The organism is Anaerococcus murdochii, assembly GCF_019957155.1.
GTDB lineage: Bacteria > Bacillota > Clostridia > Tissierellales > Peptoniphilaceae > Anaerococcus > Anaerococcus murdochii.
Window position 1 is genome coordinate 1,268,775 of the sequence record NZ_JAIPME010000002.1, and the last position, 57,671, is coordinate 1,326,445.

Consider the following 57,671-nt stretch of genomic DNA (forward strand, 5'->3'; position numbering starts at 1 on the left):
CATTTGCAGTGACTTAAGTGCCAGTCTAGGTAATTATTAAAAGATTCTTCAGTCATTTCTTCGAGTTGTTTACTTAAAACTTCAGCGAATCCATCACTTGCTATTATTTCTTTTATTTCAATACCTTTATCTTCAATCATTTTTCTCGCTTCATTGACTTTAAAAAATACAAAAGGTCTATCTATTAATCTTTGTTTTTCGCTTATATAGGCAGAGCTTGAAAATATGTTTATATTATAATTAATTGATTCGCTAATTAATACCATATCGTGATTTATATAGGCAATTAATATGTGGCCACCATCCTTGCAAACTCTTTTAGCCTGGCTAAGTACGTCTTTTCTGTCCTTTTCATTTGATAGGTGATACATCGGTCCAAAAATTAGGACTAAGTCAAAATAATTTTCTTCCAAATCTTTTAGGTCGAAAGATGACTTATTATAGGCCTTTATATTTAAAAAATCTTTTGCTTTTAACTTTAAAGTATTAAAATTTGAAGTAGATGGCTCGAACGCAGTAACTTCTTTAACTTTTGAGGCAAGATAGATTGTATAAACTCCAGTTCCAGCCCCGACGTCAAGAACCTTAGAATCTGAGTTAATTAAATTATCGATTTCCCTTTGGGTAGTGATTTTCTCAACTAGTCCAGTTCGTGATTTAAGTCGTTTTTCCTCATCAAAAAGTTTATAGAGCTCTTCATTTCTTTTTAAATCGTCATCAATTTTTATTATTTTTTCCATATCCATAAGATTCTCCTTTTAGATAAATATACCCTAATATAAGATAGTGTGAGATAAGTGATTGAATTTGAAAAATTAGGGAAATTAGTATATAATGCTAGTAAGAGAAGCCACCTCTAATAAAGCCACAAAGCTTTCAAACTTTGTGATACAAATGAAGAGTATTTCCCAGAAATGGGGCATCAAAAAAGCAGGAGTGTCAGTCCTGCTTTTTGTCTTTGCTACGTTTTTCTTTCCATAATTCAAAAAGAATATTAGCTAGCAAAGGTAATACAAATGATGATAAAATTATCATGAGTATTTCCCCCATAGGGCATCACCCCCTTTCTGTCGGGGATAATAATATTATATCATAAATTTATAAGATAAAAAATCCGAGGCCAAGACCTCGGATTTTTGCTATTTGGTGGAGAATAGGGGATTTGAACCCCTGACCTCTTGGCTGCCAGCCAAGCGCTCTCCCAGCTGAGCTAATTCCCCAAATACATGTCTATTATACCATAGAAGAAATTTAAAAGCCACCCATAAGAGTGGCTTTCTGACTTAGTGAAATTACTATTAGTTATTTCCTTTGTCTTTTGATTCTGTTTCTTTTTCTACTTTTTCTTCAGCTGCATCTTTAGCTGCATCTTTTGCTTCATCTTCTGCTTTGTCAGCATCTTCTTGAGCATCTTTTGCATCTTCAACTTTTTCTTCAGCTTTTTCTTCAGCTGGAGCTTCTGTTTTAGTAGTTGTTTCTGTTGGTTCTTCTGCTTTTTTGTCAGCTGAGTTACCACATGCGCTTAGCACTAATGCTAGAGCTAATAGAGAAAATAATTTTTTCATAGTACCCTCCTATATTTTCTTGTGTACCCATTCTCCTAAATTAAATCTGTGTCTTAAACTCAAAAATCTTGATGCCTGGTCAGATAGGATACCAATCCAGATACCGGCTAGTCCTAGGTTTAGGACATTAACACAGATAAGAGTTACTATGGATCTGATAAAGGTTACAGACACGAGTGCAACTCCTAACGTATATTTTACATCACCTGCGGCTCTTAAGCAACCCCCATATATAACTTGTGAGATTTGTAGGAGGACAATAATTGTCAGAAACCTTGAAATTAGAACGCCCATGTCCAATATATGATTTTCATTAAAAAAGATAAAAAATATATTTCTGCCGAAAAATATCATTATTAGTGAGAATATTACCGAAAATATAAAGCCTAATTCCTGACAAGACTTTCCGAGTTTGAGGGCTTCGTCCTTATGGCCTGCTCCCAGGGCGTTTCCTGTAAGGGCAATGGCTGCCACTTGCATACCGTCACCAAAGGAGAAGGATAGGCCAAGAAGGTTCATACCGACGTTGTGGGCGGCAAAGGCCTCTGTACCAAGCCTTGCGGCTGTAATTGCTGTAATCATAAAGCCAATCCTTGCTGAAATATTTTCCACAAAGAGGTTTACGGCTAGGTTTTTAATTTCTCCAGCAATTTCCATAGAGAATTTGAATTTATTTTTTGCCATGGTCCTAAAATTCATATAAGAATTTTTATCGATTAAAGATATAAGGCACATTATTGTTGCGACCACAGTTCCCAAGACTGTCGCAAGGGCTGCACCTCTGACTCCCATCCTTGGGAAGCCAAACCTTCCTTCAATTAGCAAAAAGTTTAGGCTGATATTTACAACTGACGATACCATATTTGAAATAAAGGCGATTTGAGTGTTGCCACAGCCCCTGTGAGCCGCATTTATGAGCATGGATAGGGCATTAAAAATCAAACCTATCATTATTATCATGTAATAATCGTAGGCCAATTTGTGGGTTTCTGTGTTTGATCCAGCAAGTTCAAGGATTTTCCCTGCGAAGGGTATCATCAACAAGTCTACAAATATTACAAAAAACACCATGATGTAGAGGGCGGTTGTTAGTGTCACGTTGGCCTTATCTCTTTTGCCTTCGCCTTGGCGTCTGGCTATTAAGGCCGAAACGGCAGCATTTATTGCAAAAAAGACTGACAAGGACAAAAACTTCGGCTGGATTGTAAGCCCAATCGCAGCTATTGCCGCAGGTCCTAAACTTGAAACCATGAAGGTATCGATAAAGCCTGCTATTGACACAAAGAAAAATTCAAGGACTGCCGGCCAAGCTATGGATAAGGATTTTTTAAAATAAGTTTTCCTATTTCTTTCCATCCTAGGCTCCTATCAAAGTAAGGTATTTTTCAATATTTATTTCAATTGCACCTGGATTTTTCTTTTCATTTGCAACCATGATTTTAATTATATCCTGACAAGTTTTTTCGATTGCTTTTGGGATATCAAAATCTTTTAAAAGATAGCCTATAAAAAGCCCGTCAAAGAGATCGCCAGACCCACCGACTTTGATGTCTTTTTTGTCATAGAAAATGGCATTTTCCTTACCGTCGTAGTAAAGAACGGCAGGTTTTCCGTCCTTATCTGCGGATGTGATTATAATTTTCTTGCCATTTTTTGTAATGCCATCAATATCAAGGTCTAGGAATTTGGCTTCTGTTTGGTTTGGAATAATGATGTCGGAGACGTCCACCAAGTCCTTGTAGTTTGCGACCTTAGTCTCGTCAAGTCCTGGATAAAGGGCACCGTCGTCGCCCATGATTGGGTCAAATACAATGATTGGTTTGTAATCGAGATTTTTTATAAAATCTTTTATCATTTCTTTTTGGCTGGCGTTTTCTATGTAGCCAATAAAAATTAGGTCAAATTTGATTCCTAAATTCTCCCAGTTTGCAAGACTATCCTTGATAAAGGGATCTATATTAAAAAAAGCATTTCCACCTAGGGAAAAGTTGTTTGCTATCATTGCTGTTGGCAGCAAAAAAACTTCACAATCCATATAGGAAAGGACTGGTGCCATTAGCCTTCCAGCTATTTTCCCCTTGGATACGAAGTCATTTAAAATTAGTACATTTTTCATTTAAAACTCCTTGGCATTATTCTATTGATTTGAAATAATAAGTCAAATATTTATAGATATCTAACTTTAAAGAAGTATAGTAATAATATGAACGAGCATACAAAAAATGTTGTTAATAAAATTAAAGAAAATAAATATGTCAAGAAAACCAAGAAGGGCTTGGGATCACTGATATTCTCTAGGGCAGGACTTTTTGCCTTTATGATTTTATTTCAAATATTTATCCTAATTAGCCTTTATAGGTACCTTGGCATCAACCAATATTACCTCTTTGGAGGTTCGTCTATCCTAAGTTTTATCATGATGATGGTAATTCTAAATATTGACGATATGAACCCTTATATGAAATTATCTTGGTCTCTTTTTATTTTTGTGGCGCCTACCTTTGCTATTATCGCCTTTTGGATGGCATATTTCAAAATTGGTTACAGGCGTGAACACAAGAGGGTAATCGACCTTGAAGTGGAATCAAGGATTTACCACCAAAGGTCCTTAACCCATAAGGAACTAATGGCGACAAAGGATAAGAGGTTTATCAATCTTTCTACCTATCTTAAAAACATCGGCGGATTCTCCGCTTATAAATCTACCTCATCCCAATATTTCAAACTCGGGGACCATATGTTTGAGGCCATGATAGAAGATATTAAAAATGCCAAAGATTATATTTTCATGGAGTTTTTCATCCTTGATTACGGTTATATGTGGGGAACAATCCTCGAGCTTTTAGTTGAAAAGGTCAACCAAGGCGTTGAAGTAAGGCTTTTAATCGATGGATCAAACCTAATTACTAGACTCCATTCAAATTTCGAAGAGGAAATGGAAGAGTTTGGTATCAAATTTAGGGTCTTTTCCAAGATGTATCCAATTGTTTCAACCTACCTAAACAACAGGGACCACAGGAAGGTTATGGTTGTCGACGGCAAGGTTGGCTATACCGGTGGAATAAACCTAGCTGATGAGTATATTAACAGGTATGAGCGTTTTGGCCACTGGAAGGATTGTGGTTTGAGAGTTGAGGGAGAGGCTGTGGAAAGCCTAACCGTTCTTTTCTTGACTATGTGGAATGCTGCAAAAAAAGACGAGGTCATCGAAGATTTTGGACCATATTTGGAATATGTGACTGCCCAGGAAGAAGACGGCTACTACATTCCTTTTGCGGATAATCCTACAGACGACGAACGCCTTTGCAAAAATATTTACCTAGACATGGTAAATAACGCCAGGGACTATGTTTATGCCATGACTCCTTATTTAATTGTTGATGACGAGATAATTTCTGCCCTTCAAAGTGCGGCAAAAAAGGGAGTCGACGTGAGGCTTTGTATTCCTCATATACCAGACAAAAAAGTCGCCTTCGTCTTAGCTAAAAACCACTATGCGGAACTTCTAAAATACGGGGTTAAAATTTATGAATACACTCCTGGATTTGTCCACTCAAAGACATGGCTAGCCGATGGAGAAATAGGCGTGGTCGGCACAATCAACCTAGACTACAGAGCCCTTTACCAAAACTTTGAATGTGGGGTTTTGGTCTATAAATCAAAGAGCCTAGTGACAATCAAAGAAGACTTTGACGAATTTTTTGAAGTTTCTAAACTTGTGACAGATGAAGACGTCATAAATATGAAAACATCAACTAAGATTGTAGGAAAACTCTTAAAACCATTTGCTCCTCTGATGTAATTACAATTGGGAAAAATTTTATAAATCAAATTAGGGCTAGATTATTCTGGCCTTTTTTATTTGACAAAAAACCAATCCTTGATATAATGATAATAAGATGTATGGTGTATGACCAAACAGTAAGGAGTTAAGATGTTTAAATTAGATCCAAATTCAGAGACTCCTCTTTATATGCAGATTGTTGAGCAATCCAAGGTCGCCATTGCGGCAGGCTACCTTCAAAATGGGGATAAGTTTCCATCTGTAAGAGAATTATCCAAGGAACTTTTGATAAACCAAACAACAGTTTCAAAGGCATTTAAAGAGTTGTCAAACCAAGGTATTATTAAAACCCAACCAGGTATAGGGACTGTTATAGAGCTTAATAGCGAAAAAATCGACCTAAAGAGAGACGAATTTATTGAAAAGCTTGAAGAAGACCTATCCCAAGCAATTTTCCTTAAGATTTCTAAGGAAGAAGTCATCGAATTGTATGAGAAAGTAGAAGGTGAGATAGATGTTATTTGAAGTTAACAATATCAGCAAGGCCTTTGGCAAAAACCAGGTCCTAAAAGACGTGTCTTTTAGCCTTATGCCAGGGACAATAACAGGCATTGTCGGAAGGAACGGGTCAGGAAAGACAACCCTCCTTAAAATCCTTTGCGGGATATATTTGGCTGACTCAGGCGAATTTACTCTTGATAAGAAGAAATTAAGCGAAAATCCAAAACTCATTTCCCACATAGGATTTTTGCCAGACAGGTTTGATTACTTTAGCTTTTATAAGGCAAAAGACCTGCCAGAATTTTACAAAATAAGCTATGAAAACTTTGACAGTGATTATTTCTTTGCTGAAATAAACAAAAACGAAATTGATCCAAACCAAAATATCAGAAACCTCTCCAAGGGGCAAAAAAACCTATTAGGATTAATCACAATCCTTGCATCAAAGGCTGATATCCTCCTCGTTGATGAGGTCCTGGATGGGATGGACGTTTTAAATAAAAAACTAATCCTTTCTTATATTCTAGATGCCAAGGAAGAAGGGAGAACCGTTCTTGCTTCAAGCCACGATTTGGACCATTTGACAGGCATTTGCGAGGAGATTTTATACCTTTCTAAGGACGGCAGGCTTAAAAATACAAGTGTGGATACAAAAAATATTAGAAAGGTCCAAGTTGTTGTCAAAGACAAACTTCCACAGGCTTTGGCAGATAATTCTGTCCTCGTATCTTCCCTCGGTAGGGTCAAGGTCATCTTAATTAAGGCTGATGATAAACTCTTAAGCGAGTATTTATCAGACGATGGAATTGTCCAATACGACATGTTAGACCTTAAGATAGAAGACTACTTCTATATGGAAGCTGGAGGTGAAATATGAAAGATTTTGGAAAATTACTCAAACTAACTTGGAAGAGATATGCAATCTGGCTTATCCTTGTCGGATTTTTCTTCGCCCTTTTTAACACTCTTGAGGTTAAAAGCAATTTAAAATTGGACGCCTTTAGGATTACAGACAATGTAAGAACAATGGAAAAATATCTTGGTGAGGAGAAAACTTATCCGGAAGATCAAAAAATCGATGAAAAATATCTAAAAGATGCAGAAAAAATTGCGGATGCCTTTGCCAAAAAGTATAAGCTAAGATATAGGAAAGAAAGGTCTTATGATGAAGAATATATGGAAAAACTCAACAAAGACGACCTTTGGGATAAACAATCTACCTATGAGGAATTTATGTGGGGAATGGAAAAGCTTAATGACTACAAGCCAGACATGATAGAAAAACTTACAAGCTCCATGGCCCTATCTCTTGCCTTTATAATGATAATCTCGATGGGACTTACATCTATCGAAGAATCCCTAAACTACTATGACTTTACCAGGATGCTTCCTTGGTCAAAGAAAAGGGAATTTTTGATGAAAATAGGGGTGGCCCTAGTATTTGGACTCGCCTTGTTTATAATAAATATCCTAATGGTGACCATTACAATTAAGGGCTCAGTATTTTCAGAAATAGCAAGTTTTGCAAAAATCGGAATCTTCCTTATGAAATCAATGATTTCCCTTGTGTCAGCATCTCTTGTTGGCGTATCCTTAGGACTTTTAGCTGGAAACTTCCTTGGCCACATAGGACTTTCTATAATTGCCATAGGTTTTGTAGAATGGTTTAAACTTATAATATTTTCCTTTTTGGGAATATTTGGCGACACCTATCCAGGAACTTTCAACGATGCCTACTATAATTTCAAAAGAGGCCTAAGCCCGGTAGCACAAGTTTTCCTATCACTCTTAAATGCAAGTTTTGATAAGACTCCAACTCTTTGGGCGGGACTTGTAGTGGCCCTTATAATCGCCATTGGAACTTATTTCCTAATAGGCAGGTCTTCTGCAGAAAGATCTGGTTACATGGTTAAAAATAAGGCCTTATCAGAGATTTGCAAGTGGGCAGGAATCTTATCCTTAACTTCCATCCTCTTTGTGATAATAGCTGGTTTAATAAGCTCAGGAGAGGGGAATATTATCCTAAGAATCCTAGCCTACGCCATTTCACTCTTGATATCTTACAAGTTATTTGATATCCTATTTAAGATAAGACTTAAATTTTAAGAGGAGAGAGTTATGGCAAAAGATAGACTAAGTTGGAATGAATATTTTATGAGACTAGCAGAAACTGTTGCTATGCGAGGCACTTGCGACAGGGCCTATGTTGGTTGTGTCCTTGTAAATAGCGAAAATAGGATAGTTTCAACCGGATATAACGGATCAATCAAGGGCAATGCCCATTGCGATGAGATTGGTCATACCATGAGGGATGGCCACTGCATAGCGACCATTCACGCTGAGATGAACGCCATTTTGTACTGTGCCAAGGAAGGAATTTCGGTTAAGGATACAATTTGCTACGTGACCCATTTTCCTTGCCTAAACTGCACAAAGAGCTTAATTCAAGCGGGTATTAAAAAAATTTATTACAGAAACGCCTACAGGATGGACGACTATGCTGTAGAATTATTAGAGAAAAACGGCATAGAATATATCAAAATCGAAGAGGATGAAAAGTGATATTGGCATCTGACTTTGACGGGACAATTTTTATAGACGGTAAGATTTCCCAAAAAGATATAAAAGCAATAAGAGATTTCCAGCAAGCTGGGAATCTTTTTGCTATTGTGACAGGCAGGTCTTTTGCGAGTTTAGATCCCCTAATAGAAGGGAAAATCAATCCTGATGCGCAAATTTGCAACAACGGTGGTCATATTTTTGTAAAAGATAAGGGTCAACTGATAGAAGTTTTTAAGGCAACTATTTCAAAAGCAAAGGCTAGAGAATTTTTAAATTTTTATGGTAAAGAAATTCCTAATCAAATGGCGATTTTTACTGAAAGTGCCAAGGAAAATGATCTTAAAAATATAAATGAATCCATAATGGCCCTTGCGATTTATTCTGAAAGTCAAATACCAAATCATTTCCCAGAAGACTTTGATTTTCATTATTCCATAGGCGTTATAGATGTGGTCAAAAAGGGTATAAATAAACAAAGAGGAATAGATTTTATCAAGGATTTTTATTTCTATGATGGAGAAATTATTGCCATAGGCGACGACTATAATGATATTGATTTTCTAAAAAGTACGCCACTTTCCTACACTCTTGACTATGTCACAAATGAGGCTGTAAGAGAGGCCTGTAATTTTAGCATGGGCTCTGTGGCAGACTTAATAGAAAATCTTATGGAGGGCATATGAAATATTCAGACGACGGTAGACAATACCATATAGGTTTAAAGGAAGAAGATATTGGTAAATACGTAATCTTGCCAGGAGACCCAAAAAGGTGCGAAAAAATCGCAGCCTATTTTGAAAATCCCAAAAAAGTAGGCGACAGGCGTGAATTTGTGACCTATACTGGATTTTTAAATGGGGAAAAAGTCTCAGTCACATCAACAGGCATAGGCGGCCCATCGGCAGCCATTGCCATGACAGAACTTGCTAAACTCGGCGCCCACACCTTTGTCAGAGTCGGTACTTGCGGCGGGATTGACCTCGATGTAAAAAGCGGGGACATAGTAATAGCCCAAGCTGCCATCAGGGCGGAAGGAACCAGCAAGGAATATGCACCAATCGAATTTCCAGCTGTAGCAGATTTTGGGGTGACAGCTGCCTTAAAAAAAGGGACAGAGGCCTTGGGAGCCGAAGACCATGTAGGCGTTGTCCAATGCAAGGACTCCTTCTACGGCCAACACGAAGCGGAATCCATGCCAGTCTCCTACGAACTTACAAACAAGTGGGAGGCCTGGAAAAGGCTAGGAACCCTCGCCAGCGAAATGGAATCAGCAGCCCTCTTTGTAGTGGCAAGTTTTTTGAAAGTTAGAGTCGGATCCTGTTTTCTGGTAGTAGCCAACCAAGAAAGAGAAAAGAAAGGCCTAACAAACCCAGTAGTCCACGACACAGACCTTGCAATAAGAGTGGGAATTGAGGGGCTTAAAAATTTGATAGAAGCAGATAAATAAGAGGATTCCTCTCGTCTTTATAGATGGGGGGATTTTTTTATTTATAAATTTTATTGACAAGTGTTGTAAACTGTTATATACTGTTATGCAAGAAGGAGAGAAAATTGAAGATTATTATAAAAAATGGGTCGGCTGTCCCTATTTATGAACAAATTAAAAATGCTATAAGAGATGAGATTTTAAATGGAAATCTCAAGGCGGGGGAGAAACTGCCTTCTGTGAGGGCGATGGCCCGTGAGCTTTCCATTTCGATTTTGACTGTCAAAAAGGCTTATGATGAGCTAGAGACTGAAGGCTTTATCGAATCTCGTCAGGGTCTGGGGACCTTTGTCGGCAAGGAAGATCCAAATCTAAGGCTTGAGGAAAAACAGAAAAAACTCGAGGAGGCTCTCCTAGATTCGGTCAAGATTTCAAGGGATATTGAAATGGAAAAGAAGGATTTATTTGAACTTTTAGAATATTTGTATGAAGGAGATTTTAATGACTGATAAAATTATGGCAAAAAATCTTAGCAAAACTTATGAAAAATTTAAGCTAGGCCCAAATGATTTTGCCATCAAAAAAGGCTTTGTAACTGGCTTTATTGGCAAAAACGGCATGGGAAAGACAACCACCATCAAGGCCCTTTTGTCTCTTATAAACTACGATGGGGAAATTTTCCTAGATGGTAAAAAAATTAATGATTTGACCTATCTTCAAGACGTTGGCCTTGTAATGGACGATTCATTTTTGGGCAAGGATTGGGCTTTGGACCTAGTTAGTGAGGCCATGGCTATAGGCTATGATAGGTGGGATTCTAAGACCTATTACGAATATCTTAATAAGTTTGGACTTGAAAGGGAGAAAAAAGTTTGCGAATTATCAAGGGGAATGAAGATTAAGTTAATGCTTGCAGTGGCCCTTTCCCATGAAGCAAAAATCCTAATCCTAGATGAGCCAACAAGTGGACTTGACCCTGCTATGAGGGATGAACTTGTGGATATGATTTTGGACTTTATGGAAAATGAAGATCATACAGTGCTATTTTCCACTCATATCACCCAAGACCTAGATAAGATTGCCGACTATATTGTCTTTATAGACCAAGGAAAGATTGTCTTTGAAGGCCCAAAAGATGAGCTTTACGACAAGTTTTTACTAATTAAGGGTGGTTTAGACGATTTTGAAAAGATTAAAAATATGAAAATCCTAGGCCAAAAGATGTCTAAGGTTAATTTTGAAGCCCTAGTTTTGAAGGAAGATTACAAAGAAGACGAGAATCTCGTGGCAGAAGTGCCTACGATTGATGAGATTATGATTTATTATGGGAGGATATAATGAATATAAAGAAGCAAATTAAACTGGATATAATCTCAATGAAACCCTATTATACTTTGAAAAATTTAATCATACTATCAGGTATATCTCTTTTTTATTCTTTTATTAATGAATCTCCTGTAGTAATGTTATCAATGACATTGACTTTTGCTGTAATATTTTCATCTAATCCATTTTTACTAGGAGAAAATTCAGGTATTGATGCCTTATATAAGATTTTTTCCATAGATAGCAAAAAGGTAGTTATAGGTAGGTATATCTTAGCTGGTCTGATTTTTATAGTGGCTAGTCTACTTGGCTTCTCGATCTATACTATAGTTTCCCTAATAAAAAATATTCCAATAGGCCTTGATATGCTGATGTATTTAGGAATGAACTTTGTTTTATTTGGGATAATTATTTCTTTCCAGTATCCGATATTTTTTAAATCTGGCTATACTAAAGCAAAGACTTTTTGGTTTTTACCAATACTTATAATTGGAATATTAGGAATGCTTGTAGGATATTTTATAAAAGATTTTAGACCAATCCTTAACTTTGTATTAGAAAATCAAAGGATGCTTATAATTGGGATTTGTATTCTACTTGTCCTTTTTCTTACAATTTCGATTAAACTTTCCATTAACTTTTACAAAAAAAGAGATTTTTAAATGGCAAAAGACCCTAGAAAGCTTGGATTAATCTCCAAGGCCTACTAGGGTCATATTTTTTTCTATAGCAAGCCTTGCAAGGCTCGCAAGCTTTTTACCATAGGTTTCTATTTTTCTTTGCGATAGGTTATATTTTTCGATGATTTTATTTTCTTCTTCTAGGTCTAGGTTTTTTGTAAAATCATATAGGCTTTGGGCAAATTTTTCTATATCTTCTAGGCTTTCTCTTTTTAATTCTGTATCTTTGTGGGGATCGAAAAGCCAGTAGGAATCAAAGAATGAAAAATTGTCCCTATAGTCATAGAAAAAATCTTGCATATTTTTTTCTTCTGTGACCATTAGATAATTTTTTAGGCTCTTTGATTTTTTTAGTTGGCCTATATTATTGCAAAGTACGACTATTAGCATTTATTCTATAACATCAATATCTACAAGAGGGAGGACTTCCAAAATTTGATCCCTGCTTGGTAGGTCTAGGACCTTGGCTGTTGCACTTGCTGCAGCAACTGCGACCATGTAGGATTCGATTGGGTCATTATCTCTTACGAGGGTGCCGACAAAACCTGCTATCATGGCATCCCTGCAGGCAACAGTGTTGATTATTTCCTTACCGTCTTTTACTGGTTTTGCGGCATAGACTCCGTCTCTTGAAAAGAACATTGATCCGTCTTCGCCATAGGAAATTATAACGTATTTAGCGCCTTTTTTGATTAGGTCCTTGCCGTAAGGAATGTAGTCCATTTTGTCTTCGATTTTGGCCTTGTAAATAGCTTCGATGTCTTCACCGTTTGGTTTAACAAGAAGTGGGCCTCTTTCAACCATATTCATTAAATATTGGCTTGGAACGTCAGCTATGAAGTAAGCACCGTTGGCCTTGGCGATTTCTACCATCCTGTCGTAGATGTCTGAATCTTCGCCATTTTCCATTGGTGGAACTGATCCACCAAAGATGATGGTGTCGCCTTCCCTAACTCTTGATAGGTAGTAGAGGAGTTCTTCGACTTCTTCTGAGGAAATTGTTGGGCCTTGGAAGTTGATTACTGTTTCTTTTTTGTCTTCAAAAATTTTGATATTTATCCTGTTAGACTCTTTGATTTCTACAAAGTCTACTAGGATTTCTTCTTTTTCTAGCCAATCTTTTATAAAAAGCCCTTGATAAGAACCAAGAAAACCTGTGGCTGTTGTAGGGATTTTTAGTTGGGAAAGGATCCTTGAAACGTTGATTGCCTTACCACCTGGAAGGGTCCTTTCGGTTTTGATGTTGTTGTTATAACCAGGATTTAATTTGTCTACTTCTACAAACAAGTCTATAGAAGGGTTTAGGGTTACTGTATAAATCATAGATACCTCTTTCATATATTAAAATACTTAATAGCTTCGATTATCTCTACCATGTGCATGCCGTGGCTGCCTTTGACAAAGACGAGGCTAGCGCCGATGACAAGAGATTTTAATTTTTCAATTAATTCATCCTTGTGTTCAAAGTAAAGGGACCTGTTAGGAGGGAAATTTTCTAAACTTGCCTCATACATTTCCTTAGCTAGTGGGCCATAAAATAGGCAATAGTCTATTTTTTTGCTGTCAATTTTCCTGCCTACTTGGCGGTGGAGGTCAACTTCATTTTCACCAAGTTCAAGCATATCTGCCAGACATACTATCTTTCTCTTGTAGCCTTCGAGCATGTAGGCTGTTTCAAGGCCTGCGAGGAGGGATTGGGGATTTGACTTGTAGGAATCATCCAAAACGTCAAAGCCATCAAATTCCAAAAGTTCAGTCCTATTTTGACTTGATGTTGCCTTGGCAAAGCCATTGTCAATTGATTTTTTGTCAAGTCCAAGCATTTGACTTATCATTACAACAGCGGCTGCGTTGTAGACATTATGCTCACCCATGAGTGGAACTTGGTAGAAGTCATCTCCATGGGAGAAGCGGATACTAGCTGGGCCTGACTTTTCAAAATTAATCTTAAAAGTCGCTTTTTCGCTACTTCCAAAGGAAAGAACTTTTTGTTTGATTTGGTAAGTTGGGACTTCTTTTTCCATGGTCGGATCGTCTATATTATAGATAAAAATTCCGTCGTCGTCCATGCCTTCAAGGATTTCAAGTTTGGCCTTTAGGATGCCTGACCTTGATTTAAGGTTATGAAGATGGGAATCGCCGATATTGGTAATCATGGATATATGTGGCTTAACCATGCGACTTGTTAGGGAAATGTCTCCAAAATTATCTGTACCAAGCTCTATTATTGCGACTTCTGTGTCGGTATCAAGGCTTAGGACAGTTTTTGGAACTCCAATTTCGTTGTTGAGGTTGCCACAGGTTTTTTGGGTCTTATATTTTTCTGACAAGACCTTGTGCAAAAGGTCCTTGGTTGTTGTCTTGCCGTTTGAACCGGTGATTGCAATGACCTTGCAGGTTAATTGGTCCCTGTAGGCTGTAGCTAGGTCTTGGAGGGCTTTTTTTGTATCTTCGACTTTTATATAAGGGATAGATACAGTTTTATTTATCTTTGCCGGATCATCTATGAAAAATGCCTTGGCGCCCTTAGTTTCACATTCTTTGATAAAAATTCTCCCGTCAAAGACTTCGCCAACTAGGGGAATATAAAGCTCACCTGGGTCGATTGTCCTTGAGTCGGTTGAAATTCCTTTAATTTTTATATCGGCAAATTTCTCATCAGATATGTCTCCGCCAATCATTTGGGCGATTTGGCCTAAAGTTTTTTCAATCATTGTTAGATCTCCTAAAACCATCTTCTATTAACATATCAAGGATGTTAGAAAAGTCTACCTTATATAGGTCCATGGCCATCCTTGCAAAAAATGATGAAGGGGTAAAGCCTGGGAAGGTGTTGATTTCATTGATGTAAAACTCTTTATCCTTGCCATAGAAGATATCAACTCTGGCAAAACCTTCGCATCCTGCTGCCTTGTAGCAAGCCCTGGCAAATTCTTTGGCTTTTTTCTTGTCATCTTCGTCCATCTTATAAGGAAGCTCTTCTCTGGTTGATTTTGAGAAATATTTGGCATCCCAGTCCAAAAATACGTGGTCGGTGATGTAGGCTGCAGGGTCAGAGACATCTATATTATCAGAATCTCCAAGGACAGCTAGTTCTATTTCTTGGCCTACGATTAATTCTTCTACCAAAAGTTTTCTGTCATATTTAAGGGCTTCAAGGCCTGCTTTTTTGAAATCTTCCTTAGTCTCAACCCTTGAAACTCCAACAGAAGACCCATTGGCAGATGGTTTTACAATTAGAGGAAGGCCGACATAGGCTATACATTCATCAATAAATTCGTCGTTAAAGTCTTCCTTATAACAATACTTGTACTTGGCTTGTTTTAGCTTTGATTTTTCGAAAATATCGTTAGATGTGACCTTATCCATGCAAATAGCAGAGGAAAGGAGGCCGTTTCCTATATAAGCAAGTCCTACTGCGTCTAAAAAGCCCTGGATAGTGCCGTCTTCGCCATAGGTACCATGAACTACTGGCAAGATGATTGTATTCTCTAGGTCCTCTTTAGAGACTTCTAAAAGGAAGTCTGCAATCGATGCTTGTTTTGATTTTTCGATTTTTTTAACTAGGGAAAATTCGTCAACTGGATCATAGGTTGTGAAAGTTTCTGAAAATTTTCCTTCCTTATCTATATATACGATTTTTTTGTCGTACTTTTCTTTATTTAGGTTTTTAACTATGTTAAGGGCGCTTCTTAGGGCAATATCATGCTCGCTCGATGGTCCTCCGCATAAGATGTATACAGTTTTCATAGTGTCTCTCTTTCTATTTATAAGCTTAAGTAAATTTTACTACATATGAAAAATATGGGCAAATATATCTGTATTTATGGGACTTTTCTTTGGAGAAATAAGTTTAATTTGTACTTAAAAATGCCAATGATAATCAAAATTAGTTACAAATTGGAAATCAAATGTAACAATTGGCAACAAGTTATAAAAGTCTTCTATTAGCGAGAATATCTTCTTTGATAAAAAAATCTCAACAAAATTCATTGTAATAGGAGAGAAAGCCATAGAGGAAAAGGCTTGTAATCAATGGTTTGAATAAAATTGTAAACAATTTGTAAGAATTGACAAAATCTACATAATTTCCACACAATTTAAAGTTATACTATAAACCGTAATAAGGAATTGTTATCAATTTGTAACTATTATTACAGATTGAGACATAAATTTAAAAATAAGAAATTTATATAGATTTAAGGAGACAAAATGAAATTTTTTACAAAATACGCCCTAGCGGCAGCCCTAGTGATCCCATCGGCTTTTAGCTTTGGAGCTAACAAGGCAGACGCAGCAAGCGCTGTAATTAACAAAAATCAAGCAAATGGAGTAAATGTTAGAAGCGAAGCTAAACTTGGCGATAACATTATCGGCCTAATAGACGATGAAAACAAAGAATACGAAGTTAAAGATAAAAAAGACGGTTGGTTAAAGATTGACTTTGAAGGTAAGGATGCATATGTATCAGCTGATCTTTTCCACCTTCTTGAAGAAACAGAAGTAGTTTCTGCTACAAACTTTAGAAAAGAAGATAACCTTGATAGTGAAGTAATCAAAGTTTTAGAAAAAGGTACAGTTGCTAAAGCTCTTGAATTAGCTAAAAATGGCTTTGTTAAGGTAGAAGTTGACGGTGAGGTTGGTTATATCTACAATAACTTACTAAAGACTTTCAGACTTGTGAACGAAAAAAATGCTCAAGCTCAAGCTAAACAAGCCCCAGCTCAAAAGGCTCAACAAGCGCCAGCTCAACAACAAGCGCCAGCTCAACAACAAGCACCAGCACAAAACAATAACCAATCTTACCAAGGCTCAACAAACTGGGCTAAGGAATGGATAGCTCAAAGGGAATCAGGTGGTTCATACACAGCCTACAACCCAAGAGGCGGATATTACGGTAGATACCAATTAAACCCATCCCTAGTTCGTTACGGCGCTAGCCCAGCAGAACAAGAAGCAGCAGCAGATAACTATGTAGCTCAAAGATACGGCTCATGGGAAAATGCCCAAGCTTTCTGGCAAAGAAACGGTTGGTATTAAGAAATACAAGCTCAGGAAATCTGAGCTTTTTTTGTTGGCAAAATTTATAATAATTTGTGAAAAAATATCGAAGATTGGGATCTTTGAGAAAATTTTATAAAAAAGAAGGGAAAACCTTCCTTTATTCTATTAATATAATAAATTGGTGGTACAATAATCATGGAGGATTTTATGAAAGCAATACTTACAATTATAGGAAATGATAGACCGGGAATAATTTACCAAGTGGCAGAAGTTTTATATAAGTACAATATCAATATTTTAGACATGAGCCAAACCATTATGGAAGATAAATTTGTGGCTATGATGAATATTGATATGACCAAGGCAAATGCTGATTTTAGCGAAATTACTAAAAGTTTTAACGCCTTGTCTGAGGAAACTAAGCTTGAAATTAGGATTCAAAACGAAGAAGTTTTTGACGTGATGCATAGGATTTAAGATGGATAAGGCAAATATTTTAGAAACTATAAAAATGTTAGATGAGGAAAATCTCGATATCAGGACCCTAACCATGGGAATTAGTCTTCTTGACTGTATCGACCCTGATTACAAAAAGGCTTGCGATAAGATTTATGACAAGCTTATTAGGGAGAGCAAGGATTTTCTGAAAGTTTCAGGGGAAATTTCTCAGATTTACGGGGTACCTATTGTAAATAATAGGATATCAGTCACTCCGATTTCTCTAATAGCAGCGGCGACTGATCTTGATGACTACACACCTTTTGCCAAAACTCTTGACAGGGCGGCAAAAGACATCGGAATCGACTTTATAGGCGGTTTTTCAGCCCTTGTTGAAAAGGGAATGACCCCTGCCGATGAGATTTTAATCAAGTCTATTCCTAGGGCCTTGGCGGATACAGACCTGGTTTGTGCTTCGATAAATATTGGTTCAACCAAGGCGGGAATCAATATGGACGCAGCCGACCTTTGTGGGAAAACTATAAAAGAATTGGCAGCTAATACCGACAATGCCTTTGGATGTGCAAAGCTTGTTGTTTTTGCCAATGCTGTTGAGGATAATCCTTTTATGGCTGGCGCCTTCCACGGAGTTGGCGAGGCTGACACAGTAATTAGCGTTGGTATTTCTGGACCAGGCGTAGTTAAGGCTGCTATTTCTAATAAGGAAGATTTAAAAATCAATGAAATTTATGAAATAATCAAGAAAACTGCCTTTAAAATCACAAGGATGGGTGAATTAGTTTGCCAAGAAGTTTGTAAAAAACTCGGCAAAAACTTTGGTATAGTTGACCTTTCTCTTGCACCAACACCAGCTATAGGCGATTCTGTAGGAAGGATTTTGCAAGAAATCGGCATTGATAAGGTAGGTGGCCACGGTACAATTGCTGCCCTTGCTATGCTTAATGACGCAGTAAAAAAGGGCGGAATTATGGCAAGTTCTAGGGTTGGAGGACTTTCTGGCGCCTTCATTCCTGTTAGTGAAGACGAGGCTATGATTGAAGCAGCCGGCAAGGGTTGGATAAGCTTTGATAAGCTAGAAGCCATGACCTGTGTATGTTCGGTTGGCCTTGATATGATTGCCATTCCAGGAAAGACAACTGCAGCCAGCATCTCAGCCATGATTGCCGATGAAGCTGCTCTAGGAGTTATCAATAACAAAACAACAGCAGTGAGGATTATCCCTGTTCCAGGCAAGGACGTCGGTGACCAGGTTGAATTTGGCGGTCTTCTTGGATATGCTCCTATAATAGATGTAGGCGAGTCAGATTCGAGTATTATGATTAATAGGGGAGGATTTATCCCAGCCCCTGTACATTCATTTAAAAACTAGGAGGAAGTATGACAGATAAAAATCCAATAGTAACCTTTATGATGGAAAATGGAGATAAGATAAAGGCTGAACTCTATCCAGATATAGCTCCAAATACTGTAAATAACTTTATTTCTTTAATAAACAAGGGCTTTTACGACGGCTTAATCTTTCATAGGGTAATAAAAAACTTTATGATCCAAGGTGGCGATCCAGAAGGCACAGGCATGGGTGGTCCAGGCTATGCTATAAAGGGAGAATTTAGCCAAAATGGTTTTGAAAATAATTTGAAACACGAAAGGGGAGTCCTTTCTATGGCTAGATCTTTCATGCCAGATTCAGCCGGCAGCCAATTTTTTATAATGCACCAAGATAGCCCACACCTAGATGGTCAATACGCTGGTTTCGGCAAGGTAATCGAGGGCATGGATGTGGTTGATAAGATAGCAGAGACTAAAACCAACAGACAAGATAGGCCAAAAGAAGACGTAAGAATAGAAAAAGCAAGCGTCGAAACCTTTGGCAAAGACTATCCAGAAGTAGTGAAAATGTAAAAAAGGCCAGGAGAAATCCTGGTTTTTTGTTGGAATTTTTTGAGAAAATTAAATTTAAAATAAAAGTCTGGTAAAAAATGAAATAGTGTTTTAATTCAAAAAGAAAAGCAAGGTAAAAGTACAAGGCAAGGCCTAAAAAATATAGGCAACTGGGAAATAAAAAAGAAATTAAATAGAAAACAAAATGAGAATTCATAAGATAAAAGGCAAAGTAAAAGACCCCAGTGGGGTCTTAAAAAGTATATTAGATTTCTAATAAATCGGGATTATCATAGATTCTTAATTATTTATATTGATTTAAAAGTAATATATCAAGAATTTATTTATATAATAATCTTAATCAATTTAAGTTCGTTAATTATTTCTATATTTATTTTTTTCGTATAGCGATACTAATTCTTTTGTTATTTTTAGGTAAAGTTGACTAAACATTAGATGATCCTGCGCGTGGATAAGTAAGGGACCAAACTCTATTTTTTCTTCCCTAGCTTCTGAGTTAAGTAATTCTGTTTGAAAATTATGTGCTTCAATTATTGTTTTATTTGCATCTTCAAGCAGTTCTTTAGCATCTTCAAAATTATCGTTTTTAGCTAAGGATAATGATTTATCAATACTATCCATAGCCTTTCCTGTTTTTGAAATTATATTAAAACAAATTTCTCTAACTTCTAATTTATTCACGTTTTCCTCCTTTAAATACAGATGTATTTTATATTTAAAATAATATATTCCGGATAAAACTATACTACTATTCTTTAAAATTACAAAATGTTTGACTAAATAAAAACATGGTGCTATAATAAAAATGTGGTAATTACCACTAGATAAAGAAATCGTTTCTACAGTGCTAAAATTATTATAAGCATAAATAGGAGGTAAGAAATGAAGAAAAATGGAATGTTGTCAAAATTTGCTATGATGCTAGCTGTTGCACTTTTAGCAACATCATGTTCTAGTAGTAAGAAGAATGAGAAGGCTGTTGAAAAAAATGATACAGATCAAGTTTTAAGGGTAGCTATAAATCCTTATTTAAATAGCTTGCCAAACATTATTATTCAACAAAACAAATTAGATGAAAAATATGGATTTAAGATGGAAACTACAATGTTTTCTTCAGGAGCAACAATGAATGAAGCTTTAGCGGCTGATGAATGGGATGTTGGTGAAATGGGAGCTGCAGCAGTTACTGGTGTTGCAAATTATGATATGTTAGTCATTGGTGAAGTATTAGAATCATTGGATGGACTAGGTATATTTGCTAAACCAGATAGTGAAATTGCTAAGTCAACCCCTGCTAACTCTTCAATAAAAGATATTAAGGGGAACGCCGATACTGTAAAAGGAAAAACAATATCACTACCAGTTGGTACAGCTCAACACTTTACAACTTTGAAATGGCTAGGTGAAATTGGTTTAACATCTGACGATGTTAATATTGTAAATATGGATTCTGCTCAAGCATATCAATCTTTGGTTGCAGGAGAAGTAGATTTAACAGCATTAAATGTTCCTACATTTTTAAAAGCAAAAGAAGATGGAATGGTAGAAGTTGGTAATTTAGCTAACTTAGGTACAAGATATGTTGATATGATATGCGCTAATAGAAAAATTGTGGAAAATAATCCTGAATTAGTTGAAAAATATTTAAAAGCTTTTTTTGAAGCAAATGAAATTATCGAATCAGATAAAGATAAAGCAGCTGATATAATGTATGAATGGCTAAAGAGCGAGGGTTCTGAAACAAGTAAAGAAGATAATTTAGCAGACTTAAAGAGGGCAAATTATTTCAATTATGACCAAATGAAAGAAAGAGTTAAAGACGGAAAATTTGGAAATTTCGCTAAGGAACTTGGTAATTTCTATATTCAACAAGGACAATTGTTAGAAGAAGATTCTGAAAAATTTGATAACAATATTATAGATAAATTTTTTAAATAAATTAATTAATGGGATAAGTTAGTATGGAGGGTTAGTGTGAGTAAAAAAAAGAATGCTGAGAATAGCAAAAAGCTGCTATCATCATTGACATTAATAATTATATTGGGGGCTTGGTATGTATCTACTGATTTGCTTGAATTGGTTTCCCCTAAGATGTTGCCAAGCCCAACCACTGTCATTAATACATTCGCATATAAGATTAAAGGAGGAACTGTTCCTGATGGTTCTTCACTAGCAACACATATAATGTCAAGTTTGAAAATTGCTTTAGGCGGTTTTTGCGCTGGTTCAATAATTGGTGTTCCAATGGGAATAGGAATGGCGTGGAACGATAAGTTAAATAAATTTGTAAAACCACTGTTTGACCTATTAAGACCAATACCAGCTTTAGCTTGGATACCACTAATGATTTTATGGTTAGGAATAGGCTATTCTTCAAAAGTGGGAATTGTATTTTTTGCATCAGTAATAGCTGCAACACTTAATTCATATGCCGGGATAATGAGAACTAAAGATGTTCATATATGGGTAGCTCAAACCTTTGGAGCAAGCCGAAAACAATTATTATTCAAAGTCGCAATTCCAACAGCTATGCCAATGATTTTTACGGGATTAAGACTAGCACTTGGATCATCTTGGGTTGCTCTTGTTGCTGCTGAATTAGTAGCAGCAACAAGTGGTTTGGGATATATGATACAAATGGGAAGAATGGTCGGTAGAACTGATATTATATTTGTAGGAATGATTACTATAGGTTTGATAGGATTACTGTTATCAAAAGGCTTAGAAACATTACAAAAAAAATACGTTAAGGGAGATATATAGTATGTTGAGTAATAGAAAAAACAAACCTATTTATAGTATTATAGCAATAATGTTGTTTTTGGGCATATGGCAAATATCTAGTATGCTTGTTGCAAATGATTTGTTTTTACCTTCTGCTATAGATGTAGCTACAAGTTTCATTAAATCGTTTGTTAGCCCTATCGGTAGAGAAACTATGCCAATTCATATTATAAGTAGTTTATATAGGGTTTTGGTAGGGTTTTCTTTATCATTATTAGTTGGAATTTTACTGGGTGTAGGAATGGGATTTTCAAAGACAATTGAATCTATTTTTTACCCAATATTCGAATTTATAAGACCTATACCTCCTTTAGCTTGGATACCTATGTCTATAATATGGTTCGGATTATCTGACATGAGCAAGTTTTTTATCATATTCTTAGGAAGTTTTTCATTTGTCACACTTAATACTTATGAGGGAACTAAAAATGTAGATAAGGAATTAATTGGTGCAGCATTAATGCTTGGTGCATCAAAAACTCAAGTTTTCTTTAAAGTTGTATTACCTGCGTCTGTACCAGATATATTTGCTGGAATACAGATTGGTGTAACATCTGCGTGGTCGTCAGTAGTTGGTGCTGAGATGGTTAGATCAGATAATGGTGTTGGATGGATTATAGTTAGAGGTATGAATAAGGGTGATACAATTCAAATTATGGTAGGAATGTTAGCTATAGGTTTAGTTGGATTCTTACTTGTTCAGTTAACTTCATTTATTGAGAGGAGACTTCTTGTATGGAACAACAAAAACTAGGTAAAAAAGTATTATCAATAAAAAATCTATCTAAAACTTATGTAAGTAAGGGCGGTAGAACCAGAAATCACGTACTTGATAATATCTCATTTGATGTTTATGAAAATGAATTTTTGGTGATTTTTGGTCCGGGACAAAATGGAAAAACGACATTATTGAAATGCTTAGCAGGACTTGAAGAAAAAAGTGAAGGAGAAATAAGGTTTAAAGATACCGAAGTGGTAGGACCAAACCCTGCCTTAGGTTTTGTGTATCAGTCTATAGCTTTATTTCCTTGGTTAACTGTTAAAGATAATGTTGAATTTGGCCCAAAGGTTCGAGGCGTAAAAGCGGAAGAAATACCTATTACATCACAGAAGTATATAGACTTAGTTGGATTAAGTGGATTTGAAAATAGATATCCTTCTCAGCTTTCTGGTGGTATGAAACAAAGAGTGGGTATAGCTAGAGCCTATGCCAATAATCCTGAGATTTTATTCATGGATGAACCTTTTAGTGCTCTTGATGCACAAACAAGGTATTTAATGAGTGATGAACTACAAAAAATTTGGCAGAAAGAAAAAAGAACAGTAGTTTTTGTTACTAATAATATAGAAGAGGCAATTTTCTTGGCTGATAGGATAATATTACTTTCTAATTCTCCAGCTAAAATAAAAAAGGAATATAAGATAAATTTACCACATCCTAGGGATTATGTTGATGAAGAATTTCTTAGGTTAAGGGAAGAAATTACTCACAACATGGATAAAGTATTGTAGGTGATAGTATGAGTGATAATGTATTGATAACAGTAGAAAATTTAACAAAGAGCTTTGGAGATTTACTTGTTTTAAATGATATATCTTTTAAAGTTTTCGATGGCGAATTCTTATGTATAGTTGGACCAACGGGTTGTGGGAAAACAACTTTTCTTAATACTTTGGTAAATCTTTATCCAGCCACTAAAGGCGAGATTCTTTTAAAAGGTAAGCCTGTAGATTTAAGAAAAAATAGTATAGCATATATTTTTCAGGATAATTCAACTATGCCATGGTTAACTGTTGAGGAAAATGTTAGATTTGGTTTGGATATTAAAGGTATAAATAAGAACGAAGCTACAGAAAGAGTAAATAGATACCTAAAAATGGTAGGTTTAGAAGAATATAAGAATTATTATCCTCGTCAATTATCTGCGAGTATGATTCAAAGAGTAAGTATAGCTAGGGCCTTTGTAACTGAACCAGAAATTTTGTTGATGGATGAACCGTATGGTCAACTTGATATTGAATTAAGGATGACTCTAGAAGATGAATTATTAAAAATACAAAAGGAAACCGGAACAACAGTTATATTTATTACACATAATATAGAAGAAGCTGTTTATTTAGGTGATAGGATTATGATTTTAACGAATAAACCGACTAGTGTAAGAGAAGTTGTAGATGTTCACATACCACACCCTAGAAATATAGCGGATAAAAAGTTTGTAGAGTATAGAAATAAAGTTACAGAATTAATAAAATGGTGGTAGTATGAAGGATAATTTAGGTAAAAATATTATTTTAATATTATCAGATGATCAAGGATACTGGTCTTTAGGATGTTATGGGAACAAAGAAATCATCAGCCCTAACATAGATTCTTTAGCTAAAAACGGTGTTTTATTTAAAGATTTTTATTGTGTTTCACCTGTATGCTCACCAGCTAGGGCCAGTATATTAACAGGGAAAATACCATCTGCTCACGGAGTTCACGATTGGATTGAAGATGGAACGGATGAAAGAAAAACTGTTGAATACATGAGTGGTATATCTAGTTATGTAAAAATACTATCTGCTAATGGGTATAATTGTGGGCTTTCAGGTAAATGGCATCTGGGAAATAGTGCGACTCCTCAAATGGGATTTAAACATTGGTTCGCACACCAATCCGGAGGGGGTCCATACTATGGAGCACCAATGTATAGAGATGGTAAATTATATCATGAGGAAAAATATATTACCGATGTAATTACAGATGATGCGATTGATTTTATTGAAGATAATGTAAACAATAAATTTTATCTACATGTTGGGTATACTGCTCCACACGCTCCTTGGTTAAATAATCACCCAGAAGAATATACAAATTTATATAAAGATTGTAAATTCGAAAGTGTGCCGGATCTTAATTATGAAAATTATAACAGAAATAGTGTTTATCTAACTAAAGAAGTGTTGAAGGATGTAAGAGCTAATCTTATAGGGTATTATTCTGCAGTCACAGCGATGGATTATAATATTGGAAGGATAATAGATAAGCTGAAAGAAAATAACTTGTTAGAAGATACAATTGTAATATTTAGTAGTGATAATGGATTTAGCTGCGGGCACAATGGCTTTTGGGGTAAAGGAAATGCTACATTTCCTTTAAATTTATATGAAGAGAGTGTAAAAGTACCTTTTATAATAGCTCATGGCGGTATGGAAAAAAATAAAGTTGTCAACCAACCAGCTTCAGCATATGACATTAGACAAACAATATTAGAATTAGCGAACGTTGAAGATGAAAAAATTGACAAGTTACCAGGAAAATCAATTATTCCTATTATTAGAGGCTGCAAAAATAATGATCCAATTGTTGTTTTTGATGAGTACGGACCTAATAGGATGATTAGATATAATGATTATAAGTTGATAAAATGCTATCCTTATGGTGATAATAAATTGTTTGATTTAAAAAAAGATCCTAGTGAAAATAATAATTTATATAACAATGATGAATATGAAAATATTAGAGACATTATGACTGTATTACTTGAAGATTGGTTTCAAAAAAATTCTGAGTGTTGGAAGAATGGTAATGTATTAAATGTATATGGCTCAGGACAAATTGGTAAATTAGAAAAAAATAAGAATAATGGAAGTAACTTCCTACTTGACGATTATATAAAAGATACTGAATATTATAGAAATATGAAAGATGTTGATTAATAGGTCACTTATTCTAATGAATTTATTATCATAAAAATATAAATATTGAAAGATAATTAGAATTTACGGTGTAAATTATGAAAAACAAATTATGGCAAATCTTTAAATCAACCCTATACCTATCAGCCTTCACCTTTGGCGGAGGCTATGTGATATTAACCCTGATGAAAGACACCTTTGTAGACAAACTAAAATGGATAGACAAAGACCAAATGCTAGACATGACAGCCATAGCCCAATCGGCACCAGGGGCTGTAGCAATAAACGCATCAATAGTAGTAGGCTACGAAATAGCAGGAATACCCGGCATGTTTGTAGCAATCCTAGGCACAGCCATCCCACCCCTTGTAATTATTTCTATAATTTCAATGTTCTACGAAGCCTTCATAGCAAACCACTATATAGCAAGCTTCCTAAAAGGCATGCAAGCTGCCATAGCCGCCCTAATATTTAAAGTATCCTACGACATGGGCAAAGACCTACTCAAAGATAAGTCGAAAATTGTGTCAGTAATAATGATCTTATCCTTCATCCTAGGATACTTCCTCAAACTAAACATAGTATATATAATAGGCGGCCTAATCCTACTAGGCCTAGTAAACTCACTAATAAAAAGGAAAAGCCATGCTAATTAAATTATTTATAAGCTTTTTTAAAATCGGACTCTTCTCCTTCGGCGGAGGCTACGCAGCCCTCGCCCTAATCCAACAAGAAGTAGTCGTAGAAAACGGCTGGCTAGCAGTAGGCGAATTTAACGACCTAATCACAATCAGCCAAATGACCCCAGGGCCAATCGCCCTAAACTCAGCCACCTTCGTAGGCCAAAGAGTAGCAGGCTTTCCAGGAAGCCTAGCAGCTACAATCGGGTGTATAATCCCATCAGCCATCATAGTCGGCGCCCTATCATATTTTTATAAAAAATACAAAGACCTGGACCTAATAACAGACATCCTAAAATTTTTAAGACCAGCCATAGTAATAATGATTCTAATAGCAGGCCTAGATATACTAAAAACTGCCCTATTTGATGTAAATGCTATATCAATAGATAATCTCAATTTCATAATGTTGTGTTTATTTATTTTTTCATTATTAATAATGTTAAATAAGAAAGTAGACCCAATTAAAATTATGATTTTAAATGGATTTATTTATTTATTTGTCAATTTATAAATCTTTATTTTAAGGAAATACCATGGGAAAGTTATTTATAATGATAAAGCCAAACTCGAACTTATGCAATATAGATTGTAGATACTGTTTCTATAGTAAGAACCATAACTGTATTGTAGATAGCAATCAGAAGTTTATGAAGAAGAAGGCGTGTGTAGCTTTAATTAAAAATATTATGTTTTCTTCAGAAGGTTATGATGAAATAGAATTTATTTTTCAGGGTGGTGAGCCATCTATTATTGGGTTAGAATTTTTTGAATTCTTTCTGGATACTGTTGATTTTTTTAATCTATCAAGTAAGAAAAATATTAGCTATAATTTTCAAACTAATGGCATAAATATTGATGAAAATTGGGCTTCATTCTTTAAAAATAATAACTTTTTAGTTGGTTTATCTTTGGATATGTTCAAAAATAATCATGACTTATATAGAATGCAAGGCAATAGAGGCACTTTCGATCATGTGATGAATACAAAAAAAATGTTTGACAATTTATGTGTTGATTATAATATATTGTCTGTAATAACAAAAAATCTATCTAAGAATCCACTCGATGCATATGAATTTATAAAACATGAAGGAATATCATATATACAGTTTATACCATGTATTGATGATAATATAAATGATGATAATATAAAAATAAATCCAAGAGATTTTTTTAGTTTTTATAGTGAAATTTTTAAGTTATGGATAAATGATTTGAGAAATAATACGTTGGTCCATATAAAGCTGTTTGAAGATATTTACTACTTTATCAAAAACAAGTCCGTGGGATTTTGTGGACAAAATGGAACATGTGGGTTACAAATTGTTGTTGAGAGTGATTTAACTGTGTACCCATGCGACTTTTTTTGTTTTAAGAAATATCAATTGGGAAATTTATACGAAAATAGATTATCAGAAATAATTTTAAATGAAAAGCATTTACAATTTTTTAATGAAAATCCTCATGAAAAAGAAAGGTTATATTGCAAAAAATACTGTTCTTTATATAGTAAATGTAAATTAGGATGTAAGAAATTGTTTGATAAAATGTATTTAGACGAAACAGGTTTCTGTGCATTTTCAAAAATATATAAATTAATCAGTGAGAACTATTATATTATTGATAGAGCCTATAATTTGTGTGACCAAGGAAAGATTGTTTTATAATAAATTTGTATATTAAACGAAATATTATTATATAAATGTAATATTAGAAATTGGAGATAGGATGATATGAAAGAAATATTTTTAGGAGTAGATGGCGGAGGTACAAAAACATCGTATTTTCTGGAAAACGACGGGAAAAAATATGAAGTTATTGGTAAAACTCTCCATTTAAAACAAATATCTAGGGATGAATTTTTGAAGAGATTTAGTTTTGCGGTTGAATCTTTATGTGAAAAGGCTAAGATAGGTGTTGAAGACATCACATACAGTTTTATTGCATTGCCTGGATTTGGTCAATTCCTTGAAGATGAAGGTTTCATAATGGAAAACATTAGAAAAACCTTGAAGACAGATGATTTTAGTGTGGATAATGATTGTGTCAATGGATGGGCAGGAAGTTTAAATGCAAAACCTGGAATAAATTTAGTTTTGGGTACAGGTTCTATTGCATTTGGTATTGACGAAAAAGGTAATAAAATGAGTTGTGGTGGTTGGGGATATTTTGTAGGAGACGAAGGAAGTGGTTACTATATAGGTAAACAAATAATTAATATTTTCTCTAAAATGAGCGATGGTAGGTATGAAAAAACACTGATATACGAGAAAGTTAAAGAATTAATGCAACTTAAAGATGACTATGATATTATTACGAAATCAGTAAATATGTCAAGGGATGAAGTTGCTAGTTTATCTGTGATATTAGGAGATGCTATCAAATGCAATGATAAGTATGCAATGGAATTGCTTAATGACTTAACTGATGAAGCTAGTTTAATAATAAATACATTGGCTGATAAAATGTATTTTGAAGATGTAATAAAAGTATCATATTCTGGTGGAGTATTTAAATTAGGAAATATATTGGTAAAATCAATTCAAGATAAATTAAATAAAAATATAACAATAGTTTCGCCATTCGCTGGACCTAATGAAGGAGCTCTTATACTTGCAAAAAAAATTTATAAATATGGAGATAATGGTTACATAAGTTGTTAATATTTAAAGTGTGAAATATATTGTATTTTGAATAATTATAATGGTTATTTTATCGAAAAATTAGGAGGCTTTTATGTTATTAGATGTAAATAAATTAGAAGAAAGAGATTTTAAGAATACTTATACTGAGATTTTTGCCCAAGCTGATACTTGGGAGGAAGTTTACGGACTTTATGAAGAAAGAAAGGCTGATATTGAAAAATTCTTGGCTAATTTTGATAAGGATACCAAGGTTATTTTCACTGGGGCTGGTACAAGCGAATATGTAGGCAATATCGCCCAAGATTATTTAAAAACTCATGGAGATTTTGATTTTGAATCAATTGCTACAACAGATTTAGTTTCAGCTCCTTACCTACATTTCAAAAAAGATCAAAAGACTCTTTTGGTTTCTTTTGCAAGAAGCGGCAATTCTCCAGAAAGTTTAGCTGCAGTTAAGCTTGGCGAGCAAATCGTAGATGATTTTTACAACCTACCAATCACCTGTGCCCACGACGGTAAACTTGCAGTAAACCTTAAAGATGACCCAAATTCTTATGTATTTTTAAACCCAGCAATCACCAATGACAAGGGCTTTGCAATGACAAATTCCTTCTCATCAATGCTTTTAGCAAGCCTTTTGATTTTTGATACAAGCCTTGAAAACAAAAAAGACCTAGTAGAAAAATTAGCTAGCATTGCTAGAGAAACCTACGCTAGGGTAGAAGAAATTGAAAAATTAATTGACTTTGACTTTGACAGAGTTGCCTACCTTGGTTCAGGCCCACTTGGCAAACTTACTAAGGAAGCAAGACTTAAAATCCTAGAGCTAACAGCTGGTGAAGTTGTAACAATTTTTGATTCTTCTATGGGCTTTAGACACGGTCCAAAATCATTTATCAATGATAAGACTCTTGTAGTTTCCTTTGTATCAGGCAATGATTATACAAGACAATACGACCTAGACATCCTTGATGAAATCAAGGCTGACGGTATTGCTCCAAAAATTATCGCAGTTACAAATGAAGATGTGGACAGAGACTACCAATTTATTTTGAAATCTGAAGGTGTCAGAGATGCTTATTTAGCAGTTGCTTATATAGTAATAGCCCAATTAATTTCTCTAATCACAAGCCTAAGAGTAGGCAATACTCCAGATAATCCAAGCAAATCTCACACTGTAAACAGGGTTGTAAAGGGCGTTACAATCCACGAATATAAATAATGGCAAGCCTATATTCAGATTTGATAGATAAGCTCTTAGAGCAAATATCAACCATGGAAAAGGGGGCCAGGCTCCCTTCTGAAAGGCAACTTTGCATGGATTACGGTGTTTCAAGGACAACTGTCAGGAATGCCCTGGGGTCCCTTGTAAATTCAGGAGTTCTCTATCAAATCCAAGGTAAGGGGACCTTTGTCAGGGAAAGATCTAGGGAAAACTTATCGAATTATTACTCTTTTACCGAGCAAACAAAAAGAAAGGGCAAGGTTCCAAAGTCATTAGTTACAGATTTCAAGGTCAGGGCCTTAAATGATAAGGAAAGACAAGTCTTTGATGACCCTAGCATAGAAAAAGTCATTGTCTTTGACAGGCTAAGGCTAGCTGACGATATGCCAATGATGTACGAAAAAACCGTCATCCCTTACGCCAGATTTGATAAAATCACCAAGGACCTACTAGAAAAAGACGCCCTTTACGAAATATTTTCCAATAATTTTGATACAAAAATCGATAACGTCAGGGAAAGGTTCCAAGTGTCATCCCTTACAAAAAAGGTAGCAGAAGCCCTAAATCTAAAAGATGGATCAGCTGCATTGAAGATAACAAGATTTTCCTATGACAAGGAAGATAAGTTAATAGAATACACAACCTCATACGCTAGGGGAGATATGTTCTACTACGAGACTTCCTATAGTCCGAATTAAAAAGGAGTTGAAATGCTATATCCAATAGAAAGTAAATCTAGGAGCCTAAGTTTTTTAGATGGGTCATGGGATTTTGTCAAAGGTGGCAAAAACCTAGATCTAGATATAATAAAAAATGAATTTCATGATGCTAGACCTATGCCAGTGCCTTCGTCTTATAATGATATTTACAAGGATTTAAGAGAACATTTTGGTTGGGTTTATTACAGAAAAGAATTTTATTTCCACAAGACAAGGGAAGACGAGAGAATTATCCTAAGGTTTGACGGGGTCAACCAAAGTGCTAAAGTTTACTTAAATGGTGAATTTATAACAGAACACGAGGGTGGCTTCCTTCCATTTGAAATAGAAATAAGTGATAAAATCCAGGAAGAAAACGTGCTTACTCTTGCAGTATCAAATGTAATAAACAATTCAACCCTACCTGTCGGCATAATAAAGGGAAGAGAAGAAGACCAAGACAAAAATGAACCCAACTTTGACTTCTTTAACTACACTGGCATCCACAGACATGTGAGGATTTATACCACACCAAGGTCCTATATTGAAGATATTAGCCTTACCAATGAAATTTATGATGCAAAGGCTGTGATTAATTACTACCTAAAAGTTCAAGGCGTAGAAGAAGATATACTTATAGAGATTTTTGATAAGGACAATAAGCTAGTGGCAACTGGCAATAAGGCCAAGGCAAGCTTAGTTATTGAAAATCCAAACTTGTGGGATGTAAAAAATCCTTACCTATACAAAATTAGAATCACCTACAAGGAAGATATCTATTACCTAGATTATGGTATAAGAGGTGTAGAAGTAAAAGGAAACCAATTCCTCCTTAATGGCAAGCCATTTTATTTCAAGGGTTTTGGCAAACACGAGGACTCTATAATAAATGGTAGGGGATTTAATGAAGTTATAAGCCACAAAGATTTCGCCCTTATGAAGGAAATGGGTGCCAACTCCTTTAGAACAGCCCATTATCCTTACGCGGAAGAAACCCTAAGACTTGCTGATAAGCTAGGTTTCTTAGTCATAGATGAAACCACAGCCGTAGGCCTAAATGGTAAATTTGGTGGCGGGGCAAATTTCAAAAGCGATAATGTAAATATTTTTGATAATGAAGAAGGTATGGCAAAAAGAGTTTTTGATCACCACAAGGATGTAATAAGAGACCTAATAGCTAGGGATAAAAACTACGCTTGTGTTGTAATGTGGTCTATAGCCAATGAGCCGGATTCTTACTCTGAAGGTGCCTATGATTATTTCAAACCTCTTTTCGACTTGGCCAAAAAGGAAGATCCGCAAAAAAGACCAACTTGCCTAATAAGTGTATTGGCTGGTGATATAAATTTAGACGTGACCAGGAAACTTTCAGATGTAATCTGCCTTAACAGGTACTATGGCTGGTACAACGATGGACCTTACCTAGATAAGGCAATGGCTGCCTTTAGGAAGGAATTAGATAATTGGAAAGAACTAGGAAAGCCAATTATAATTAGCGAATACGGTGCCGATGCCATCCTCGGTATGAGAGATTATGATGATTTTCCAGCTATGTTTAGTGAAGATTTTCAAGTTCTTTATTACAGAGAAAACAACAAGGTCATAGACCAATATCCATTAGTAGTAGGGGAGCATCCTTGGAACTTTGCCGACTTTAATACTGCCCAAAGTATAAAAAGAGTAAACGGCAATAAAAAGGGTCTATTCTCCAGGGATAGGCAACCAAAACTTGCGGTAGGCTTATTCAAGGAAAGATGGACCAAGATGGATGATTATATAGATAAGAATAAGAAATAAAACTGGGATAAAATTCGCCCTTCAATCTGAAAATAAGATTGAGGGGTTTTTTGTAAAATAAAAGTGGGAGGCGATTAGATTAGCCTTCCACTTTTATATTTTTTATTTTGGATAGGAGAAATTAATTGTTAATTTTATTTTTCTTTTTTCTTTAAGAGGGCAAGGGCGCTTGCAGTAAGTAGACCGATATAGCCTAGGCTTGAAGAAACACCTGTTTTTGGACTTGCATTTGATTTTGTATTTTTAGCAGGTTTTTCTTGTAAAATCTTTTCATCTATCTTTATAGATCCTGATTTTTCGTCAGCTTTATTGTCTTCAGACTTGTCCTTCTCAGCTATATTATCTTCAGATTTTTTACCGTCTTCTTTTCCGTCGGTTTTATTATCTTCGGATTTTTCTCCGTCTACTTTACCATCAGTTTTATTATCTTCAGTCATTTCGCCTTCAGGTTTTTTATCTTCTGGTTTTTCAACTCTATCATCTGGTAGGTCTAGACCAGGTTTTTTGTTATTATTATCTTTGGAATCTGCTTTTTTAGGGACAAATTCATAGAGGTAGTAGTCCTTGGCGTGGTTTGGTTTTTTTATTGTTTGGCCATCTTTAACTACTAATAGGTCTTCGCCTGTGTGGGTCTTTGATGGGTCGAAGTAGGAAATTACATACTTATCTCCATCTTTCTTAATTGTGTAAAGCCCCTTTTTATCTAGGCCAAGCTCATCATTTACCTTAAATTCCCCATCTTCAAAGAGAGAAATCCCCCAAATATTATTTGTCTCGTCAAAGACTGCTTGGACCTTATTTGTATTTGCTAGGATTTTGATGTCATCAATATTTTCCTTATCAAATTCATCCTTGCTAGTTGCAGGGACCATGACATAGGCATAGCCTGTGTTGTCTTTGTGGTCTTGGCTAATTTTGATAAAGTCGTTTTCTTTTTTATCCTTGCTGCCGTCCTTGTTGACTTCAGACCAGCTTCCTTGTCTGTGTTCTTTTTCTACTATAAGGTTTTTATTATTTAGGAAATAATAGCCAATATTTTCATTTGCTCCATTTTTGCTTTCTAGGAAGACTTTGGAAATGCCCTCCTCATTTGTTTTTTCATCTTCTAGAATCTTTTCATTTACATAAATCTTATATTGGTCAGCCTCTTTTAATTTCCTATTTTCAATGCTTGTGTATACTTCTTTGCTATTTGGATTTTCCATATCGCTGCCTAAAAATACGACCCTGTCACCAAGGATAAACCAAGATTTTTTAAGTCTAATATCGTCATTCCAGTTGTTAAAGTCCATGGCAAGGCTGGCGTTTTTCTCATCTAGCTTGGTTGCTCCAACAAAACTACTCTTAAGAAGTCTTTCAGTCTTGTCATTTTTCTTATCAGTAGACGAATCCCTATTTTCCTTAATTTCAGTTATAGAAGGAAGGGCGCTATGGTCTACAGTTGCCCAGTAGTTGTCACTGTAGTGGGAAAGGTCTTGGTTATAGAGGTAAACTACACCATCAGAGGTGTACCAACCCTTTGAGTTTTCACCGTTCATGTACTCAAAGTTTTTAATTCTGGATGAGTGCATAGAAAAGCCTAGGGCATAGTTCTTGTCAGCGTTATTATAAACAAGTTTATCCATATTGTTAAAGATATGGATTTTATTTTCTTTTTTGACTGGTTCTAATTTTTGGTCTTTGATCTTGTTGTAAAGGAAGATGTCCCTAAAGTTATTTAGGTTTTTAGAAAAATCAAAGTAGTCATTATTGGTTGTGATATCTTTTATAATGCTATTGTACTTAGTCTTCCTTGCCTCATCAGAAGCATCAGCAATCCTCATTATAGAGCGGATAACTTCTGCTCCAGAATTATGTGGTTGGAGTTTTTCCCTACTTATAGACCTACCCCTAACCATATCCATCATTTGAGTCCTATAAAGGAATGGAAGGAAAGACTTATCGATTATATCGTGGATTTTATCAACTTCATTTGTGTCAAAACTTGTATTATTTATGAGGGCAGGGAGAAGTTGGGAGAAACCATCGAGCATAACATTGCCGTAGGCACCATTGTAGGCCACATTTGTATGATCAACATAAGACCCATCTACATAGTAACCATCATTGCCACCTTCTTCGGTGCTGCCTATATTCTCATCCCTTATTTCATAAATTTGCTTAAGGGCCTTTATAGTCCCGTCTACCATTTCAGAATCATTTTGTAAAAATCCTGCAATAATTCTTACACGTCCCATATCTATGAGGTTGCCACCCTTTGCATTAAATGGATTTCCAGTTGTAACCCTAAACTTATATGGGTCTGGGACAAAGTGGTTGATTGGCTTGGTATATTTATTTATTGTTTCCTGGTCAAGGTCGTCATAGATGAGGGATAGGGTGTTGTTGATGGCCCTAGGAGTACCGATTTCATAATCCCACCAGTTTCCATTTATAGATAAATTTTCGTTGTAGTTTTTATTGTATTCCCATTCTAGGGCATCCATTATTACCTTTTTTACTTTTTCATCTTTATAATATTTTGAACCAGGGTTGGCGTATTGTTTGGCAAGGGTCTCAATCTTTCTGTAAGATTGTGTTATGAATTTAGACTGGTCATATTTTTCTATATCTGTCCAAAAATTATTTTCATTTTTTTCTGCTACTAGTTTCAAAGTGTTTTCGATATTGGTATCCATCTTTTCATTTAGCTGGGCCATTTTTTCATCATCTTTGTCGTAGTAGGAATTACCAGCAAAGGAATTTGCCCAGGCCTTTATGTTTTCCTTATATTTTTGTTCTGCCTTAGCTTCTTCCTTGCCTTCTTCTTGTGGGTCTAGGGAGACTTTTTCCATTTCTGCTGGAGTCTCTTCACTTCCTTCAAGGTCTGCCTTAGAATCTTTTTCTAGATTTTCGTCAGTGGATGTATCTTCTTTTTCTGCATCGTTTTTTAATTCTGGCTCTACAATTTTTGTGCCCTCATTTAAAATAGCGTTTTCTTCATTCGCATAAGCTGTAGAAGAAATTAGGACTGTGTTAATTAGGATTGAGCCTATAACTAGCTTTTTATAGGTATTGTTCTTAAAAATCATCTTTACCTCCATGATCTAATTTACCTATAATATAACACAGGGATAAAATAAAAACGATATCATAACTTGTTAAATAATTTACATTTTTTGTGCAAACTTAATTTCTACCTATAAATATTTTTTGATGAAAGGGATTTTTTATGGGTTTTTGTAGGCCCTTCTGTACCTGGTTGGGGTTGTATTTTCATATTTTTTGAACATCCTTACAAAAAGACTTTCAGAATTATAACCTATTTCAGCTGATATTTCTGCAATGGTTAGATTTGAATTGACAAGGAGGTCCTTGGCCCTAGATAGCCTTACTAAAATGAGATAGGTTTTAAAATTATAACCTGTAATTTTTTTGAAATTCCTACTTACCTCATACTTGTTTATGTAAAACTTGTTTTCGATTAGGTCGAGATTTATATCTTTTATATAATTTTCATTTATATAGTCCTGGATCTTGTAGATTGTATTTTCGAAATCTGTTTTTGTATTTTTGAAAAAGTCAGGATTTGACCTGTAAACCATGATTAAAAGTTGGTTTATAAGTAGACTTTCATAATGGTCTGAAAATTCTTCTGTGCTTTTTTCCTTTAATAACAAATTTAAAATCTGACTTATTACTTGAGCAACCTCGTCATCGAATTTAAAAATATAGGGGAAATTTTTGGGTCTGTTTTGCAGGGTTTTTGTATAGATTTCTGAGGGCAAAAGATTGATTTTAAGGAAATTATCAAGGTTTATCACATATCTTTCATAGGGGGTCTCGTCTATGGTCATTGAATGGTTTTCTAAATTTGATATAAGAACGAGGCTATTTTTTTGTGTTTTAATTTTTCTATTTTCTATCAAAAAAGTGCTAGTACCCTTAGTTATGAAAATTATTTCAAAATTATTATGGTAGTGGGTAGTTTCGATGTTTATATTATCGGCCTTAAATTCTATGTCTATATTTTTTTCCAAATTATCCTCCAAAATACAAGAAATGTAAATAGAATTACAAAAATTACTATCTTTATATCTACTTTACTATGTTATAATAATAATTAAAGAAGAGGAGGTAATATGGATTTAGATTTGAGGAAGTTTGAATTTACAAATCTTGATGACTTAAATAAAGAGTTAGAAAAACATGGTATCCATGCTGCAAACGATATAGTGGATTTAACTTCACCAATTATGTTAAATGATTTTAAGCTTGTAAATAGGCTGGTTGCTCTTCCTATGGAAGGTGTTGATGGCAAAGACGGCAGGCCAACAGATCTTACCAAGAAAAAATACATAGATGTAGCCAAGGGTGGCTACGGATTAATTTGGCTTGAGGCCACTTCCGTTAATAAGGAAGGTATGAGTAATGACAATCAACTCTTTATTAATGATGATACTGTAAACGATTTTCAAAACTTAAATTTTGAAATAAAGGAAACTTCAAAAGAATCAGCCTATGGTGGAGAAGCTTATACAGTTTTGCAATTAAACCATTCTGGTAGGTATGCAAATATTGGTAAGGATGAAAATGCTCAAATAGCGACTCATAGGGAAAAACTGGATGCCAAAAGAGGAATAGAGAAAGATAGGGAACTTGTAAGCGACTCCTACCTTGATGGGCTTAAAAATAATTACCTAAAAGCAGCTAGGCTTGCTAAGAAAGCGGGTTTTGATGCTGTAGATATCAAGTCTTGCCACGGCTACCTCTTATCAGAGCTTCTTTCAGCTACAGATAGGGAAGGTACCTATGGTGGAAGTTTTGAAAATAGGACTAAATTCCTCCTTGAAACAATTGATTTAATTAGAAAAGATGAGGAGTGTGAGGGTCTTGATATAGCCGTTAGACTTAATATGGCTGATATGACTGACCATGGTTTTGCAACAACAACCGACCTTGACTATGACCTTACAGAAACAATCAAACTTATCGAACAATTACAATCTAGTGGCGTAAAACTTATCTCCCTAACCCTTGGAAATCCTTATTTTATTTCGTATATAAGCAAGCCTTCAGATTTAAAAAAGGATGAAACAATTGAAAGTCCATTTACTTCTTCATTTAGGATTTTTGAAATGTGTGGAAAACTCCAAAAGCTCTTTCCAGAAATGATCTTTGTTGGTGTAGGATATACATTCTTCAGAGAATTTGGGGCAAATGTTGCGGAAGGACTTATTCGAGATAGAAAGATAAGCCTAGCTGGTTTCGGTAGAGACATGCTAGCCTATCCTGAATTAGGAAATGACCTTCTAAAAAATGGAAAAATGGACAAAAATAAGGTATGCATAACCTGCAATCTTTGCTCAAAGCTTAAGGCAAACTTTTTGCCAGCAGGATGCGTGGTTAGAAATAGGCAAACTTATGGTAAGTATGTAAAGGAATTGAATAAATGAGTGAAAGAGTAGCTATTATAACTGGAGCCACTAGGGGTATAGGACTTGGTATCACCAAGCAACTTCTAAAAGACGGTTACAAAATTTGCGCCTTTGGGACAAGAAATATTGAAGACTACGACGAATTTAGCAAAATCTACGATAAAGAAAAAATCTTCTATTATAAGGGCAATATAGCCAATAAAGAAGACAGGGAAAGGTTCGTAGAAAAGGCCTATGAAAGATTTGGATCAATTAATATTCTGGTAAACAATGCTGGAGTTGCGCCAAAAGTTCGAGAAGATATATTGAAAGTTTCAGAAGAAAGTATAGATAGACTTTTTGAAATAAACACGAAATCAATGTTCTTTTTAAGCCAAGATGTGGCAAGAAGGATGATTGAAGATAATTCAACAGAAGACAAGTGCATTATAAATATTTCTTCAGTATCTTCATCAGTTGTGAGCACTGACAGGGCTGACTACTGCATATCAAAGGCTGCTATATCGATGATTACAAAACTTTTTGCTTCAAAGCTTGGAGAATATGGGATAAATGTTTATGAAATCCAACCAGGCATAATAAAGACAGACATGACCAAGGTTGCTGAATCAAAATATGACAAGCTTTTTGCAGAGGGAATTACTCCTATTAAAAGATGGGGTTATCCTGAAGACATAGCCCTAGCAGTAAGTGCCCTTGCTGAGTTTAAGTTTAAATATACAACAGGACAGGTGATAAGAGTTGACGGCGGCTACACATTACAAACTTTATAAAGAAAAATATGATGCAATAGTAGTTGGATCTGGAGCGGCGGGCTTTAATGCCGCTAATAGGCTATTTGAAAACGATATTAAGAACATAGCTATTATTACAGAAGATGTTAACTTAGGTACAAGTAGAAATGCTGGTTCGGATAAGCAAACTTATTACAAATTGGCCTTAGAATCGTCAGATGATGATTCTATTGACAAGATGGCGGCGGTTTACTATGATGGAATGCACATTCATGGTGATATAGCCAAGGTAGAAGCTAGCGAATCAGTAAGATCCTTTATGAACCTAGTAGAACTTGGTGTGGAATTTCCATTTAATGAATATGGGGAATATATAGGATATAAAACAGACCACGATCCAAACAAAAGAGCTACATCTGCAGGACCTTATACATCCAAACAAATGACAGAAAAGCTTGAAAAAAGAGCCGGGTCCTATGGGATAAAAATCCTTAACCATTATAAGGTCGTAAAAATATTTACATCTAAGGATGAATTTGATGGAATCTTGTGTTTAAACAAGGGAGATTTTTATCTGATAGAAGCAAAAAATATAATTTATGCAACAGGAGGACCAGCAAATCTCTACTCCAACACTGTATATCCAAATGGACAAAAAGGGTCAACTGGCCTTGCCCTAGATGCGGGTGTAAAGGGCATGAACCTAACTCATTTCCAATATGGGATGTCATCAATAAAGCCAAAGTGGAATGTGTCAGGGACTTATATGCAGGTAATGCCAAGGTTTTATTCCCTAGACGAAGACGGAAATGAACATGATTTTCTTGCTGATTACTACAGTGATTTTAAAGAATTATTAAAAAACGTCTTCCTAAAGGGCTATCAATGGCCGTTTGATGTTAAAAAAATTAATGGGTCTTCAATGGTAGACTATCTTGTATACAAAGAAGAAGTTTACAAAAATAGGAGGGTCTTCCTAGATTTCAGGGACAATCCATCCTTCAAAGATATTCCCTTTGATGACTTAGATAAGGAAGTAAAAGATTATATCCTATCTAATGATGCAAGACTTGAAAAGCCAATTGATAGGCTCCTTAAGATGAATAAAAAGGCCTACGATTTCTATATTGACCATGGAGTGGACCTTAAAAAAGAGCCACTGGAAATATCTCTTTGTGCCCAACACAACAACGGCGGTCTTTATATAGACAAGGACTATCAAACCAATATCAAGGGCTTTTATGCTGCAGGTGAAGTTGCAGGAAGTCACGGCATCTATAGGCCAGGCGGATCAGCCTTAAATGCAGGCCAAGTTGGGTCAAAAAGAGCTAGCGAAAACATAAAGCTTGCAAAGAAAGATTTTTCAGATAGGGACTGCGAAAAAGAAGCTAGAGATTATATAGAAAAATTCCTTAATCTAGTCGGAGAAGAATCAAATATTAATGATTTAATAGAAAACTACCAAGAAGAGATGACATCTTTTGCAGCAGCCTTTAGGAATATAAAAGAAATTGAAATCCTAATTAAAAAAAGAAGAGAGGTCTACAAAAGCTTTTTTGACCAAGTTAGGGCAAAGAGCCACCAGCTAATCAAGGCCTTTGAGTTTTATGACATAGTAGTTGGCCAGTTGGTTTATCTTGAAGCTATGAAAGATTATTACGACCATATCAAAGCGAAAATTGGCGGTAGCATCTATTTTGAAGATGAAATTGATTTTGCAAGTGATGGAGAATTTGTAAACCAGGTTCAAATTACAGGCTTTAAGGATGGAAAATCTTCCTTTGAGTGGGAAGAAGTAAGGCCAATCCCATCTGTCAATCAACCTTTTGAACTCCAATGGAATAAGTATATCAATAGGAAGTCAGGCGATTAAAATGAAAGCAGTTTTCTTACTTGATGAGGATAATTACAATATTATCTACTCAGAAGAATGTATAAAAAAAATAAGCGAAAAAGTAGAAATCCTTGGAAGGTACGATAGCATTGATGAAGCTTGTGACCTTTCGGATGTGGACTTTGTATTTTCTGGTTGGGGTGCTGTCCCAATGGATAAAAAGGCCTTACAAGCCATGCCAAAATTAAAGGTGGTTTTCTACGGGGCGGGCTCCATAAAAAAAGTCCAGACAGAAGAAATGTGGAATAAACCAGTAAGGATAACATCAGCTAGTACAGCCAATGCTATACCAGTTGCCCAATACACAACCAGCCTAATCCAACTATTGCTTAAAGATTTCTTCACACTTACAAGAAAAGTGAAAGAAAACAGGCAAAACAAAATGGACGTATATAGGCTAACAGATGGGTTTTATAAGAGAAAGATAGGGATAATTTCTTATAGTAAGATAGGAAAGGAAGTTATAAAAAACCTCCAATACTTATCTGAAAACGAAATTTATGTTTACGATCCATTCTATGATGAAAATTTCTTTAAAGAAAGAAATCTTATAAAATCAAGCCTAGAGGAAATCTTTGAAAAGTGTGATGTAGTAAGCCTACATTCGCCCCTACTTAAGGAAACAGAAGGCATGATAAAATACCAACATTTTTCAAAAATGAAGAAAAATGCTGCCTTTATAAATACAGCTAGGGGCAAGATAATAAACACAGATGATTTGATCAAGGCGCTAAATGAAAGAACTGATCTTACAGCTATATTAGACGTATCAGACCCAGAACCTCTAGAAAAAGACTCAGCCCTATACGATATGGACAATGTAATCCTATCCCCACACATAGCAGGGTCCCTAGGCAATGAAACCTTGCTAATGGGAGAGTTGATGTATGAGGAACTTGAAAGGTATATAGAAAGTGGAGATTTAAAATATGAAATAAGTCGTGAAGCTTTCTTGAGGATGGCGTGATGAAAAAAATCGGCCTATGCTCAGTAACCTTTAGGGATAAAAGTGTTGATGAAATTGTAGACTTAGCCTTAGAAAATGGCCTAAATTTCATTGAATGGGGAGGGGACATCCACCTAAAACCGGGCGACTTTGATGAAGCCAGGAGGATAAAAGCTCTCTGTGATAAAAATAATATCTTGTATTCCTACGGTTCTTATTATAAATACAAAGATACAGATGATTTTGACCTAATCCTAGAAACTGCGGCAGCCCTTACTGCCAAAGATATTAGGATTTGGGCAAAGAGAATAAGTTCAGCTGATATAAGCGAAGAAGACTATAAAATTTTTATTAAACAAAGTCAAGCAATGGCTGATAAGGCCAAAGAGAAAAATATAAGGCTAAACTTTGAAAACCATAGGGTGACCCTTACAGATACAACAAAATCTGCAAGAAAAATGCTTGATGATATAGGTAGAGACAATGTCTATATCTACTGGCAACCCCAGGCAGATGATAGCGAAGAAGAAAGAATCCAAGCTATTAAAACCCTACATGATAAAATCACAAACATCCACGTTTTTAACTGGGATGAAAACTTTAATAGGTATCCATTAATCCAAGCTAAGGCAGAATGGGAATCATATATAAAAAATTTAGGAGGTGATAGGGCTTATCTATTGGAATTTGTGAAAGATGATAGTATCGAACAATTTAAAGAAGATGCCAAAGTGCTAAAAAATATGTTAGGAGGCTAAAATGGCAGCAGAAATTTTACTTTTCAGAATTGATGAGAGACTACTACATGGTCAAGGTCAAATCTGGATAAGACATTGCGGTGCAAACTCAGTTATATGTGTAAATGATAAGGCAGCAAATGACCCAATCCAACAAAACCTAATGAAGACTATGATAGATAAGTCAATAGCAGTAAGTTTTTATGAAGTAGACAAGTTTATAAGTATCTTTGATAAGGCAAGTCCACTTCAAAAATTCTTCATAGTTGTAGGAAACACAGACGATGCCCTTAAGATTATCAGTGCTGGTATACCTGTAAAAGAAGTAAATATAGGTAATATCCACAATGGTGAGGGCAAGGAAAAGGTAACAAGAGCCATCTATTTGAGCGAAAAAGATAAGGAAAATCTAAGAAAGATAAGAGATGAATACAAGCTTAACTTTAACACTAGATCTACTCCTTCAGGCTCAGACGGTTCCGTTGAAGTAGATATAAACGATTATTTATAATAGGAGAAAAATATGGAAATTACATTAGTACAAGCATTATTAATTGCATTGTGGACAGGTTTTGCCCTTTCAGGTTCCCTATTAGGAATTTATTCTAATAGATCACTTGTCCTATCCTTTGGTGTTGGTCTAATTTTAGGAGACCTACCAAAAGCATTGACAGTAGGAGCTATTGGTGAGCTTGCCTTCATGGGCTTCGGTGTATCACCAGGTGGAACAATTCCTCCATCACCACTAGGACCTGGTATCTTTGGTGCCCTACTAGCAATAACAAACCCAAATATTGACGGACAAACAGCATTTTCTTTATCAATCCCATTTGCGATAGCAATTCAATTTGCAATTACAACAATAAACACATTAATGAGTTTTTCACCAGCTTTGGCTAAAAGAGCTATCGTAGAAGATAATGATAAGAAATTCACCCTTTACGCAAACCTATCTTATATCCTACAATTTGCAGTAGGTGCCCTAATAGGTCTTGTAGCTGCCTTATCTACATCAACAATCAACCAACTTGTAGACATGATTCCAGAATTTATTACAAACGGTCTATCAATGGCAGGTGCAATGATCCCAGCAGTAGGTTTTGCTATGATCCTATCTAACATGATCAGAAAAGAAAATGTCGCTTTTGTTTTACTAGGTTACATCCTATCTGCTTACCTAGGTATGCCTCTAATGGGTGTAGCAGCCTTTGCTACCTTCTTTGCTATATATGAATACCAAAGAAGAGGCGACGCTAAAGCAGCAGAATCAACAGGTACAGAAGAAAGAATGGAGTTTACAGATGGCATCTAATCAAGTTAATAAAAAATTATCAAGCTCAGATTACACAAAAGCTAGTTTAAGAGCTTATATACTTCAAAACGGTTTTAACTATTCAAACTACCAAGGTATTGGTTATGCAAACGTCCTAAGACCAGGACTTAAGAAAATCCACGCAGATGACAAGGAAGCTTACAAGGCATCAATGCTAGCAAACCTTGAATTTTATAACACCAACCCACAACTAGTACCATTCGTATCAAGCGTTCAGCTTGCTATGGAAGATGGTGGGGTTGAGCAAGATTCTATCCAAGATATGAAAATGGCTTTGATGGGACCTCTAGCAGGTATTGGTGACTCTATATCACAATTCCTTCTAGCTCCACTCTTATCAACTATTTTCGCATCAATGGCAGCAGCTGGTAATAACTTAGCTCCAGTCCTATTCTTTATTACAATCAACGTTATCCTTCTAGCTCTTAAGTTAGGTATGGGTAAGGCAGGTTATAAGGTAGGTATATCAGTTGTAAGTGACTTCTCAGAAAAAATGGAAAAAATCACTTCAGCTGCATCTATAGTTGGTGTTGCAGTAATTTCTGCCCTTGTAACACAATTTGTTAAAATTTCTATTCCAATAACTTATGTAAAAGAAATTGGTGAACAAACCCAACATGTAGCTATCCAATCAATGATTGATGGTATGGCTCCAAAATTACTACCAGTTTTATGGACAGGTTTTGTTTACTGGTTAGTAAAGAAAAAAGGTTGGACAACCTATAAGGTAATCATCCTTACAGTTATAGTTGCTATAATTGGTTCAAGCCTAGGACTAATTTCACCTAAACCACCAGTTCTAGAATAAGATGACAAAAAAAGAATGGCTTATCATTCTAGTGATGTATTTTAGTTTTTGGGCTTATCTTGCAATTGATAAGTACAAGCAAAAGAAAATGCTTGAAGAAGCAATAAAAAGTCAAGATGAGCTTCCAAAACTATCAAAGGGTGACAGAGTAATCACTGTTGCCGGTATTTACGGCAGGGTAGATGAGATCAAAGGTCAAACAATCATCCTAGAAATTGATAAGGAAGCTAAGATGGAAGTAAGCAAAAATTCTATATTAAATAAGGTTGTATAATGAATGATTTATATAAGGCGAATTTAATACTAGATGATATATTCGTTTTTGATGAAAATGGAGATATGGAGAAGTCCCATCTAGAGGTGAAAAATACGCCTCTAGATTGGGATTTTTGTCCTAATGGGGACCAGGAATGGACCTTCATGCTTAACCGTTTTACCTACCTAGATGTCCTAAGTAGGGCCTATAGGGAAAGTTCGGATCCGGTTTATATCAAGAAAGGCCTAGCCTTAATTGAAGATTGGATCGATAAGGTTAAGCTTATTCCTTCAAAGAAAACCAGGACCCTCGATACGGGAATGAGGATATATCACTTTATTAAATTCCTTACAGATAATAAGATTGATGATAAAAGTTTATTAAATAAAATTAACCAAAGTATAAAAGACCAAATATTTTATCTAAAAGACCAATACATAGAAAAATATGACTTGAGCAATTGGGGCCTTGTCCAGGTTATAGCAATAGCTATAGCTGGTCTTTACTTTAAAAATGATCAAATGTATGAAAAAGCCATGGAAAAATACGAGGAGATGATGGCTATCCAATATATGGATGACCACTCAATCCACTGGGAAAGATGCCTTGGCTATCATAACTTTATGGTATTGTGGCTATTAAGACTAAGCGAATATGAGAAAGCTTGTGGACTTGAAATAAGTCATAAAGATCAGCTAAGAAAAATCGCGGAGACCACTTTAATAACCACAGATCTTGATGGTAAGGAATTAAACAATGGTGACTCCGACTTAACTGACACGGGTTTTCTTCTTGACTATTATAAGGAGATTTTTGAAGAAGATATAAAGGTAGGAAGTCAAAAATTATTTGGGGACTATGGTTTATATGTTGAAAAGAAGGCTGGAGCATTTTTAGCCTCTTTCAATCAAAATATGGCATCTAACCATAGCCACGGAGATTTCACACATTTTACCTATCAAAAAGACGGAATTAGGATTCTAGATGGGGGTAGGTACACCTACACAGAAAGTGAAGAAAGAGAATACCTAAAGCTATTTGCCCATAATAATGTGATTGTTGATGATAAATCATCCATGGGATATGTATCTTCTTGGGAAACCAATGCCTATCCGCTTATAAATCCTATATATTATAAGAAAAATAGGCATACTTTTGTGGAAATGTCTTATTTTGATAACTCTAGAGAAATATTTTCAAAAAGAAGGATGTTTTTCCTTGAAAATGGAGATTTGATTGTCTTTGATCAAATAAAGGCGAAGGGTAGGCATAAGGCTAAAACAAATATCCTAGCTAAGGGATTAAATGATGAAAATATCATGGTAAATAGAGACTTTTCTCTAGGAAATGATGGCTACTATTCTACTGAATATAACAGCCTAGAGCCTTGTCAGAAATTATCCATAAATGAGGATTTTGAGGATACCTATACCCAATGTATGATATTTGGCAATAAGGATGAGTATGAATTTATCAAAGTTTCTAGAAACAAGGTAGACTTGACAGAAGATGAAGCAGTTGCAATCAAGACCAAGGATGGGGTTATTGTAAATATTTTTGAAGAAATTACAAATTCTCCAAGGGTTTTTACTGCCGGAGGGATAAAATTTCACGCCAGGTCAGCTGTTTTATATGGACAAAGTGATATAGAAATCTATAAGTAGGAGGAAAAATGATTGGATTAATAATGTCAGCCCATGGTCAGTATGCAAGCGGTCTAAAAACCGGCTTAGACCTAGTGGTTGGTAGCAGTGAAAATATCAAAGTTCTAGATTTTACGGGAGATGAAATAGATAAGTATAGGCAAGATTTTGAAACTTTAATTAAGGAAATGCTTGAAAAATACGATAGCCTTGCCATAGCTACAGATATAGCAGGCGGAACACCATACAACACAGCAGTTATGCTAACAAGTGATAATGCCAAGGTAAGTGTATTTTCTGGCCTAAACTTCCAATTAGCCTACGAATTGTCTAATATGGAAAACAACCTTGCTGAGAACAATGAAAAATCAATCGAAGTTGCAAGAGAAGGTATTTCATATTTTAAAATAGAAAATGATGCCGATACATCTTTTGAAGGCGGAATCTAAAATTAGAAAAAAATTTGATTTCAAATGACAAAAAACCACCCCTACTAGTATTTACTAGCAGAGGTGGTTTTTTCTTGTGATTTTACTATTAAAAAATAATTTTCTTATTTTAATCTTACCAATCGTCTCTTTCGTCATAAAGGTCTAGGAGTTCTTCTAGGATTTTTATTTTCTTTTCTTTGGCTCTTCCTTTGTCGGTGTCGCGTCTTAGCATCCTTGGGTTCATTATTTCTACTTCCTTGATATTTGGGGTGTAGGATGAAACCTTGTTTGTGATTGATTCATAGGATTTGTGTTCGGCGAGAGCAACGTGGTGAGAATTAAATACAAGGGTGTAGCCAGCGATGCCGGTTTTTGCCTGATAAGGTTTGGAGATGCCGCCGTCTATGACGTAGAGTTTGCCGCCTGCCTTGATTGGACTTTCTCCTGCTTCTGTAATTACTGGCACGTGGCCGTTTACGATCCTACGTCTTTTGCCTTCGACCTTAAATTCGTCGAGAATTTTATCTACGATTTCTTCTTTTTCACAAAGATCGTAGTAAGGATTTGGATATTCTTTTCTTAATTTTTTATCATCTATAAAGATATTTTCAAAATAAGAATACTGGCTCTTGCCAAAAATTGGTGAATATCTGCCGCTTATCAAGTACCACATCATATCCTTGGCCTTAAGGCTGTTTGTGTAATAAGCGTCCCTTGCGACTTTGTCAAAATAATCCATGAGGCCCTTGCCCTTGTAGGTTACACCTTCAAGCTCAACTTCCTGGAAGTCACCATCAGAAGTGAGTGGAATACAACCGTGGAAGAGGAGGGACCCATTTTCAACCTTGTACATGGCTCCGTTTTTGTAAAGAAAATCCATGTGCTTGTTGAGTTTGTCGTTTTTCATAAAGTCCTGTTTTAGGATGTTTATTACGGTTTTTTCTTCTTTAGTGAGTTTTGCAGGATTTTTTGGGTCTATGGTAGGGAAGTTTGTATCCTTAAGTTTGGCACCCTTGTAGGTCATGGTTTTAAAATCTATGAACTTTAGGGAGTTTCTATCTTCCATGCCCATGTCAGGATTTCTCTCAATTAGGGCGTAGTCAAGCTTAAACCTAATTATGGAAATGGCCTTGTACATCTTGGCGGCAGCGTCGGTTGTGATGTTGTCGTAGATGTTGTCATCGTAAATCCTTGGGGCAAAACATGCGCAAGGATCATCGCCATAGGTTTCCATGGCAAATTCAAAAAGGACTCTGAGGTTGATGCCATAGCCGTCTTCGAGCATATCGAAGTTGTTATATTTGATAGCATCTGCGACACAGGCTGCGATTAAGGCTGTATTACCTGCGCAAGCTCCCATCCAGGCAATGTCGTGGTTGCCCCATTGGAAGTCAACACTTGGGAAGGTCAACAGCTCATCCATAATAATATGTGGAGATGGGCCCCTGTCGTAGATGTCGCCAACTATGTGGAGTTTGTCGACAGATATTCTTTGGATAAGTGTGCAAATTACCTTGATAAAATCGAAGGCAACATCGTATTTGACAATATTTGTAACAAGGGATTCGTAGTAGGCCTTCTTGTTGTATTCGGCATCGTTGGTGTATAGAAGCTCGTCTAGGATTAGGCTGTATTTTTGTGGGAATTTCCTTTTGACATAGTCCTTTGGATACTTGGTTGAAACGAACTTGAGGAGGTTTATTAACCTGTGGATGGTAATTGTTAGGTAATCTTTGGAAATTTTATCTTCTGTCTTTAGGGATTTATAAACCAGGTCTGGGTCATATATTAGCTGGGCTAGGGCGTCTTGGTCCTTTTTTTCAAGGGTGTCACCAAAGAGTTTTTGGATTTTATCCCTAATATTACCTGAAGCAGACCTTAGTAAATGCAAAAAGGCATCGCTTTCCCCATGTATATCAGAAAAGAAATATTCTGTGCCCTTAGGGAGTCTTTGCTGGGCATTTAGGAGGATGAGTTCGTCCTTGATTGCATTTTTGTCTGGGTAGAGGCTTTTGATTATGCTTTGGTAAGTTTTGTCCATAATATCTCCTTTATAATTTTTGTACTTAAAAAGGCCAGGCTCCCAAGGCTTTCGCCTTAAGAGCGCAAAGCCCCCTTAGTCTTCTTTTCCTACAAAATTTGACTTGTCGTAGATTTTTTCTTCTTCTTGTTTTTTGAAATCAGCTGCAAGATCTGGGTCGTAGGTTTCCTCGCTAGATCCCTTATCTTCAACAACTTTGTTTACTATTTTATTTGTTTCCTTGATGTCTCCTAAAGTTGTAGGATTTTCTTTGGCGAGTTTTTCCTCAGCATCTTTTTCGGCTTGAGTTTTTAAATCTTCGCTAGAATCGTATGTTTCTACCTCTGTGCCAAGATCGGTATCTTCCTTAATAAGTTGGCTAGTTTTTGAAACAATATTGCCATCAACTTCTGTTTGGTCTTTTTTTATAATGTTGACATTATCGTCTTCCTTAAAATCAAGTTTGATAGGATCTTCTTTTGAATTTGAATCGCTAGGACCAGTTTTAACTTCTATATATTCAGTCTTCTTTTCTGGAATTTCTGTATTGTAAGAGCCTCTAAACTTTGCAATCAAGCCAAAGAGGGAATTTATGACCAAAAGTCCGTTGAAACCTATTAGGATATAAAGGAGTTTTTCTCTTAAATAAAGGAAGAGAAAAGCATCGCAAGCCAAAAATATTAGGCCAAAAAATACATTAGCCAAATGGCCCTTGCCATTTTCCCCTGCCTTAAAAATAGAACGGGTAATTGCTGTATTTATGACAAAGGCAAGGATTAAAACTCCTAGGGCAAGGGGTTTTATAATGGCGCTGGAAATATTATTTATGCCTAAAAGGTCAACAGTTGCTAGAAATAGGTGGTTGTCAACAAAGATTACAAAGCCTATGGCAAAAAGTGCGAGAATGCTAATTATAGACCTGAATAATCCTGTAATTATGCTAAAAAATTTTATAAAGTCTTTCATAAGTCCTCCATTATATACATTATATCATAAAATTTGAATTGTTTATATATTTTTAACTCGTATAATATAAATAAGTTTAAAAGGGGAGGGACTTATATATAGAAGGAATTTTTGAAAAGAAAAATAATTTAATCCTTAATTTCAATAATGATTTCTATAAATAAGTCGCTTTTTTATTTTCCCTTAAAATTTGTCATTTTTTGGTGAAAAAACTTCTTCTAACCATTGACAAATGCTAATAAACTCATATCATATTTGGATAGTATGTAAAAAAGTTTAGAAAAAAGGTTAAAATAAAGGAGAAATCTTGATAAATATCTTGAAGGTTGATTGTTTTAGAGTACAATATACAATTGCTAGAAATCTATTTATCGAGATTTTTTTATCTCAAAAGGCAAATTTTATTTGTCCTATTTTTGCAGAAAGTAAGGAGTAAGAATGGCCCAATATCATAAAAAGTTATATGGGAAAACAGAGAGAATGTCATTCTCAAAGTTTCCTGAAGTCTTGGATTTACCAAATTTATTAAAAGTTCAAAAAGACTCATATGAGTGGTTTATAAATGAAGGTCTGGGAGAAATCTTAGAAGACATTTCCCCAATAGAAGACTACAATGGCAAACTAAGCCTAGAATTTACAGGTTATGAGTTTGACGAAGAACCAAAATATAGCCTAAAAGAAGCTAAATACAAAGACCTAACCTATGCTAGAGACCTAAAGGTTATGGCTATTTTATTTAATAAAGAAACTGGTGAGATCAAAAGACAAGAAGTTTTCATGGGTGATTTCCCAATGATGACTGATTCTGCAACCTTTGTTATAAATGGTGCAGAAAGAGTAATAGTAAGCCAGTTAGTCAGATCTCCAGGTGTTTACTATGCAGAAGAAACAGACAAGAGCGGGGATAAGCAATATTCATCTACAGTTATTCCTAACAGGGGAGCTTGGATTGAATTTGACACAGACGCTAGCCACACTGTAAACGTAAGGCTTGATAGGACTAGAAAGCTACCTGCTACTACCCTTGTGCGTGCCCTTTTGTTTGATACAGATGAAGAAATTATAAAGGCCCTTGGTGATACCAAGCACTTAAGAAATACCCTTGAAAAGGAAAATTCTGAAAATAGTGAAGAAGCCCTAATAGAAATATACAGAAAATTAAAACCAGGTGACCCTGCTTCACTTGAGTCAGCTACTACCCTTATTAATAACCTACTTTTTGATGATAGAAGGTATGATTTAGCAAGAGTTGGTAGATACAAATACAACCTAAAACTTGCCCTTGCCCCAAGAATTGCAGGCGAAGTGGCAGCAGAAGATGTTGTCGATACAGAAACAGGTGAAATCTTTGTAAAAGCTGGAGACCTAATTAGCGAAGAAGTTGCCCTTGAGATTGAAAACTCAGGTATTGTTTCAGTTGATATTAGAAAATTAAATTCAGATGGCGAAGAAGTTGTCCTAAAAATCGTGGGTAATAATTTCGTTGATATTCACGCCTTTGATAGACTTGAAGGCCTTGATATAGATTTCGATGACTTTAGCGAAAAAGTTTACTACCCAGTAATGACTGAAATCATTGAAGAAGCTGAAAATGACGAAGAATTAGTAAAGATGATGCAAAGAAGAAAGAAAGAACTTTCTCCAAAGCACATCACAAAATCAGATATACTCGCAGTTGTAAACTACCAATTTAACCTCTTTGAAGGTGTTGGTGAAACTGATGATATTGACCACTTAGGAAACCGTCGTGTAAGAGGTGTTGGAGAATTACTTCAAAACCAATTTAGGGTAGGCCTAGCTAGGATGGAAAGAGTTGTTCGTGAAAGAATGACCACCCAAGATCCTGATATAGCAACCCCACAAGGCCTAATCAATATCAAGCCAGTTACAGCTGTTATTAAGGAATTCTTTGGTTCATCCCAATTATCACAGTTCATGGACCAAACTAACCCAATGAGTGAATTAACCCACAAGAGGAGACTTTCAGCCCTAGGCCCAGGCGGTCTTTCAAGAGATAGGGCAGGCGTTGAAGTAAGGGACGTTCACGATTCTCACTACGGAAGAATTTGTCCAATAGAGACTCCAGAAGGACCAAACATCGGTCTTATCACATCTCTAACAACCTATGCAAGAGTTAATAAATACGGCTTTATCGAAACCCCATACAGGGTTGTTAAGGAAGGCGGTCTGGTAACAGACGAAATCGACTACCTAACAGCAGACGTTGAAGATAACTTCATCATTGCCCAAGCCAACGAACCATTAGATGAGAACAACAGATTTGTAAATGAGAGAGTTTCTGGTCGTGGTTACAGGGGTGAAAATGATATTTATCCAAGAGATTCTGTTCAATACATGGACGTTTCTCCACAGCAGATCGTATCTGTAGGAGCATCATTAATCCCATTCTTAGAAAACGACGACTCAACCCGTGCCCTTATGGGTGCCAACATGCAACGTCAGGCAGTGCCACTTATAAAATCTGCTGCACCTATTGTAGCAACAGGTATTGAGCACAGGGCTGCTAAGGATTCCGGTGTATGTGTTGTTTCAAAAACAGACGGAAAAGTAGTTTACGTTTCAGCTGATAAGATTAAAGTAAAACCAAAAAACGGCGACGTTATTACTTACGATCTTCTTAAATTTGAAAGAGCCAACCAAGGTACAACAATAAACCAAAGACCAATTGTAAAATTGGATGATGAAGTTAAAGAAGGCCAAGTCCTTGCAGATGGACCATCTACTGACAATGGCGAACTTGCCCTTGGTAAAAATATCCTTATTGCATTTACAACTTGGGAAGGCTACAACTTCGAGGACGCTATGCTCCTTAACGAAGAGCTAGTAATTAACGATGTTTTAACATCAGTTCACATCGAAGAACACGAATGTGAAGCCAGAGAAACCAAGCTTGGTGCAGAAGAAATTACCAAAGATATACCAAATGTCGGCGACGATATGAAAAAAGACCTCGACGAAAATGGTGTTATCAGAATTGGTGCTGAAGTAACAAGCGGTGACATCCTTGTTGGTAAGGTATCTCCAAAGGGAGAAACTGAACTATCTCCAGAAGAAAGACTTCTACGTGCAATTTTCGGTGAAAAAGCTAGAGAAGTTAGAGATACATCACTAAAAGTTCCTCACGGTGAAAAGGGAATCGTAGTTGATGTTAAGGAATATAACAAAAAAGACGGAGACGAACTATCTCCAGGTGTAAATAAAGTAATCAGAGTTTATGTAGCTACCAAGAGAAAAATCATGGTAGGAGATAAGATGTGTGGTCGTCACGGTAACAAGGGTGTCGTTTCAAGGATTTTACCAAGAGAAGACATGCCATTTTTACCAGACGGAACACCTATCCAAATCTGCCTAAACCCACTAGGTATCCCATCTCGTATGAACTTAGGTCAGGTACTTGAAGTTCACATGGGTCTTGCAGCGAGAACACTTGGCTGGAAGATAGCAACACCAGTATTTGATGGTGCTATGGATACAGAAATCGAAGAAGTATTAGAAGAAGCAAAGAAAATCGCTCCTTACGTTAATAAAACAGGTAAGATTAAGCTTCGTGACGGAAGAACTGGACTAGAGTTTGAGAACCCAGTAACAGTCGGCGTTATGTACATGCTTAAGCTTCACCACATGGTAGAAGAAAAAATCCACGCTAGGTCAATCGGACCATACTCACTTGTAACCCAACAACCACTTGGTGGTAAGGCCCAATTCGGTGGCCAGAGGTTTGGTGAGATGGAGGTTTGGGCACTTGAAGCCTATGGTGCAAGCCACACCCTCCAAGAGATCCTAACTGTAAAATCCGATGACGTTACAGGAAGAGTTAAGACCTACGAATCAATAGTTAAGGGAGAAAATATCCCAGAGCCAGGTACACCAGAATCATTCAAAGTTTTAGTAAAAGAGCTTCAATCACTAGCCCTTGACGTAGAACTATTAGATGAAAGTGGAGATGTAGTTGAGCTTAAGGAAAATATTGACGAACAAGATAGGTTCTCCCAAGTAGAAAAGATAGATGCGTCTAAGATTAGAAACCAAAGCAAACTCTTAGCTAAGGCTAATGCCCCTCAGGAAGAAACAGAGGCAGAAGAAGAAGCTAGCGAAGCTTAGGAGAAGGGAAGTTTATGAGCGAATTAAATCAATTTTATGGGATGAGGATGAAAGTTGCATCCCCAGAAAGAATAAGAAGCTGGTCTCATGGCGAGGTTAAAAAACCTGAAACTATAAACTATAGGACCCTTAAACCTGAGAAAGACGGCCTTTTCTGCGAAAAGATTTTCGGCCCAACCAAGGATTACGAATGTTCTTGTGGTAAATACAAGAGAATGAGATATAAGGGTGTCGTTTGTGAAAAGTGTGGGGTTGAAGTAACCAAGTCTAAGGTCAGACGTGAGAGAATGGGCCACATCGAGCTTGCAGCTCCAGTTTCTCACATTTGGTTCTTTAAGGGAATTCCATCAAAGATGGGACTCTTACTTGACATGAGCCCAAGAGTGTTGGAAAAAATCCTCTACTTTGCATCATACGTAGTAATAAATCCAGGTTCTACAGACCTTGCAGTTAAGCAAGAAATCTCAGAAACTGAATACCAAGATATATTAGAAGAATATCCAGATGACACAGAATTTAAGGCAGCCATGGGTGCTGAAGCTGTCAAGGAGCTTCTTCAAAACATTGACCTTGAAAAGGAATACCAACTACTATTAAAAGAACTTGACGAATCTTCAAACCAAAAGAAGGTTAGAGTTTCAAGACGTCTTGAAGTAGTAGATGCCTTTTTAACAAGCGGAAATAAACCAGAATGGATGATCCTAGATGTTCTTCCAGTTATGCCACCTGAGCTTAGACCAATGGTCCAACTAGAAGGTGGTAGGTTTGCAACCTCCGACCTAAACGACCTATACAGAAGAGTTATAAACAGAAATAACAGACTAAAAAGACTTCTTGATATAGGTGCACCAGAAATTATCGTTAGAAATGAAAAGAGAATGCTCCAAGAAGCAGTTGACGCCCTAATCGACAACGGTCGTAGGGGCAGGGCTGTAACTGGCGCTTCTAATAGAAATATGAAGTCCCTATCAGACCTTCTTAAAGGTAAATCTGGTAGGTTTAGACAAAACCTTCTTGGTAAGAGAGTTGACTACTCAGGCCGTTCTGTAATCGTAGTTGGTCCAGACCTTAAATTTAACCAATGCGGTCTGCCACAAGAGATGGCCCTTGAGTTATTTAAGCCATTTATCATGAACAAGGTTGTTGAAAAAGAAATGGCTCACAACCTTAAAACTGCCAAGAAAATGGTAGAGAAAAAAGACCCAAGAGTTTATGAAGTCCTAGAAGAAGTCATCAAGGACCACCCAGTTTTACTAAACCGTGCTCCGACTCTTCACAGGCTTGGTATCCAAGCTTTTGAGCCAATCCTTGTAGAAGGAAAGGCAATTAAGCTTCACCCATTAGCTTGTAACGCCTTCAACGCCGACTTCGATGGTGACCAGATGGCTATCCACTTACCACTATCAAACGAAGCTCAAATTGAAGCAAGACTTCTAATGATGTCAACCAACAATATTCTTGGTCTTAAGGACGGTAAGCCTATTACCACACCTTCACAGGATATGGTGCTAGGTGCTTATTACCTAACAACAATCAAGGAAGGCGCCAAGGGCGAGGGTATGGTTTTCGAATCAACCAACGAAATGAAAAAAGCCCTAGTTGCGGGCATCGTTGAATACCAATCAAAAATTGGTGTTAGAGTAAAAAAAGACGATATGGATCCAGGTAAGATTGTCCATTCAACAGTTGGTAGGTTCATCTACAACGAAGGCCTTCCACAAGATTTGGGCTATGTAAATAGAAAAGAAGATCCATATTCACTTGAAGTTGATACCCTAATCGACTCAGGTATGCTAAAAGAAATTATCGATAAGTGTTTTAGAAAACATGGCAATATCAAGACTGCAGAAGTCCTAGATTACATCAAACAAACAGGATATAAATACTCAACCCTATCAGGTCTAACAGTTTCTATGGATGACGTAAAGATTCCAGCAGAAAAATGGAACCTAATAGCTGAGGCAGATGCTGCAGTTGATAAATACGATAAACTTTACAGACGTGGTCTAATAACTGACCAAGAAAGATACGAAAAAGTAATCGAAATCTGGCAAGATACCACAAATAAGGTAACAGATGCCCTTCTTGCAGACCTTAAAGATGATAACAACATCAAGATCTTTGCGGACTCTGGTGCCCGTGGTTCTACAAACCAGATTAGACAGCTAGGCGCTATGCGTGGACTTATGAGTCAGGCCGATGGTAAGATTATTGAAATTCCAATCAAGGCTAACTTTAGAGAGGGTCTTTCTGTACAAGAATACTTTATCTCAACCCACGGTTCTCGTAAGGGTCTAACAGATACAGCCCTAAGAACTGCCGACTCAGGTTACCTAACACGTAGGATGGTAGATATTTCCCAAGACGTTATCGTTACAGAAGATGACTGCCATTCAGATGGTTTTGTAATTGCCCACGAATTTAAAGACGGCAACGAATTAATCGAAGACTTAAGAACAAGGATTGTTGGCCGTACATCTTTTGAAGATATCAAAGATGAATCGGGAGAAATCATTGTTCACAAAGACGAAGTAATAGATGAAGATTTGGCTGATAAGATTGTAGGAGCTGGCATTAAGGAAGTAAAACTAAGGTCAGTTCTAGAATGTAAGGCTAAACAAGGTGTTTGTGCGAAATGTTACGGTAGGAACCTTGCAACAGGCAAGCACGTAAACATGGGAGAAGCAGTTGGTATCATCGCTGCCCAATCAATCGGTGAGCCGGGTACCCAGCTAACCATGAGAACCTTCCACTCCGGTGGTATCGCAGGCGTTGGAATTACCCAAGGTCTTCCAAGGGTTGAGGAGCTTTTTGAAGCTCGTAAACCAAAGGGTCTTGCCTTCATCGCAGCCAATTCAGGAACAGTTTCACTAATCCAAAACGATAAGAAAACTGACGTTGAAATCACAAATGCTGATGGAACATCCCAAAAATACAACATTCCATTTGGTTCAAGAATCTTAGTTAAAGACGGCGAAGAAGTTCAAATCGGAGCCCAACTAACAGAAGGTTCCCTAGATCCACACGACGTCCTTGACGTATTAGGCAAGGTTGGAGTTCAAGATTACATCACCAAGGAAGTCCAAAAAGTATATAGGCAACAAGGTGTTGAAATCGACGACAGGCACATAGAAGTAATTGCTCGTCAGATGCTAAAGAAAGTTAAAATCCTTGAATCAGGCGACACAGAATTCTTGCCAGAAAGCTTGCAAGATAGGCGTGAAGTTGATATCGTAAATGATAAAATGAAAGAAGCTGGCAAAAAGCCTGCCATCTACGAACAAGAACTCCTTGGAATCACCAAGGCATCTCTTGCGACAGATTCATGGCTATCAGCAGCATCTTTCCAAGAAACAACAAGAGTTCTAACAGATGCTTCGATTAAGGGCAAGGTAGACGACCTAAGAGGTCTAAAGGAAAATATCATCATCGGTAAGCTAATCCCAGCAGGAACTGGTCTAAAATACTACAACGACGTAGAAATAGACTATGAAACCAAAGAATTAGAAGACGAACAGATAAAAGCCAACCTTGAATTAATAGAAGCAGAAGAAGAAACTGAAGAAGTATAAAAATAAAAGGCCCCTCGTGGGTCTTTTTTATTTGGAAATTTTGCAGAAAACTACCATAGGCATGAGC

53 protein-coding genes and 1 tRNA gene (1 of these 54 only partly in view) are annotated in these 57,671 nt (G+C 36.1%); 40 read left to right on the top strand and 14 right to left on the bottom strand.

The genetic code is table 11. The features are described from left to right. The 5 genes from K8P03_RS06500 to K8P03_RS06520 all read right to left on the bottom strand — a co-directional run. Window positions 1-746, bottom strand: the 5' portion of a protein-coding gene (locus tag K8P03_RS06500) for a class I SAM-dependent methyltransferase (RefSeq protein WP_223419520.1). 58 nt of this gene lie to the left of the window's left edge; 746 of the gene's 804 nt are visible here — the first part of the coding sequence; its start codon is at window positions 744-746; its stop codon lies off the left edge, out of view. A gap of 398 nt (window positions 747-1,144) precedes the next feature. Continuing rightward, window positions 1,145-1,220: transfer RNA gene (locus K8P03_RS06505), tRNA-Ala, on the bottom strand. A gap of 78 nt (window positions 1,221-1,298) precedes the next feature. Further along, window positions 1,299-1,565, bottom strand: coding sequence for a hypothetical protein (locus K8P03_RS06510; RefSeq protein ID WP_223419523.1), 267 nt, complete (start codon window positions 1,563-1,565; stop codon window positions 1,299-1,301). 9 nt (window positions 1,566-1,574) lie between these two features. After that, window positions 1,575-2,921: an MATE family efflux transporter gene (locus tag K8P03_RS06515; RefSeq protein ID WP_223419526.1), complete on the bottom strand. Its 1,347-nt coding sequence runs from the start codon at window positions 2,919-2,921 to the stop codon at window positions 1,575-1,577. 1 nt (window position 2,922) lies between these two features. Next, on the bottom strand, window positions 2,923-3,681 hold the full coding sequence (locus tag K8P03_RS06520; protein ID WP_223419528.1) for a bifunctional hydroxymethylpyrimidine kinase/phosphomethylpyrimidine kinase: 759 nt from the start codon (window positions 3,679-3,681) through the stop codon (window positions 2,923-2,925). An 87-nt stretch (window positions 3,682-3,768) separates the two neighbouring features. Here K8P03_RS06520 and cls point away from each other — a divergent pair, with 87 nt between their 5' ends. The 10 genes from cls to K8P03_RS06570 all read left to right on the top strand — a co-directional run bounded on the left by cls (window position 3,769) and on the right by K8P03_RS06570 (window position 11,826). Continuing rightward, window positions 3,769-5,367, top strand: coding sequence for a cardiolipin synthase (gene cls, locus K8P03_RS06525; protein ID WP_223419530.1), 1,599 nt, complete (start codon window positions 3,769-3,771; stop codon window positions 5,365-5,367). Window positions 5,368-5,499: 132 nt separating this feature from the next. After that, window positions 5,500-5,874, top strand: a complete 375-nt coding sequence (locus tag K8P03_RS06530; RefSeq protein WP_223419532.1) for a GntR family transcriptional regulator — start codon at window positions 5,500-5,502, stop codon at window positions 5,872-5,874. Beyond that, the gene (locus K8P03_RS06535; protein WP_223419535.1) at window positions 5,864-6,727 is read left to right on the top strand and encodes an ATP-binding cassette domain-containing protein; all 864 of its coding nucleotides are present in this window, start codon (window positions 5,864-5,866) and stop codon (window positions 6,725-6,727) included. Before K8P03_RS06530 ends, K8P03_RS06535 begins: the two co-directional genes overlap by 11 nt. Beyond that, window positions 6,724-7,956 (top strand): hypothetical protein, encoded by a 1,233-nt coding sequence (locus tag K8P03_RS06540; RefSeq protein ID WP_223419537.1) that lies wholly within the window; start codon window positions 6,724-6,726, stop codon window positions 7,954-7,956. Before K8P03_RS06535 ends, K8P03_RS06540 begins: the two co-directional genes overlap by 4 nt. Before the next feature lie 12 nt (window positions 7,957-7,968). Further along, window positions 7,969-8,412, top strand: a complete 444-nt coding sequence (locus tag K8P03_RS06545; protein WP_209771037.1) for a deoxycytidylate deaminase — start codon at window positions 7,969-7,971, stop codon at window positions 8,410-8,412. Next, window positions 8,409-9,095 (top strand): HAD family hydrolase, encoded by a 687-nt coding sequence (locus tag K8P03_RS06550; protein ID WP_223419539.1) that lies wholly within the window; start codon window positions 8,409-8,411, stop codon window positions 9,093-9,095. The genes K8P03_RS06545 and K8P03_RS06550 overlap by 4 nt, the downstream gene beginning before the upstream one ends. Then, window positions 9,092-9,859 carry a uridine phosphorylase gene (gene udp, locus K8P03_RS06555; RefSeq protein ID WP_223419542.1) on the top strand — a complete coding sequence of 256 codons (768 nt, stop codon included), beginning with the start codon at window positions 9,092-9,094 and terminating at the stop codon, window positions 9,857-9,859. Before K8P03_RS06550 ends, udp begins: the two co-directional genes overlap by 4 nt. A 104-nt stretch (window positions 9,860-9,963) precedes the next feature. Then, window positions 9,964-10,347 (top strand): GntR family transcriptional regulator, encoded by a 384-nt coding sequence (locus K8P03_RS06560; RefSeq protein ID WP_223419545.1) that lies wholly within the window; start codon window positions 9,964-9,966, stop codon window positions 10,345-10,347. Next, window positions 10,340-11,176, top strand: coding sequence for an ABC transporter ATP-binding protein (locus K8P03_RS06565; RefSeq protein WP_223419547.1), 837 nt, complete (start codon window positions 10,340-10,342; stop codon window positions 11,174-11,176). The genes K8P03_RS06560 and K8P03_RS06565 overlap by 8 nt, the downstream gene beginning before the upstream one ends. Then, window positions 11,176-11,826 (top strand): ABC-2 transporter permease, encoded by a 651-nt coding sequence (locus tag K8P03_RS06570; RefSeq protein ID WP_223419549.1) that lies wholly within the window; start codon window positions 11,176-11,178, stop codon window positions 11,824-11,826. The genes K8P03_RS06565 and K8P03_RS06570 overlap by 1 nt, the downstream gene beginning before the upstream one ends. A 27-nt stretch (window positions 11,827-11,853) precedes the next feature. On the opposite strand, the gene K8P03_RS06575 is transcribed toward K8P03_RS06570, so the two are convergent. The 4 genes from K8P03_RS06575 to K8P03_RS06590 are packed head-to-tail and all read right to left on the bottom strand — an operon-like array spanning window position 11,854 to window position 15,594. Next, window positions 11,854-12,234: a hypothetical protein gene (locus tag K8P03_RS06575; RefSeq protein WP_223419551.1), complete on the bottom strand. Its 381-nt coding sequence runs from the start codon at window positions 12,232-12,234 to the stop codon at window positions 11,854-11,856. Beyond that, window positions 12,235-13,167, bottom strand: a complete 933-nt coding sequence (locus tag K8P03_RS06580; protein WP_223419553.1) for a 1-phosphofructokinase family hexose kinase — start codon at window positions 13,165-13,167, stop codon at window positions 12,235-12,237. Window positions 13,168-13,178: 11 nt separating this feature from the next. Continuing rightward, on the bottom strand, window positions 13,179-14,558 hold the full coding sequence (locus K8P03_RS06585) for a UDP-N-acetylmuramoyl-tripeptide--D-alanyl-D-alanine ligase (RefSeq protein ID WP_223419556.1): 1,380 nt from the start codon (window positions 14,556-14,558) through the stop codon (window positions 13,179-13,181). Continuing rightward, complete coding sequence (locus K8P03_RS06590) at window positions 14,551-15,594, bottom strand: D-alanine--D-alanine ligase family protein (RefSeq protein WP_223419559.1); 1,044 nt, start codon at window positions 15,592-15,594, stop codon at window positions 14,551-14,553. Before K8P03_RS06590 ends, K8P03_RS06585 begins: the two co-directional genes overlap by 8 nt. 462 nt (window positions 15,595-16,056) lie before the next feature. On the opposite strand from K8P03_RS06590, the gene K8P03_RS06595 reads away from it, so the two are divergent. The 4 genes from K8P03_RS06595 to K8P03_RS06610 all read left to right on the top strand — a co-directional run bounded on the left by K8P03_RS06595 (window position 16,057) and on the right by K8P03_RS06610 (window position 19,209). After that, complete coding sequence (locus K8P03_RS06595; protein WP_223419561.1) at window positions 16,057-16,884, top strand: aggregation-promoting factor C-terminal-like domain-containing protein; 828 nt, start codon at window positions 16,057-16,059, stop codon at window positions 16,882-16,884. Window positions 16,885-17,055: 171 nt separating this feature from the next. Beyond that, window positions 17,056-17,325, top strand: coding sequence for an ACT domain-containing protein (locus tag K8P03_RS06600; protein ID WP_223419563.1), 270 nt, complete (start codon window positions 17,056-17,058; stop codon window positions 17,323-17,325). A gap of 1 nt (window position 17,326) precedes the next feature. Further along, entirely contained in the window at window positions 17,327-18,676 is a 1,350-nt protein-coding gene (locus tag K8P03_RS06605) for a PFL family protein (protein WP_223419566.1), read from the top strand. Window positions 18,677-18,684: 8 nt separating this feature from the next. Then, complete coding sequence (locus tag K8P03_RS06610) at window positions 18,685-19,209, top strand: peptidylprolyl isomerase (RefSeq protein ID WP_223419568.1); 525 nt, start codon at window positions 18,685-18,687, stop codon at window positions 19,207-19,209. Window positions 19,210-19,563: 354 nt separating this feature from the next. Here K8P03_RS06610 and K8P03_RS06615 read toward each other — a convergent pair whose 3' ends face one another. Continuing rightward, window positions 19,564-19,890: a PTS lactose/cellobiose transporter subunit IIA gene (locus tag K8P03_RS06615; RefSeq protein ID WP_223419570.1), complete on the bottom strand. Its 327-nt coding sequence runs from the start codon at window positions 19,888-19,890 to the stop codon at window positions 19,564-19,566. A gap of 201 nt (window positions 19,891-20,091) precedes the next feature. Between K8P03_RS06615 and K8P03_RS06620 the strand changes: the two genes are divergently transcribed. The 13 genes from K8P03_RS06620 (at window position 20,092) to uidA (ending at window position 32,725) form a co-directional block, all read left to right on the top strand. Further along, window positions 20,092-21,147 (top strand): ABC transporter substrate-binding protein, encoded by a 1,056-nt coding sequence (locus tag K8P03_RS06620; protein WP_223419572.1) that lies wholly within the window; start codon window positions 20,092-20,094, stop codon window positions 21,145-21,147. Window positions 21,148-21,183: 36 nt separating this feature from the next. Next, window positions 21,184-21,972: an ABC transporter permease gene (locus tag K8P03_RS06625; RefSeq protein WP_223419576.1), complete on the top strand. Its 789-nt coding sequence runs from the start codon at window positions 21,184-21,186 to the stop codon at window positions 21,970-21,972. A 1-nt stretch (window position 21,973) separates the two neighbouring features. Next, window positions 21,974-22,747 (top strand): ABC transporter permease, encoded by a 774-nt coding sequence (locus K8P03_RS06630; protein WP_223419578.1) that lies wholly within the window; start codon window positions 21,974-21,976, stop codon window positions 22,745-22,747. After that, the gene (locus tag K8P03_RS06635) at window positions 22,729-23,505 is read left to right on the top strand and encodes an ABC transporter ATP-binding protein (protein ID WP_223419582.1); all 777 of its coding nucleotides are present in this window, start codon (window positions 22,729-22,731) and stop codon (window positions 23,503-23,505) included. Before K8P03_RS06630 ends, K8P03_RS06635 begins: the two co-directional genes overlap by 19 nt. Before the next feature lie 8 nt (window positions 23,506-23,513). Further along, window positions 23,514-24,257 carry an ABC transporter ATP-binding protein gene (locus K8P03_RS06640; protein ID WP_223419585.1) on the top strand — a complete coding sequence of 248 codons (744 nt, stop codon included), beginning with the start codon at window positions 23,514-23,516 and terminating at the stop codon, window positions 24,255-24,257. A 1-nt stretch (window position 24,258) separates the two neighbouring features. Further along, on the top strand, window positions 24,259-25,698 hold the full coding sequence (locus K8P03_RS06645; protein WP_223419588.1) for a sulfatase-like hydrolase/transferase: 1,440 nt from the start codon (window positions 24,259-24,261) through the stop codon (window positions 25,696-25,698). Window positions 25,699-25,775: 77 nt separating this feature from the next. Continuing rightward, entirely contained in the window at window positions 25,776-26,333 is a 558-nt protein-coding gene (locus K8P03_RS06650; protein WP_223419592.1) for a chromate transporter, read from the top strand. Continuing rightward, complete coding sequence (locus K8P03_RS06655; RefSeq protein WP_223419595.1) at window positions 26,323-26,871, top strand: chromate transporter; 549 nt, start codon at window positions 26,323-26,325, stop codon at window positions 26,869-26,871. Before K8P03_RS06650 ends, K8P03_RS06655 begins: the two co-directional genes overlap by 11 nt. 40 nt (window positions 26,872-26,911) lie before the next feature. Further along, window positions 26,912-28,027, top strand: coding sequence for a radical SAM protein (locus tag K8P03_RS06660; protein ID WP_396020904.1), 1,116 nt, complete (start codon window positions 26,912-26,914; stop codon window positions 28,025-28,027). Window positions 28,028-28,093: 66 nt separating this feature from the next. After that, complete coding sequence (locus K8P03_RS06665; RefSeq protein ID WP_223419603.1) at window positions 28,094-29,023, top strand: N-acetylglucosamine kinase; 930 nt, start codon at window positions 28,094-28,096, stop codon at window positions 29,021-29,023. Between the two features lie 73 nt (window positions 29,024-29,096). Beyond that, window positions 29,097-30,227 carry an SIS domain-containing protein gene (gene agaS / locus K8P03_RS06670; protein ID WP_223419606.1) on the top strand — a complete coding sequence of 377 codons (1,131 nt, stop codon included), beginning with the start codon at window positions 29,097-29,099 and terminating at the stop codon, window positions 30,225-30,227. Further along, entirely contained in the window at window positions 30,227-30,928 is a 702-nt protein-coding gene (locus K8P03_RS06675) for a GntR family transcriptional regulator (protein WP_223419609.1), read from the top strand. Before agaS ends, K8P03_RS06675 begins: the two co-directional genes overlap by 1 nt. A 12-nt stretch (window positions 30,929-30,940) precedes the next feature. Beyond that, window positions 30,941-32,725: a beta-glucuronidase gene (uidA, locus tag K8P03_RS06680; protein ID WP_223419612.1), complete on the top strand. Its 1,785-nt coding sequence runs from the start codon at window positions 30,941-30,943 to the stop codon at window positions 32,723-32,725. 134 nt (window positions 32,726-32,859) lie between these two features. On the opposite strand, the gene K8P03_RS06685 is transcribed toward uidA, so the two are convergent. Together K8P03_RS06685 and K8P03_RS06690 are read right to left on the bottom strand one after the other, a co-directional pair. Then, window positions 32,860-35,796, bottom strand: a complete 2,937-nt coding sequence (locus K8P03_RS06685) for a polysaccharide lyase 8 family protein (RefSeq protein WP_223419615.1) — start codon at window positions 35,794-35,796, stop codon at window positions 32,860-32,862. A 138-nt stretch (window positions 35,797-35,934) separates the two neighbouring features. Further along, on the bottom strand, window positions 35,935-36,744 hold the full coding sequence (locus tag K8P03_RS06690; RefSeq protein ID WP_223419619.1) for an AraC family transcriptional regulator: 810 nt from the start codon (window positions 36,742-36,744) through the stop codon (window positions 35,935-35,937). 102 nt (window positions 36,745-36,846) lie between these two features. On the opposite strand from K8P03_RS06690, the gene K8P03_RS06695 reads away from it, so the two are divergent. Genes K8P03_RS06695 through K8P03_RS06745 form a run of 11 tightly spaced genes read left to right on the top strand, consistent with a single transcriptional unit; the run spans window position 36,847 to window position 46,942 of the window. Continuing rightward, window positions 36,847-38,160 carry an oxidoreductase gene (locus K8P03_RS06695; RefSeq protein ID WP_223419622.1) on the top strand — a complete coding sequence of 438 codons (1,314 nt, stop codon included), beginning with the start codon at window positions 36,847-36,849 and terminating at the stop codon, window positions 38,158-38,160. Continuing rightward, window positions 38,157-38,915 carry a 3-ketoacyl-ACP reductase gene (locus tag K8P03_RS06700; protein ID WP_223419625.1) on the top strand — a complete coding sequence of 253 codons (759 nt, stop codon included), beginning with the start codon at window positions 38,157-38,159 and terminating at the stop codon, window positions 38,913-38,915. Before K8P03_RS06695 ends, K8P03_RS06700 begins: the two co-directional genes overlap by 4 nt. After that, window positions 38,884-40,749, top strand: a complete 1,866-nt coding sequence (locus tag K8P03_RS06705; RefSeq protein WP_223419628.1) for an FAD-dependent oxidoreductase — start codon at window positions 38,884-38,886, stop codon at window positions 40,747-40,749. The genes K8P03_RS06700 and K8P03_RS06705 overlap by 32 nt, the downstream gene beginning before the upstream one ends. A 1-nt stretch (window position 40,750) precedes the next feature. Next, window positions 40,751-41,737 carry a hydroxyacid dehydrogenase gene (locus K8P03_RS06710; RefSeq protein ID WP_223419631.1) on the top strand — a complete coding sequence of 329 codons (987 nt, stop codon included), beginning with the start codon at window positions 40,751-40,753 and terminating at the stop codon, window positions 41,735-41,737. Next, window positions 41,737-42,474, top strand: a complete 738-nt coding sequence (locus K8P03_RS06715) for a sugar phosphate isomerase/epimerase family protein (protein ID WP_223419634.1) — start codon at window positions 41,737-41,739, stop codon at window positions 42,472-42,474. The genes K8P03_RS06710 and K8P03_RS06715 overlap by 1 nt, the downstream gene beginning before the upstream one ends. A gap of 1 nt (window position 42,475) precedes the next feature. Then, complete coding sequence (locus tag K8P03_RS06720) at window positions 42,476-42,964, top strand: PTS sugar transporter subunit IIB (RefSeq protein ID WP_223419637.1); 489 nt, start codon at window positions 42,476-42,478, stop codon at window positions 42,962-42,964. Between the two features lie 12 nt (window positions 42,965-42,976). Next, complete coding sequence (locus tag K8P03_RS06725) at window positions 42,977-43,765, top strand: PTS mannose/fructose/sorbose/N-acetylgalactosamine transporter subunit IIC (protein ID WP_223419640.1); 789 nt, start codon at window positions 42,977-42,979, stop codon at window positions 43,763-43,765. After that, complete coding sequence (locus K8P03_RS06730) at window positions 43,755-44,594, top strand: PTS system mannose/fructose/sorbose family transporter subunit IID (RefSeq protein WP_223419644.1); 840 nt, start codon at window positions 43,755-43,757, stop codon at window positions 44,592-44,594. The genes K8P03_RS06725 and K8P03_RS06730 overlap by 11 nt, the downstream gene beginning before the upstream one ends. A 1-nt stretch (window position 44,595) precedes the next feature. Then, the gene (gene yajC / locus K8P03_RS06735; RefSeq protein WP_223419648.1) at window positions 44,596-44,868 is read left to right on the top strand and encodes a preprotein translocase subunit YajC; all 273 of its coding nucleotides are present in this window, start codon (window positions 44,596-44,598) and stop codon (window positions 44,866-44,868) included. Continuing rightward, a complete protein-coding gene (locus K8P03_RS06740; RefSeq protein WP_223419651.1) occupies window positions 44,868-46,514 on the top strand; it encodes a heparinase II/III family protein in 1,647 nt (548 codons plus the stop codon). The genes yajC and K8P03_RS06740 overlap by 1 nt, the downstream gene beginning before the upstream one ends. Before the next feature lie 8 nt (window positions 46,515-46,522). Continuing rightward, window positions 46,523-46,942: a PTS sugar transporter subunit IIA gene (locus K8P03_RS06745; RefSeq protein ID WP_223419655.1), complete on the top strand. Its 420-nt coding sequence runs from the start codon at window positions 46,523-46,525 to the stop codon at window positions 46,940-46,942. A 115-nt stretch (window positions 46,943-47,057) separates the two neighbouring features. Here K8P03_RS06745 and K8P03_RS06750 read toward each other — a convergent pair whose 3' ends face one another. Continuing rightward, window positions 47,058-48,965, bottom strand: coding sequence for a fructose-1,6-bisphosphatase (locus K8P03_RS06750; protein WP_223419658.1), 1,908 nt, complete (start codon window positions 48,963-48,965; stop codon window positions 47,058-47,060). Window positions 48,966-49,040: 75 nt separating this feature from the next. After that, the gene (locus K8P03_RS06755) at window positions 49,041-49,910 is read right to left on the bottom strand and encodes a hypothetical protein (RefSeq protein ID WP_223419661.1); all 870 of its coding nucleotides are present in this window, start codon (window positions 49,908-49,910) and stop codon (window positions 49,041-49,043) included. A 438-nt stretch (window positions 49,911-50,348) separates the two neighbouring features. On the opposite strand from K8P03_RS06755, the gene rpoB reads away from it, so the two are divergent. Together rpoB and rpoC are read left to right on the top strand one after the other, a co-directional pair. Further along, window positions 50,349-54,032, top strand: coding sequence for a DNA-directed RNA polymerase subunit beta (gene rpoB, locus K8P03_RS06760; RefSeq protein WP_223419664.1), 3,684 nt, complete (start codon window positions 50,349-50,351; stop codon window positions 54,030-54,032). A 14-nt stretch (window positions 54,033-54,046) separates the two neighbouring features. Next, entirely contained in the window at window positions 54,047-57,604 is a 3,558-nt protein-coding gene (gene rpoC / locus K8P03_RS06765) for a DNA-directed RNA polymerase subunit beta' (protein WP_223419667.1), read from the top strand. Window positions 57,605-57,671: the final 67 nt, after the last annotated feature.

Excerpts from the sequence above, each read along its gene's own strand:
- K8P03_RS06510 (WP_223419523.1), bottom strand. The coding sequence starts at position 1,565 with ATGAAAAAATTATTTTCTCTATTAGCTCTAGCATTAGTGCTAAGCGCA.
- K8P03_RS06515 (WP_223419526.1), bottom strand. The coding sequence starts at position 2,921 with ATGGAAAGAAATAGGAAAACTTATTTTAAAAAATCCTTATCCATAGCT.
- K8P03_RS06520 (WP_223419528.1), bottom strand. The coding sequence starts at position 3,681 with ATGAAAAATGTACTAATTTTAAATGACTTCGTATCCAAGGGGAAAATA.
- cls (WP_223419530.1), top strand. The coding sequence starts at position 3,769 with ATGAACGAGCATACAAAAAATGTTGTTAATAAAATTAAAGAAAATAAA.
- K8P03_RS06530 (WP_223419532.1), top strand. The coding sequence starts at position 5,500 with ATGTTTAAATTAGATCCAAATTCAGAGACTCCTCTTTATATGCAGATT.
- K8P03_RS06535 (WP_223419535.1), top strand. The coding sequence starts at position 5,864 with ATGTTATTTGAAGTTAACAATATCAGCAAGGCCTTTGGCAAAAACCAG.
- K8P03_RS06540 (WP_223419537.1), top strand. The coding sequence starts at position 6,724 with ATGAAAGATTTTGGAAAATTACTCAAACTAACTTGGAAGAGATATGCA.
- K8P03_RS06545 (WP_209771037.1), top strand. The coding sequence starts at position 7,969 with ATGGCAAAAGATAGACTAAGTTGGAATGAATATTTTATGAGACTAGCA.
- udp (WP_223419542.1), top strand. The coding sequence starts at position 9,092 with ATGAAATATTCAGACGACGGTAGACAATACCATATAGGTTTAAAGGAA.
- K8P03_RS06565 (WP_223419547.1), top strand. The coding sequence starts at position 10,340 with ATGACTGATAAAATTATGGCAAAAAATCTTAGCAAAACTTATGAAAAA.
- K8P03_RS06570 (WP_223419549.1), top strand. The coding sequence starts at position 11,176 with ATGAATATAAAGAAGCAAATTAAACTGGATATAATCTCAATGAAACCC.
- K8P03_RS06575 (WP_223419551.1), bottom strand. The coding sequence starts at position 12,234 with ATGCTAATAGTCGTACTTTGCAATAATATAGGCCAACTAAAAAAATCA.
- K8P03_RS06580 (WP_223419553.1), bottom strand. The coding sequence starts at position 13,167 with ATGATTTATACAGTAACCCTAAACCCTTCTATAGACTTGTTTGTAGAA.
- K8P03_RS06585 (WP_223419556.1), bottom strand. The coding sequence starts at position 14,558 with ATGATTGAAAAAACTTTAGGCCAAATCGCCCAAATGATTGGCGGAGAC.
- K8P03_RS06590 (WP_223419559.1), bottom strand. The coding sequence starts at position 15,594 with ATGAAAACTGTATACATCTTATGCGGAGGACCATCGAGCGAGCATGAT.
- K8P03_RS06595 (WP_223419561.1), top strand. The coding sequence starts at position 16,057 with ATGAAATTTTTTACAAAATACGCCCTAGCGGCAGCCCTAGTGATCCCA.
- K8P03_RS06600 (WP_223419563.1), top strand. The coding sequence starts at position 17,056 with ATGAAAGCAATACTTACAATTATAGGAAATGATAGACCGGGAATAATT.
- K8P03_RS06605 (WP_223419566.1), top strand. The coding sequence starts at position 17,327 with ATGGATAAGGCAAATATTTTAGAAACTATAAAAATGTTAGATGAGGAA.
- K8P03_RS06610 (WP_223419568.1), top strand. The coding sequence starts at position 18,685 with ATGACAGATAAAAATCCAATAGTAACCTTTATGATGGAAAATGGAGAT.
- K8P03_RS06620 (WP_223419572.1), top strand. The coding sequence starts at position 20,092 with ATGAAGAAAAATGGAATGTTGTCAAAATTTGCTATGATGCTAGCTGTT.
- K8P03_RS06630 (WP_223419578.1), top strand. The coding sequence starts at position 21,974 with ATGTTGAGTAATAGAAAAAACAAACCTATTTATAGTATTATAGCAATA.
- K8P03_RS06635 (WP_223419582.1), top strand. The coding sequence starts at position 22,729 with ATGGAACAACAAAAACTAGGTAAAAAAGTATTATCAATAAAAAATCTA.
- K8P03_RS06640 (WP_223419585.1), top strand. The coding sequence starts at position 23,514 with ATGAGTGATAATGTATTGATAACAGTAGAAAATTTAACAAAGAGCTTT.
- K8P03_RS06645 (WP_223419588.1), top strand. The coding sequence starts at position 24,259 with ATGAAGGATAATTTAGGTAAAAATATTATTTTAATATTATCAGATGAT.
- K8P03_RS06650 (WP_223419592.1), top strand. The coding sequence starts at position 25,776 with ATGAAAAACAAATTATGGCAAATCTTTAAATCAACCCTATACCTATCA.
- K8P03_RS06655 (WP_223419595.1), top strand. The coding sequence starts at position 26,323 with ATGCTAATTAAATTATTTATAAGCTTTTTTAAAATCGGACTCTTCTCC.
- K8P03_RS06660 (WP_396020904.1), top strand. The coding sequence starts at position 26,912 with ATGATAAAGCCAAACTCGAACTTATGCAATATAGATTGTAGATACTGT.
- K8P03_RS06665 (WP_223419603.1), top strand. The coding sequence starts at position 28,094 with ATGAAAGAAATATTTTTAGGAGTAGATGGCGGAGGTACAAAAACATCG.
- agaS (WP_223419606.1), top strand. The coding sequence starts at position 29,097 with ATGTTATTAGATGTAAATAAATTAGAAGAAAGAGATTTTAAGAATACT.
- K8P03_RS06675 (WP_223419609.1), top strand. The coding sequence starts at position 30,227 with ATGGCAAGCCTATATTCAGATTTGATAGATAAGCTCTTAGAGCAAATA.
- uidA (WP_223419612.1), top strand. The coding sequence starts at position 30,941 with ATGCTATATCCAATAGAAAGTAAATCTAGGAGCCTAAGTTTTTTAGAT.
- K8P03_RS06685 (WP_223419615.1), bottom strand. The coding sequence starts at position 35,796 with ATGATTTTTAAGAACAATACCTATAAAAAGCTAGTTATAGGCTCAATC.
- K8P03_RS06695 (WP_223419622.1), top strand. The coding sequence starts at position 36,847 with ATGGATTTAGATTTGAGGAAGTTTGAATTTACAAATCTTGATGACTTA.
- K8P03_RS06700 (WP_223419625.1), top strand. The coding sequence starts at position 38,157 with ATGAGTGAAAGAGTAGCTATTATAACTGGAGCCACTAGGGGTATAGGA.
- K8P03_RS06710 (WP_223419631.1), top strand. The coding sequence starts at position 40,751 with ATGAAAGCAGTTTTCTTACTTGATGAGGATAATTACAATATTATCTAC.
- K8P03_RS06715 (WP_223419634.1), top strand. The coding sequence starts at position 41,737 with ATGAAAAAAATCGGCCTATGCTCAGTAACCTTTAGGGATAAAAGTGTT.
- K8P03_RS06720 (WP_223419637.1), top strand. The coding sequence starts at position 42,476 with ATGGCAGCAGAAATTTTACTTTTCAGAATTGATGAGAGACTACTACAT.
- K8P03_RS06725 (WP_223419640.1), top strand. The coding sequence starts at position 42,977 with ATGGAAATTACATTAGTACAAGCATTATTAATTGCATTGTGGACAGGT.
- K8P03_RS06730 (WP_223419644.1), top strand. The coding sequence starts at position 43,755 with ATGGCATCTAATCAAGTTAATAAAAAATTATCAAGCTCAGATTACACA.
- yajC (WP_223419648.1), top strand. The coding sequence starts at position 44,596 with ATGACAAAAAAAGAATGGCTTATCATTCTAGTGATGTATTTTAGTTTT.
- K8P03_RS06740 (WP_223419651.1), top strand. The coding sequence starts at position 44,868 with ATGAATGATTTATATAAGGCGAATTTAATACTAGATGATATATTCGTT.
- K8P03_RS06745 (WP_223419655.1), top strand. The coding sequence starts at position 46,523 with ATGATTGGATTAATAATGTCAGCCCATGGTCAGTATGCAAGCGGTCTA.
- K8P03_RS06750 (WP_223419658.1), bottom strand. The coding sequence starts at position 48,965 with ATGGACAAAACTTACCAAAGCATAATCAAAAGCCTCTACCCAGACAAA.
- K8P03_RS06755 (WP_223419661.1), bottom strand. The coding sequence starts at position 49,910 with ATGAAAGACTTTATAAAATTTTTTAGCATAATTACAGGATTATTCAGG.
- rpoB (WP_223419664.1), top strand. The coding sequence starts at position 50,349 with ATGGCCCAATATCATAAAAAGTTATATGGGAAAACAGAGAGAATGTCA.
- rpoC (WP_223419667.1), top strand. The coding sequence starts at position 54,047 with ATGAGCGAATTAAATCAATTTTATGGGATGAGGATGAAAGTTGCATCC.